Raw genomic sequence first — 57,671 nt, forward strand, 5'->3', positions numbered from 1 at the left:
CTCGACTTGCATGTGTTAGGCCTGCCGCCAGCGTTCAATCTGAGCCATGATCAAACTCTTCAATTTAAGTTTTTTGTGGCTCAATGAATACTGACTTTAAACTACCATAAGTAATTCAAAGCTATTATCGTTCCAACAGAACGATAATGAATTGACTGTGCCGATAGTGCTAAAAGCGCTATCAATTGGTCACTCAGTTCATTGATACCGAAGTGCTTATTGCTAAGCATTTTGATTATCATCAACGAGTGCCCACACAGATTGATTGGTTTAAATTGTTAAAGAGCTTTGCTTGGAAGGCTCACTGAGCTTCGAAGCGGAGGTGCATTCTAGCGAGTTAATTTGAAGAGTCAAACACTTTTTCAAATTTTCTTTTTTAGAAGCTTTCCCTCAACTAACACTGCCTGAAGCCTTGTGGCGTCTGCCGTGTCAGTGAGGGCGCATTATAGGGAGTTCGATTCACTTGGCAAGTGCTTTTTATAAAAATTTAAAAAAAAACGCACAAGCGACTAACTATTGAACAATGCAGTGTGTATTTCAATCAACACATACCAATTCTTATATAAAAGCGTAAGCATCGGCAAACATCCGCTCACTGATTGCTTGTTTATGTTGAGTAAATTGCTCTCTCGCAACCCCCGCCATATCAAATCGACCTGCTATATAGATATCAAATTCTGCTAATGAGTCAAAATCTGCCATCACTGCTTGTAATACATTGCCAATTTTGCCTGACCATTGTGTCGGTGCTTTTTCTACGACAGGAACAAAATGAACATGGCTATATTGATCCGCTATCGTTTGTAACTCTTGCAAAGCATAGAGCTGAGATTCATCTCTGGCTCCCCAATAAAGATAAATCGGTGTGATATTTCCTAGCGCTAGACAGCGATCTAGAATCGAGCGAACATAACTAAATCCTGTGCCGCCGGCAATTAACAGTAATGGTCGCTCCACATCTTCTTGCAGCCATGCCTCACCATGAGGCGCATCGATCGTGATCTCGCCTTTCTGTTCAAATGCTTGCTGCATAACCTGCACTACTTCCTGCGCGTAAGCATTATGTTCGGCAGCGCCAATATGAAGCTCCAGCTCACCATCATCACGGCATGGACTACTGGCTATTGAGAAAGGTCGCTTATCTTTTTCTCCCATTACCACCATCAAATACTGGCCTGCTTTAAAAGCAATTGATGTGGTCGGTTGCAGTAGAATCTGATAAGTATGATTGGCTAAAGGCTTAATCAACTTCACTTTACATTGAATAGTCATGACTTCCTCTTCCTTACTTAACCAAAGTAAGTGCTATATGACGTAAAAAGAATGAGTCAGTAACCTTTACCTCAGCGGCCTTTTCTTAGTAGATATCCTTGCTGAGGTGATGACTGACTTCACCGATAAAAATAATTGATGTTTTATGATCAAGGCCTGACAAATACGCAGATGATTGGTTAATCGATCTTTAACAAAGGCCACATTTGATCGACTTTAGCAACCAATAGAGGCTCCTTCTTAATCGGAGTCCCCCATTCACGTTCGACTTCCCCAGCAAATTTATTAGTGGCATCAAAACCCAACCTACTGGCAAAGGTATTGTGATTCTTATCGCTCACCGTATCGCGTGCAGGATCCATACGGGTGGTAATCGCCCAGATAACATCATTCCAGTCACGAACATTAACATCATCATCACAAAGTACCACAAATTTAACGTCAGCAAACTGAGATAAAAATTGCCATACCGCCTCAAGTATTTGCTGAGATTGCCCAGCTTGGACTTTTTTCATTGCCACAAGTGCAAATTGATTATCAGCACTTTCAGGTAAATACAAATCGATCACTTGTGGATACTGATCTTTGAATACCGCAATGTTCTGCTCTGTTAACGATGCAAATGTATTGGATGGGTTGGGTTTATTATTGACTGACTCTGCAGGCCATTTACGAGTTGCGTCTAAGCCCATTTTCGAACCTAATCCTACTACCGGTGACGCAAAATCTAACGAATCGATAGGGGTATTTTCAATCATCAAACTATCGCGAACCGGATCCATATGCTCACACATCGCTTGAATGACCGATGACCAATTCCGAGCATCAACGCTTTCATCGCAGACAATCACAAACTTCGTATACATGAATTGACGGAGAAACGACCAAACCCCCATCATCACTCGTTTAGCATGACCTGGATATTGTTTTTTAATCGTTACTATCGCCATGCGATACGAGCAACCTTCCGGTGGCAAATAGAAATCAACAATTTCAGGAAACTGTTTTTGTAGTATCGGGACAAACACTTCATTTAATGCAACCCCTAGTACGGCAGGCTCATCAGGTGGACGTCCAGTATACGTACTGTGGTAAATCGCTTGTTGACGCATGGTGACATGAGTCACCGTAAAGACGTGATGACGCTCAACTTCATTGTAATAACCAGTATGATCACCATAAGGGCCTTCATCAGCGAACTCATTCGGATCAATATAGCCTTCAAGGACGATTTCAGCACTCGCGGGGACTTCCAAATCGTTACTGATTGATTTAACTACCTCAGTTTTACTGCCGCGTAATAAGCCAGCAAAGGCATATTCAGACAAGCTATCGGGTACGGGAGTAACAGCACCAAGAATCGTTGCAGGATCAGCACCAAAAGCGACCGAAACTGGGAAAAGCTCTCCTGGATTCGTTTCCATCCAATCTCGCAGATCGAGTGCGCCACCACGATGCGCTAACCAACGCATGATGACTTTATTTTTAGCAATTTTTTGTTGACGATAAATACCTAAGTTCTGACGTTTTTTATTGGGGCCACGAGTAATCGTTAATCCCCAAGTTAATAAAGGTGCGACATCATTAGGCCAGCAACTCATGACTGGGATTTTATCTAAATCAACCTCCTCACCCTGCCAGATGATGTGTTGGCAGGGTGCTTTTCGTAAACGCTTAACTGGCATATTAAGTACTTGCCGGAAAACAGGCAGTTTATCTAAGGCATCTTTAAAACCACGTGGTGGTTCAGGCTCTTTAAGATAAGCAAGCAATTTACCGACTTCACGCAAGTCTTGTACGCTTTCTCGCCCCATCCCCATTGCAACACGTTCAGGAGTACCAAATAAATTGGTCAACACTGGCAAGTCATAGCCTATTGGGTTTTCAAATAACAGCGCAGGACCGCCCGCTCGTAGTGTACGATCACTGATTTCGGTCATTTCATAATGAGGATCAACTGGATGAGCAATGCGTTTTAACTCACCACGCTGTTCGAGATAGTCAATAAAATCACGTAAATCCTTAAAATTCATAAGCTTTCTTGTCGTTGATTACCTTGAACTTAGTATAACAAAAAAGCGCTTTATTTCAGCGCACTTTCCACCACCTCTCATTCTATTTAGTCAAAATCAGCGTACGAAGTTGGATTTTTTCCAAAAAAAACACCACGCTAATAGTGTGGTGTTTTAGAGGATTTTACTTCACTTTACTGACGGCGCATCGCATCAAAGAATTCATCGTTGGTTTTGGTCATCGCCAACTTATCAATTAAGAACTCCATTGCGTCAGTTTCACCCATAGGATGAACAATCTTACGCAGAATCCACATTTTTTGCAGCTCATCGGTCTTCGTGAGCAACTCTTCACGGCGTGTACCTGAACGGTTAAAGTCTATCGCTGGGAAGACGCGTTTTTCAGCAATTTTACGATTAAGGTGCAGTTCCATGTTACCTGTACCTTTAAATTCTTCGTAAATCACTTCATCCATTTTTGAGCCCGTATCAACAAGAGCAGTAGCAATAATGGTTAAGCTGCCTCCCTCTTCGACATTACGCGCGGCACCAAAGAAACGTTTAGGACGGTGCAACGCGTTGGCGTCAACACCACCCGTCAAGACTTTACCTGATGAAGGAACGACTGTGTTGTAAGCACGAGCTAAACGAGTGATTGAATCAAGTAAGATAACGACATCTTTTTTATGTTCAACCAAACGCTTGGCTTTTTCTATAACCATATCAGCCACTTGTACGTGACGCGATGCTGGCTCATCAAAAGTAGAAGCTATCACTTCTCCTTTAACAAGGCGTTGCATTTCGGTTACTTCTTCTGGACGTTCGTCGATAAGTAGTACCATTAATACGCATTCAGGGTGATTACTGGCAATACTCTGGGCAATATTTTGCAGCAACATGGTTTTACCCGCTTTTGGCGGAGCAACAATCAAACCACGCTGTCCTTTACCGATTGGAGCGGCAAGATCAAGAACTCGAGCAGTAATATCTTCCGTAGAACCATTACCACGTTCCATCACCATACGTTCGTTAGCATGTAAAGGAGTTAAGTTTTCGAAAAGAATTTTGTTGCGGGCGTTGTCAGGCTTGTCGTGGTTAACCGTGTTCACTTTGAGCAGTGCGAAATAACGTTCACCTTCTTTGGGAGGACGGATTTTCCCAGCAATCGAGTCACCCGTACGCAAGTTAAAGCGACGAATTTGGCTCGGTGACACATAGATGTCGTCAGGACCCGCTAAGTAGGAGCTGTCTGCACTGCGTAAGAAACCAAAACCGTCTTGAAGAATTTCCAAGACCCCGTCGCCAAAAATATCTTCACCACCTTTCGCATGTGCTTTAAGGATAGCGAAGATGATGTCTTGTTTTCTTAGACGCGCGAGGTTTTCAAGGCCTAGGCTCTCACCAAGTTTCACAAGATCAGACACAGGTCTGCTCTTCAATTCTGTTAGATTCATTGTGGTGGATACTTGTTTAGTCAAAATAGGATCTATTTTCTAGTTAAGATGGATTTGGTCTCAGGATTGACCAAGAAGTGAACACTTGTTTAATTAACGTGCGATAAACTAACACTAAAAATAAGCGTAGTCTAGAAAATGTTTTTTGCAAAATAAAACCGCACGTGAAGTGCGGTTTTACGCTTTGCGCTACAGATTGGCGTCCAAAAACTCTTTCAACTGAGTTTTAGACAACGCGCCAACTTTAGTTGCTGCGACACTACCATCTTTGAATAAAAGAAGGGTAGGAATACCGCGGATACCAAACTTAGGTGGCGTTCCTGCATTGTGGTCGATATTCAGTTTACCGATAGTGAGTCTGCCTTGGTACTCTTCAGCGATTTCATCAAGAATCGGGGCGATCATTTTACATGGTCCGCACCATTCTGCCCAAAAATCGACTAGAACCGGGCCTGCAGCTTTGATCACATCGTTCTCAAAACTTTCATCAGAAAGCTGCAAAATTTTATCACTCATCTTCCACTCCAATGTGTTTTTCTGAACTGATTGCATAACAACCAGTAAATTAGATGCTCTATTGGAATGTATTTACTTCCGTATTGCAAGTGTAAGCTGATATTCTATAGCAATGAAAAAGACACATATCACAGAGCAAAAGTTCGCCGACTTCGGTTTACACCCGCAAGTTATTGAAGGATTGGATAAAAAAGGGTTCGAATATTGTACCCCGATCCAAGCCTTGGCGTTGCCGGTCCTGCTCACCGGCCAAGACATTGCAGGCCAGGCCCAAACGGGCACTGGTAAAACCCTTGCGTTTCTTACTGCTACTTTTAACCACTTACTGACTACCCCTGAAGCGGAAGGGCGGCAACCTAACCAGCCCCGGGCAATCATCATGGCCCCGACACGGGAATTGGCGATTCAAATTTATAACGATGCTGAATCACTGATTGCTAGCACGGGCATAAAAACCGCATTAGCCTATGGCGGTGAAAGTTACGATAAGCAGTTGGCTAAAATTCAAGAAGGTGTCGATGTATTAATCGGTACCACTGGGCGTATTATCGATTTCTATAAACAGAAAGCGTTTAATCTAAACCACATTCAAGCGGTCGTGTTGGATGAAGCCGATCGGATGTTTGATCTCGGTTTTATCAAGGATATCCGCTTCTTATTCCGTCGTATGCCTGAGCCTAAAGACCGCTTAAACATGCTGTTTTCAGCGACATTATCTTATCGCGTGCAAGAGTTGGCCTTTGAACATATGCATAACCCTGAACATGTGGTCGTAGAAGCGACGCAAAAGACGGGACATCGCATCAAAGAAGAGCTTTTCTACCCTTCTAATGAACATAAAATGGCCCTGTTACAGACGCTGATTGAAGAAGAATGGCCAGATAAAGCGATTGTTTTTGCCAACACTAAACACCGCTGTGAACAAGTTTGGGGCAGTTTAGCTGCCGATGGACATCGAGTGGGTCTACTGACTGGCGATGTACCGCAGAAAAAACGTGAACGTATTTTAGAACAATTCACTCAAGGTGAATTGGATATTCTGGTCGCGACCGATGTTGCCGCTCGTGGATTGCATATTCCTTTGGTTACTCATGTTTTTAACTATGATTTACCTGACGATAGCGAAGATTATGTCCACCGTATTGGCCGGACAGGGCGAGCGGGAGAAAGTGGTTCTTCAATCAGTTTTGCTTGTGAAGAGTACGCCGTCAATCTACCTGCGATTGAAGAGTACATTGAGCACTCGATTCCGATGTCGGATTATGATCCAACGGCACTGTTAACGGATTTACCTAAACCGCTAACTCTGCGTTCTTCATCGCAACAACGTCGAACTAATACCACAGGATCACGTCCAGGTAACCGAAAACCACAACGTCGTCCGCGTGCACCACGACCGAAAAAGGATTCGTAATTTATCTATGAGTCACCACACTTCTTCACCGCTCTATGCGGCTATCGACCTAGGTTCTAACAGCTTTCATATGTTGGTAGTTCGCCACGTCGATGGCAGCGTGCAAACCTTAGCGAAAATTAAACGCAAGGTTCGCTTAGCTGCTGGATTGGATGAACAGAATGCATTAAGTCAAGAAGCGATGCAGCGTGGCTGGGATTGTTTAAGTTTGTTTGCCGAGCGCTTACAAGACATTCCTGCGTCACATATCAAGATTGTCGGCACCGCGACGCTACGCACCGCGATTAATGCCGAGCAATTCTTGCAAAAAGCGAATGCTATTTTAGGTCATCCTATCGAAGTCATTACTGGAGAAGAAGAAGCGGCAACTATTTATAAAGGTGTAGCCCATACCTCTGGTGGCATGGGTCGACGGTTAGTGGTCGATATTGGTGGAGCTAGCACAGAGTTGATTATTGGTGAAGGGTTTGAAGCTAATGCGTTAACCAGCTTAAAAATGGGCTGTGTTACGTGGCTAGAGAGACACTTTAAGGATCGCCAACTCAATACCAGCAACTTTAATAATGCCATTCATGCAGCAAAGCAAATGCTAGAACCCATTTTAGATTCTTATTGTCAATTGGGCTGGAATGTTTGCGTCGGAGCTAGTGGCACCGTTCAAGCACTACAAGAAATCATGTTGGCGCAAGGGATGGATGAGATTATCACTCTCCCTAAACTCAAGCGCTTACAAAAACAGGCAATGTTAGCAGATCATCTCGAAGAGTTAGATATTGAAGGTTTAACGTTAGAGCGGGCTTTGGTCTTTCCAAGTGGCTTATCGATCTTGATTGCTATTTTCGAGTCTCTCAATATTGAAGCCATGACACTTGCAGGTGGTGCGTTGCGCGAAGGATTAGTCTATGAGATGGTCGATGGGCTTCGCCAAGAAGACATCCGAGCTCGAACCATTCAAAGCATCCAAAAACGTTATCAAATTGACCGTCAATACGCTCAACAGGTAGCCACTCTCGCCAGTCGACTGCTTGCTCAATGCGGTGGAGAAAGCTGGGCTCCTGAACCACAAGCGGAAATGTTATTACGTAGTGCCGCACAATTGCATGAAATTGGTTTAGCGATTGATTTTCGTAAAGGTGGTGAGCACAGCGCGTACTTGCTTCAACATCTGGATTTACCAGGTTATACCCGTGCACAAAAACAATACTTAGCTGAACTTACCCGGCGGTATCGAGAGCAACTCACTTCCCTACCGGAACAACATGCTCTTTCTGGAACGACAGGAAAACGCTTATTACGCTTATTACGTTTGGCAGTATTACTTAGCCATCGACGTCATCCCGACTTAGAGCCTGAAGTACAACTTGAGGCGCAAGGCGATAGTTTAACGTTAACCATTAATCAGCAATGGCTACAAGACAATCCATTAACTTGCAGTGAATTAGAGCTAGAAGCTAACCGTCAAACGGATATTGGCTGGCCATTAACAATCAATGGTGATCAGTAACTAACGCGACCAATAAAACTCTCGCGTCCCTAATTCTTAGGGGCGTGAGGGCTTATCGACATCGATTCAATAAAGCACGCAACTTCAACGGTTTAATGGGTTTAGCCAGAAAACTGAAACCAGAGGATTCAACGCCTTCTAGGATATCCGGTGTACGATCAGCACTGATGATCACCCCCCAAAAACAATCACCGAGTCTTAAACGACACTGCTGCAATACTTCTAAGCCAGTTCGGCCATGATCGAGTCGATAGTCAGATAAAATAACGTCGGGAACCCACTGCCCCTCTAACGCTTGTAAGCTTGATAGTAAATCAACGGCGGTTTTTACCTCACAGCCCCAGCGCTCCAATAATTGTCGCATCCCGATCAAAATGTCCTGTTCATTATCAACACATAGCACTCGCAAATTACTCAGATCAGATAACGTTTCTGACATATTATGTTGAGGTGTCGGAATAGACATCGCTTGCGAGCGAGGTAACGTCAGCGAAAAAACGCTCCCTTTACCAGGCCAAGAACGCATAGTAATTTCATGACCTAGCGCCTGAGCAATCCCTTTTGATATTGCTAACCCTAACCCTAATCCCTGATCAGAGCGAATTTGTCCGCCGCGATTAAACTCTTCAAAAATTTCCTGCTGTTTATCCTCAGCAATACCAAAGCCGTTATCCCACACCTCAATACGCACCTTACTTTTCGTGCGACGTATTCCAAGCACAACTCGTCCTTGCGGGCTGTATCGAAAAGCATTGGTGAGAAAATTTTGAATAACGCGACGCAGCAATTTAGGATCAGACTGAACATATAAGCTACAAGGCACCGTATCGAAGAGTATCTGTTGTTGCTTAGCTAATGCACTGAACTCGGCGTGTAAGTTCGTTAATATGGTATGGATCGGGAAGGTACGCTGATGAATATCCAACTTGCCTGACTCTAAACGTGAAATATCCAGTAAATCACCAATTAAGTCTTCCGCAGCACTAAGGGCGCTTTCAATATGATGCGCTAACCGTTGAGATTCTTGTTCCTTCGCCACTTCAGATAAAGAGGAAGCAAATAAACGGGCGGCATTTAATGGCTGCATCAAATCGTGGCTCACTGCTGCCAAGAAACGTGACTTAGATTGTGATTCACGCTCAGCTTTTTGCGTGGCGACAACCAACTGTTGGTTCAGTTTTTCTAACTCTCTCGTCCGCTCAACGACTCGCTCTTCTAAGTGTTCATTAGCCTCTTTTAAATTCCGTTCAGCATTGCGAAATACGGTGATGTCGCTAAAGCTCATCACAAACCCACCACCGGGCATAGGATTGCCTTGCACTTCAATCACACGCCCATCGCTGCGCATTCTTGATGAGGTATGCCTTGAACCTTGTTGTAAATACTCGACGCGCTTTCGAACATGATCTTCAGGCTCACCAGGGCCACAGAGTCCCTGTTGGGCATTATGACGAATAATATCAGCAATCGGCCGTCCGACTTGGATTAGTCCCGCAGGAAAATGGAACAACTCTAAATAACGTTGGTTCCAAGCCACTAGCCTCAACTGTTTATCGACCACCGCAATGCCTTGTCCGATATGCTCAATCGCCCCTTGTAGCAAACCCCGGCTAAAATCATACAGCTCAGAAGCTTCATCAACGATGGTTGCGACTTCTTCCAACTGCATTTTTCGTCCCTGCAGAGCCGAAGTCAGCACTAACTTAGCCGAGGAAGCACCAAAAACACCTGCAAGTACACGCTCTGTATGACGAATTAACCCTGCTGGCGCTTGTTGGTTTGGCATTAAGCTAACGTTTTGCTGAGCCCAAAATTGAGCAAAAGCACTGCGCACCCGGGAGCGACCGACAAAACGCGCAGCAAGCATTTCTAACTCAGCCACCGTAACCCGACTTTGGTAGAGGCTCATGTTTTCATTTTCAGGCAGCGGCGTACCAATAAATGACGCCGATTGTAAGCGCTCACTTAAACTTGAGCGAGTGGCTAGCGAGACAACCACATAGCACAGCGTATTGAGTGATACGCTGAGTAGCATTCCCCAGTCAACGCGACTCATTCCCTGCTCATATAACCACTGGGGAGGTGTGATCAACCATAATAAAATGTTATTTTGCGCATCCCCAGCGAGCATCTGTGTTGCACTCATGAGAGTGATAAGCCACAAAGTAAAGCCAACGGCTAAGCCTACGTAAACGCCTTTACGATTACCATCTCGCCAGTACATTCCTCCGAGCAAAGCCGGGGCAAATTGAGTAATTGCCGAAAAAGAAAGAAAGCCAATCGCTGACAAAGACGGAATACTATCGAGAGCAAGATAAAATCCCCACGCGCCCAATAGTAATAATAAAATCAGAGTGCGGCGAATGATCACCAATAAACCAGAGAAATGGCGGTGATTGCGATGCGTTAAACGCATCCGACGTAATAAAAGAGGCATCACCAGATCATTCGAGACCATGATCGCCAACGCTATCGTCGACACAATCACCATCCCTGATGCTGCGGAAGTTCCGCCTAAAAAGGCTAATAAGGCAATCTGCTCAGCCCCGACGTGCATCGGAACGCTCAACACCAAGGTATCAGCAGGAGCATTAGGTAGTAGCGCTTGACCAACCCAAGCAATCGGTAAAACAAATAGCCCCATCAACATTAAATACAGAGGAAAAAGCCAGCGAGCGGTGTGCAAGTCTTGCGGTCGCTCATTTTCTACTACCATGGTATGAAATTGACGTGGTAGACAGATAATCGCTAGCATAGTTAACAGAGTGTGTACTAATAACGTTGGCCAGTTAGGAGCCTGATAGGTTTGCTTGGCAATCGCCAATACGTCGATGGTGTGATCAGCAAAGATCATATAAACAATGAATAATCCCACCGCTAAAAAGGCCACCAACTTCACTATCGATTCAAACGCAATCGCCATCATCATGCCACGATGATGCTCGGTGTTATCAATATGGCGCGTACCAAACAACATGGTAAATAACGCCAAGGCCAAAACCACAAACCAAGAAATATGGTCATCTTGATAACCAAATTGAGCGTATAGATCCGGCGCAACGACATTCAGCCCCATGGTGATACCACGTAGCTGCAAAGCAATATAAGGTAAGATTCCGGTAACAGCGATTAAGGTGACGGCTACGGCCAATCCTTGTGATTTTCCGTAACGTGCGCCGATAAAATCGGCAATTGAGGTAATGTGTTCACGCTTAGCAATCAAAATCAGTCGCGCCAAAACACGCCAACCAAAAATAAACACCAGCATCGGTGCAAGGTAAATAGGTAAAAAAGCCCAAGGATTGGCACTGGCTTGACCGACCGTGCCATAAAAGGTCCATGATGTGCAATAAACGGCAATGGATAGGCTGTAGATCCAGGGTCGCCAGTGCGCTAACCAACGCGTTTGTCTATCGCCATACCAGGCAATCAAAAATAGTACGCCTAAATACATCAGCGAGACTGGGATCACTATCCATCCATGCATTGGCTACCCTTTTTCCTGCGCCTATAAAAACCTCTCCATAAGGAGAGGTTATTTAACAAAGGATAGACTCACAACTCAATCACTAAGCATCAATTCTGTGCTTCAGGCTCGGCTTTAAGCGCTTGTCCATCTTGTAATATTGAACTCGGCAGCTCAACTTTAATCAAGAGTGCTACAGCCCCCATTGCTGCCATTACCCAAAACACTCCCGCTCCAAAGTGATCGTATCCCCAGCCACTGAGCGTGGTCAGCAACGCAATAACCGCACCAAGAGGAATAGCGTTATACAGTGCTTGTAAAGCAACCATTTTATTTTGAGGCGAATGCTGAATATATTGAATCGCGGCAATATGCGCCATTGCAAACGTAACACCGTGCAGCAACTGAATCGCGACTAACGCGATGATCGCCGTTGTCGACGCGGTCAGTCCCCAGCGTAACATTACCCCAAGGGCGGCCACCACGAACAAAGATCGTAGAGTCCATCCGGCAAATAAACGCTTACTTAAGGCAAATACCAACACTTCAGCCACCACCCCCAAGCTCCACAAATAACCAATGATCGCTTCCGAGTGCCCAGCTTGCTTCCAATGAATAGCACTAAAACTGTAGTAGGCAGCGTGACTACCTTGAATCAAAGCCATCAATAACAAAAACTTAATCACGGGCAATTCACGCAGTAACTGCGTTAATTTAGGGCGCACAGCGTGAGCGTGACTTTCAGTAACAGGCATCACCTGCGGGTTACGTAAACTGAGCAGTAAGGTGATTGCCGCACCAAATAAGGCGGTATAGAGGATCATGCTACTGCCGTATAACGCCACTAAATAGCCAACCACTGTCGACCCGGCAATAAAAGCCACCGATCCCCATAAACGAGAACGACCGTAATCAAGCAGTTGATGTTTCGCGTAAAAATTAGCCATCGCATCAGAAAGCGGAACAATCGGCCCACAACAGAGGTTAAATAACACCGTTGCCAAGGCCATTAGCCAAAAACTGCCGCCAGTAAAAAAGTGAAACGCGATAAATAATAACGCTGCCAAACTGAGCCAGCGTAAAGCAGGTAACAAATGTTCGACTTTATGGATTCGTGGCGTAAACACTAAGTTCGCCACACAGCGGGTTGCAAAACCAATCCCGACTAACAAACCAATATCGGTGGCAGAGACACCTTGATCAGCAAACCACAATGACCAAAACGGTAAATACACCCCGTAAGCAAAAAAGAAACCAATAAAGTATTGGGATATCCACCCAAACGGGGAAGGGTTCAACATAACAGATCCTAAATAATTCATCGCCCAAAGCCTCCCCCTACTAACGAGTCACTCGCCGCCAACAGCGGCTAGACATCCGTTGCAGAGAAAACACATCGGGCATCGATAATAATCGGCGATTATGCAATAAGTCTCTAAAACTAAAAAGGGATCTTTCATCGCCTTGTCGATTTCCCGGTTATTGGACAAGCGCGACAAACTCAGAGTCTCGCGAAATAAAAACAGATGGCCACCAAGAGTCAGACAACGCTCACCATTCAATTAGGTTCACATTAGACCAAAGTCGTCTGGAGAGCTGGTGAAAAGCAGCCACACTTAGCGATAAACGTAGCGTATTTCTTCGCACGCCAAGCTCATTGGACACTAAAACTGAGCAGAAAAGACAAAGCGCAGATACTCTGCTTATTAAGGTCAGTACCATGCCAGACAAATTTAATATGCTCGCTCCTCCGTTTGACAGCTTAACCGAGGTGCAACAACAGCGATTACGCACCGCTTTAGATATTGCTTACTACCGTGAGCACGACGTATTGATCCAACAAGGACAAGCGTGTAATCAACTGTGGATTCTGATCAAAGGCACGGTAGAAGAGCGCTCGGTGGATGGCAAAACCCTCTATGCTCACTACACTAATGAAGATATGTTTGACGTGAGAGCTCTGTTTGAAACTGGCGCCAAGCATCAATACATCGCACTAGAAGACACCTTAAGTTATCTGTTGCCAAAAAAAGTTTTTCTGGCTTTATGCCGTGAAAATCGCCAATTTTCGGCGTATTTCGAAACCAATTTAGCCAAGCGTCAAGAGCTAATTGAAGTCGCCCAGCAACAGAAAAATCTTGCTGAGTTCATCCTGACCAAAATAGAACCCGAGATCTATCTACCACCAATGTTGGTCAACCCCGAGCAGACCTTAGCTGCCGTCACTCAAGAGATGAAAAGTCGCCGCGTGGATGCGGCCTTAGTCGAATGGCCAAAGGGCGATTCGCGTGCTGAAGCAGCAGACACGCCTCCTTATGGTATCGTTACCCGCAGTAATCTTTTACATGCGATTATGCTAGAAGGGTACACGCCGGAAACGAAAGTCGGCGAAATAGCAGCCTTCCCCGTGCTGCATATCCAACAAGGCGACTTCCTGTTTAACGCAATGATCAGCATGACTAGGCACAAGATAAAACGTCTGGTGGTCTGCGAAGGGCTTAAAGCCGTGGGAATTTTATCCATGGTTCAGATCTTAAGTGCTTTTTCGACCCACTCTCACGTTTTGACATTGACTATTGCTCGTGCCACGAGCATTGATGAGTTAGCTTTTGCAGCGAACAAGCAGCAGCAATTGGTCGAAAGCTTACTCAACCGAGGAATAAGAACCCGCTTTATCATGGAACTGATTGCTGCAGTTAATGAGCAGATCATCGAAAAAGCCTTCCAATTGATCGTACCCAGTGAAGCACAACAGCAGTGCTGCTTTGTCGTCTTAGGCTCAGAAGGGCGCGGTGAGCAGATCCTCAAAACTGATCAAGACAATGCATTAATCATCGCCGATGAGGCTCAATGGTCCCATTCAACCCCATGGCTAGAAACGCTCACCCACACTTTAGTCCAGCTTGGTTACCCACTCTGTCCGGGGAAAGTCATGGTCAATAATCCTGACTGGGTACAATCACAAAGCGATTGGCAAACGACCATCAGCCACTGGATTCAGACAAGACGGCCCGAGCACATGCTCAACCTCGCTATCTTTGCTGATGCCTATCCTATAGCAGGAAATAAAACCTTACTCGAACCAGTAAAACACCATTTACAGACCAGCGTCTACGGGCAATATGCGGTGTTGGCTGAGTTTACTCGTCCGGCACTGAATTTTTCGCTACCCCTGACCTTATTTGGCCATCTTAAATCGAGTAAATCCGGCTTGGACATCAAGAAAGGCGGTATTTTTCCTATTGTTCATGGCATACGGGCGCTAAGTCTTGAATATCAAATCAGCAGCACGAACACCTTTCAACGCATTGAAGCACTGCAGGCACAACAGGCATTAGAAAAACAGACTGCTGATAACTTAAGAGAAGCGTTAAAACTGTTTTTAAAATTGCGCCTAGCGCAACAAATCACTAACCAACATCACGCCAACCATATTCAGCTTGGTCAGCTCGAACGCACCGAAAGAGACTTACTGCGTCACAGTCTCCATGTCGTGAAAAAGTTTAAGCAATGGTTGAGTTATCATTACCAAATTAGGGAGTAACGCTGATGAACTGGCTAGCGAGATATTATTGGCACCACAAATTAGCGGGGTCACCTTATCAAGATCTGTTTACCGCGCCCCTTAAAAGCGAACTGGTCTCTTTGGACTGTGAAACCACCAGCCTTGATCCACAACGTGCCGAGCTAGTCAGTATCGCCGCGACAAAAATCATCGATAATCGAATACTCACCAGTCAAGCTTTCCACGTTCGCCTCGCCGCTCCACCATCTTTAGATTCAGGATCGGTACGCATTCATCAGTTACGTCATCAAGATCTCGCCTATGGTTTGTCGGAGCAGCAAGCTTTACAACAGTTGCTCGCGTTTATCGGTAATCGTCCCTTGGTCGGTTATCATATTCGTTATGATAAAACGATTCTTGATATCGCCTGTCGCAAACAACTGGGCTTCCCACTGCCAAATCCACTGATCGAAGTCAGCCAGCTTTATCATCAACAGTTGGAAAAACAACTACCTAATGCCTACTTTGATCTAAGTCTCGCGGCGATTTGCCATCATCTCGACTTGCCAATGCAAGACAAGCACGATGCTCTGCAAGATGCGATTACCGCCGCATTAGTTTTTGTGCGCCTCAGTAAAGGCGGATTACCGAAGCTAAAAAGCCCTTATCAACACAGCCCAGCTCTTAGCTAATCGAGGCCTCATCCTAAAGTCTAATTGTGTAAATCTTGCTGGTGACTAACAGTTAAAGGCATAAAAGCTTCCCATTAATGATGTTCAGCCAACCCATTAAAGCGTTTTAAATAAAACGATATTCCCCATCAAGTTGGTTTAAGAGCACAAGGGAATTGACCGCTTACACAAGGAGAGTTAGTCATGAGCGATGCCCACATTTATCCAGTTAAAGAGAACATCAAAGCGTGTACCCATGCCGACAACGATACCTATCTCGCTATGTATCAACAATCTGTCACCGATCCTGAAGGATTTTGGCGTGAACATGGCAAAATTGTTGATTGGATAAAACCCTTTAGCCTAGTGAAAAACACCTCATTTGATACCGGACACGTCGATATTCGTTGGTTTGAAGATGGCACCTTGAATGTCTCGGCAAACTGCCTTGACCGCCATCTAGCAGAGCGGGGCGATCAGATTGCCATTATTTGGGAAGGCGATGATCCCGCGAATGATACCACCCTGACTTATCGCCAGCTCCATCAACAAGTTTGCCGATTTGCTAACGTATTAAAAGCTCAAGGTGTACGTAAAGGCGATGTGGTGTGCTTATACATGCCCATGGTGCCGGAAGCGGCTGTGGCGATGTTAGCCTGTACTCGAATTGGTGCCGTACATACTGTGGTCTTTGGCGGTTTTTCGCCGGAAGCTCTCTCGGGACGGATCATCGATTCCGATGCCACCTTAGTGATCACCGCTGACGAAGGTGTGCGAGCTGGCCGAGCTGTCCCCTTGAAGAAAAACGTCGATGAAGCGCTGACTCATCCTGAAATTAAAACCATTAATAAGGTGATTGTTTTCCAACGCACAGGCGGTCAAGTCGACTGGCACGAGCATCGAGATGTCTGGTGGCATGAAGCCATGGCTCACGTCTCTGATCACTGCCCAGCAGAAGAGATGAAGGCCGAGGATCCACTGTTTATTCTCTATACGTCAGGCTCAACGGGTAAACCGAAAGGTGTATTGCATACCACTGGTGGCTATTTGGTGTATGCGGCGATGACCTTTAAATACATCTTTGATTATCAACCCCAAGAAACTTTCTGGTGCACCGCAGATGTCGGCTGGATAACTGGCCACACTTATCTCCTCTATGGTCCGTTAGCCAATGGAGCAAAAACCCTTTTATTTGAAGGTGTGCCGAATTATCCCGACACGAATCGTATGAGCCAAGTGGTCGATAAACACCAAGTTAATATCCTTTATACTGCACCAACCGCGATTCGTGCTTTGATGGCAAAAGGTGATGAAGCCATTAAAGGGACGCACCGTAGCAGCTTACGCATCATGGGCTCGGTAGGTGAACCGATTAACCCCGAAGCTTGGCAGTGGTATTACAAAACCATTGGTAACGAGCAATCTCCGATTGTCGATACTTGGTGGCAAACGGAAACGGGCGGCATTTTAATCAGTCCTCTGCCTGGCGCAACCGCTTTAAAACCAGGTTCAGCTACACGTCCCTTCTTTGGTGTTCAACCCGCATTAGTAGACAACATGGGTAACCTTATCGAGGGGGCAAGTGAAGGTAACTTAGTGATCCTCGATTCATGGCCAGGGCAGATGCGCACCGTCTACGGCGATCATGAACGCTTTGAACAAACCTACTTCTCTACTTTCCAAGGTATGTACTTTACTAGCGATGGCGCACGCCGTGACGAGGATGGCTATTACTGGATAACCGGACGAGTCGATGATGTCTTGAACGTATCTGGCCACCGGATGGGTACCGCAGAAATCGAATCGGCCCTAGTTGCGTTTGATAAAATTGCCGAAGCGGCGATTGTGGGTATCCCGCACGATATTAAAGGACAAGCCATTTACGCTTACATTACCCTTAATCATGGCGTCTACCCTAGCGCTGAGCTACACAAAGAAGTCAAAGATTGGGTGCGTAAAGAGATTGGCCCTATCGCCACGCCCGATGTACTGCATTGGACCGACTCGCTGCCGAAAACTCGTTCAGGTAAAATCATGCGCCGTATTTTACGTAAAATTGCCACTGGCGATACCAGTAACTTAGGCGATACCTCAACGCTTGCCGATCCAAGCGTAGTTGATAAGTTGATTGCTGAACAAGCGCAGTTGTAAAAGAACCGTCAATGAGATTCTAGGGCCTAGCCCTAGGATCTTAGTTTTATTTCCCTATTACCTGCCTTTCCTCGAACCTAGAATCTCAGTTCTAAAGCCTCAAGCTTCACCTCTTAAAGCTAGCCTTGACTAACAATAGTCGTTCAAAAAAACAGTCACCATAGTCATTAGACCAGTAAATTGCTGCCATTTGCGACGAATTAGCTATAATCGTGGTCAATTTCATAAAAACAGCGAACTTTTGACAAAAAAAGTAGGTCGAAAGTGCCATAATATGAAATTATCAGGTTACATCTCACGATAGAGGACGATAGCTACATAATGACCGCAAAATTACGCATTCTTGTTCTTAATGGTCCAAACTTAAACCTGCTGGGTTTACGTGAGCCGGAACATTACGGCGCACAGACCCTTGAGCTGATCATTGATAAGTTACGCCAACAAGCCGCGCTGGCCGATGTAGCATTAGATCATCTGCAATCGAATCGTGAGTATGAATTGATTGAAGCCATTCACCAGGCGCACAATCAGGTGGATTTCATCATTATCAATCCAGCCGCTTTTACTCATACCAGTGTAGCGCTCCGTGATGCCTTACTGGGTGTCGCGATACCGTTTATCGAAGTGCATCTCTCTAATGTACATGCACGCGAACCGTTTCGTCATCACTCCTATCTGTCTGATAAGGCTCAAGGGGTGATCTGTGGCCTAGGTGCACAAGGCTATGAATTTGCTTTGTCGGCAGCGATTCACGCACTGCAAACAAAGTAACACACAACATTCTACAGTCCTTAATAGGGCTGTCTTACTCACAAGATAAAAGAGAAAGAACCAATGGATATTCGTAAAATAAAGAAATTGATTGAATTAGTGGAAGAGTCTGGCATTTCTGAGTTAGAAATCTCTGAAGGTGAAGAATCGGTACGCATCAGTCGTCACAGCCCAGCACCAACCACTCAGGTTCATTACGCTGCAGCACCGGCGGCTCCTGTCGCAGCACCAGTAGCGGCCCCCGTTGCAACGGCTGAAGCGGCTCCTGTCGCCAAAGTACCAACGGGTCATCAAGTGTTGTCACCAATGGTTGGTACCTTCTACCGCTCACCAAGCCCAGAATCAAAAAGCTTTATTGAAGTCGGTCAAAGTGTTTCTGTAGGTGATACTTTATGTATCGTTGAAGCGATGAAAATGATGAACCAAATCGAAGCAGATAAATCTGGCGTCGTTACCGCAATTCTTGTCGAAGATGGTCAACCGGTTGAATTTGATCAACCTCTTGTCGTCATCGAATAATCGAGGCCAATGGTTATGCTAGATAAATTAGTTATCGCGAACCGAGGCGAGATTGCGCTTCGTATTCTTCGCGCCTGTAAAGAATTAGGGATTAAAACGGTCGCGGTTCACTCTACCGCAGACCGCGACCTAAAACACGTTCTCCTCGCAGATGAAACGGTTTGTATCGGTCCTGCGAAAGGCATCGATAGTTATCTTAATATTCCACGCATTATTTCTGCTGCCGAAGTGACAGGTGCGGTTGCCATTCATCCTGGTTACGGATTTCTGTCTGAAAACGCCGATTTTGCTGAGCAAGTCGAACGCAGTGGTTTTATCTTTGTCGGTCCTAGAGCCGAGACTATCCGCTTAATGGGTGACAAAGTGTCAGCCATTAATGCCATGAAAAAAGCCGGCGTACCTTGCGTACCAGGCTCAGACGGTCCTCTTGATGGTGATGAAGCTAAAAATAAAGCTCACGCGAAACGCATCGGCTATCCCGTGATCATCAAAGCCTCTGGCGGCGGCGGCGGTCGAGGCATGCGCGTGGTACGCTCAGAAGCCGAGTTGATCACCGCGATCAACATGACCCGTGCAGAAGCAAAAGGCGCCTTCAATAACGACATGGTTTATATGGAGAAATTCCTCGAAAACCCACGTCATATTGAAGTTCAAGTACTGGCTGATGGTCAAGGTAATGCGATTCATCTTGGTGAACGCGATTGCTCAATGCAACGTCGTCACCAAAAAGTGGTCGAAGAAGCACCAGCACCGGGCATCACCGAAGAAGTACGCAAATACATCGGTGAGCGCTGTACACGTGCTTGTATTGAAATTGGCTATCGCGGCGCTGGTACTTTTGAGTTTCTGTATGAAAACGGCGAGTTCTACTTCATTGAAATGAACACCCGTATTCAGGTTGAACACCCAGTGACAGAAATGATCACTGGAGTGGATTTGATCAAAGAGCAATTACGTATTGCTGCAGGCCAACCACTCTCCTTTACGCAAGACGACATTAAGATCCGCGGCCATGCCGTCGAATGTCGTATTAACGCTGAAGATCCGGAGCGATTCTTACCTTCTCCGGGCACGATCACCCGTTTCCATTCTCCAGGCGGCATGGGCGTTCGTTGGGAATCACACATTTACGCAGGTTATACCGTACCGCCTTACTACGATTCGATGGTCGGCAAACTGATCACCTACGGTGAAAACCGTAATGTCGCGCTAGCCCGCATGCGTAACGCGCTCGATGAAATGATTATTGAAGGAATTAAAACCAATATTCCTTTACAAGAGATCATCATGAATGACGAAAACTTCCAAAATGGTGGCACCAACATCCACTATCTTGAAAAGAAACTCGGCATGAAATAGTCGCATCGCGCCTCAATGAACATAATGCCCACTTCGGTGGGCATTTTTTTTCTGGCTATTGATTATCTCTCCTTTCCCGTCCATGAGGATCGACGACGCCTTTTTGTTCAAGATAACTTCAGGTAGGAAGCGAGCCGACAAACCTGTTAAACTCTGCGCCAATAACCGCGAATAAAAGAGAGCTCATGCCATGCCTTGGATTCAAATTAAACTGAATGCTACTAATGAAAATGCTGAAGCGATCAGCGATATGTTAATGGAAGAGACCGGTGCTCTATCAGTCACCTTACTCGATGCAAAAGATACCCCTGTCTTTGAACCACTACCGGGTGAGACTCGTTTGTGGGGCGATACTGACCTATTAGCCTTGTATGACGCCGAAGTCGATACCCCAAGTATCCTTGCTCAAATCCGTGACAGCCAACTACTTGCCGACGACTTCTCGTACAAAATCGAGCAAATAGAAGACAAAGATTGGGAGCGGGAATGGATGGATAATTTCCATCCGATGAAGTTTGGTGAACGGTTATGGATCTGCCCAAGCTGGCGCGAGATCCCCGATCCTAACGCCGTCAATGTCCTACTTGACCCAGGCTTGGCGTTTGGTACCGGTACACACCCAACTACCGCACTGTGTTTACAATGGCTTGATTCACTCGATCTGAGTGGCAAAACCGTGATCGACTTTGGCTGTGGCTCCGGCATTCTTGCGATTGCCGCGATTAAACTCGGTGCCGCGAAAGTGATCGGTATTGATATCGATCCGCAAGCACTGCAAGCATCCAGAGACAATGCTGAGCGCAATGGTGTCGCTGATAAAATTGAAGTTTACCTACCGCAAAATCAACCAGAGAATTTGGTCGCTGATGTCCTAGTTGCCAATATTTTAGCGGGCCCATTGCGTGAGCTTTCTGCAGTAATTAAAAGCTTAATTAAACCAGGTGGTCTGTTGGCAATGTCTGGTGTGCTGAATACACAAGCCGAAGACGTCGCGACCTATTACCGTGATCAATTAGACATAGACCCAATTATTGAGCAAGAAGAGTGGTGTCGGATTACTGGTCGCAAGCAAGATTAATGAAGAGTTTATCAGTTAATTGATTGAAATATAGACAATTTACAAAAACAATTGTCCAATGCTCAAATATTAGTCTTTTCACACCGTGAAAAAATGCGTAAAATGCGCGCCCTTACTGGTATGAAGCTGTGAAGACGTTTTGAAAATCGGAAATCATCAACTTAACAATAACCTCATCGTCGCTCCGATGGCTGGAGTCACCGATAGGCCGTTTCGTGAGTTGTGTCTCCGTTATGGTGCAGGAATGGCCGTCAGTGAAATGATGTCCTCCAATCCCGCACTATGGAAAACCGATAAATCGAAAAACCGCATGGTGCATCAAGGCGAATCGGGCATTCGCTCAGTACAAATTGCAGGTAGCGATCCACAGCAGATGGCAGAAGCCGCTCAGTTCAGTGTTGAAAACGGTGCGCAAATCATCGATATCAATATGGGCTGTCCGGCAAAAAAAGTGAATAAAAAGCTCGCGGGTTCTGCACTACTCCGTTATCCGGATGTGATTGAAAACATTCTTAAAGCGGTCGTCGATGCAGTCAAGGTTCCTGTCACCCTCAAAACCCGAACGGGCTGGGACACAGACAATAAAAACTGTGTTTATATCGCTCAATTAGCCGAAAACTGCGGCATACAGGCGTTTGCGCTTCATGGGCGAACTCGTACTTGTATGTACAAAGGAGAGGCAGAATACGACAGCATTAAAGCCGTTAAACAGGCGATCAGCATTCCTGTCATCGCAAATGGGGACATTGATTCTCCACAAAAAGCGAAACAGGTGCTGGATTATACCGGTGCTGACGCTTTAATGATTGGTCGGCCTGCCCAAGGTCGTCCATGGATTTTTCAGGAAATCCAACACTATTTGGAAAGCGGTACCACCATGCCTGAACTTCCAGCTCAGGAAGTAAAAGACATTTTGCTTGGTCATGTGCACGCTCTCCATCAGTTTTATGGTGAGTATTTAGGGCCTAGAATTGTGCGTAAGCACGTAGGCTGGTACCTAAAAGAACATGAACAAGCCAGTGAGTTTCGCCGTATCTTCAATGCGCTTGAAGCAGCTCCGCTGCAGATAGAAGCACTTGAAGGTTATTTTGATAACGTTGCATCATAATTAAGAGAAGAGCTAGACCGAATATGTTCGAACAAAATCTGACTTCAGAAGCTTTAACCGTAACTACCGTAACTTCACAAGATCAAATCACGCAAAAACCATTGCGCGATTCCGTTAAAGCGTCTCTTAAAAACTACCTTGCCCAGTTAAATGGTCAGGAAGTGACTGAACTCTACGAATTAGTTCTAGCCGAAGTTGAACAGCCACTATTAGACATCATCATGCAATACACTCGCGGTAACCAAACTCGCGCAGCAACCATGATGGGTATCAACCGCGGCACTCTTCGTAAGAAACTGAAAAAATACGGCATGAACTAATTTCAGCATCAGGCTACAAAATTCATCAAGGCTTACTACGGTAAGCCTTTTTTATTGATTCTTCACTTGCTCTGATAAGATAAATATTGTTATAACAATCCCTTATCGATATAACTGAAAAGCATGCCAAGAACTGGCGATGCCCGATAATACCACCGAGCCAACCTCAGGAGATCACCCATGAAATTACAGCAACTGCGCTACATCCGAGAGATACAGCGCAATGGCTATAATATCTCGTTAACCTCAGAAAAACTGTTTACCTCACAGCCGGGGATCAGTAAACAGGTGGCATTACTTGAGGGAGAGCTCGGCGTACAAATCTTTGAGCGACAAGGTAAGCATCTGTCTGGTGCCACCGAAATTGGTCAACAAATCATTCAAGAAGCGAGCAAAATGCTCGAAATTGAAGAAAAAATTAAAGCCATCTCTGCTAGCGTTACCGCCCCCGATCGCGGAAGAATGAACATTCATACCACCAACGCTATCGCGAAATTTTTATTGCCCGAAACCGTGCGCTACTTTATGAACAAGTATCCTAAAGTCTCGCTGCACATGGGCACCATCGAACCCGATAGCCGCGGTAATACGTTGCCAACAGGTCCGTATGACTTTTCTGTCGTTGCCCAAGAAATTGACGAGCAAGCCGATTTAACCGTGCTACCCGCCTATAAATGGTCACTGAGCTTAATTTTACCGCTCAATCACCCTCTAGCGAACGTTGAAAACATTACTCTTGAGCAACTGGCTCAAGAAAAATTAATCAGCTACGAATTAAAATCAACTGGTCGTATGGCCATCGATGACGCATTTGCCAAGCGCGGACTGACTCCAACGTACATCGTTACCGCTATGGATGCTGAGGTAATCAAAGAGTACGTTAGGCTGGGCGTGGGAGTGGGACTTATCGCCTCTGTTGCGACTCACACGATGAGTGATAGTATTGTCGTTCGCTCTCTCGAAGGCTTAGTACCAGACTGCTATGCTTGGTTGTGCTATAGCAAAAACCTGTTTTTACAGCAATACATGTATGATTTTATTGCTAAATTCGCCCCTCATTTGACTCGCACAATGATCGAGCAAACCGCTCACCTTTCCAAAGCTGAGCTGACTAAATGGTTTGAAGATATGAATCTGATGACCTACCGCTAATGTTTATCTGAATTGCACCGTTCGGTGGTATCGGCGCAAGATGCCACCGGATGTCAATATCATTGCCGCTTGCTCATCACTCCCTCCTTGTCATTCATACATCGCTCGTATCAATTAAGCCTCAAAGATAAATTAACACTTGAAATGTAAATAATAACAATTATTATTCACAACCTTGTTATTAACCCGTTGATCATTACTCTTACGCTACGTCGATAACTCATAACGTTAATACTTAGGCGAGTCAATATTCCTCACTCGTCGTCGATGATGTGGGTAAGAGATAAACAACTTTTAGTCAGTACTTATATGCCTTTTTTCTCTCATTCTCTTCGCCCGAGCTTGCTGTGCCTTGCTATCGTCTCAACGTTCACGCAAGCCGACAGTCAACCTGAAACCATAACGATTACCAGTCAAAGTAGTCAACATCCAATAGTGTCAACGGCGACGCGTACCGAAACCCCCGCTAAGTTGATACCACAGACCATCAACAGTGTATCTGCCGAGCAACTCACCGCCTTTGCACCCGCCTCGTTAAGTACCGCACTGGTTGGTACTCCTGGTATTGATGCGGTCAACGATACTCGTTTTGATAGCGTAATGATTCGCGGCTTTGGCGCCAGTAACGATTTTTATCTCGATGGTTTTCGTGATGATATGCAATACACCCGAGATTTAGGCAATATTGAAAGTGTGGAAATTCTTAAAGGGCCAGCCGCGGTACTCTATGGTCGAGGCAGTAGTGGCGGCATCATTAATCGGGTCAGTAAAACACCACACAAAGACCAAAAGTCCAGTATCCATGCTCGGATCGGTAGCCATGATTATCAACGTTTAGCCGTCGATTTAAACGGTGAGTGGCATGATGACGTACAAGTGCGTTTAAACATGGCGCAAGAAGATAACAACAGCTTTCGTGATGGCGTCAACAGCAAACGCACGCTATTTGCTCCTTCGTTGGCTTGGACCATCAACGACGATCTTAACTGGTTAATCCAATATGAGCGCAACGCTCATGACCGAACGCCAGATCGCGGCATTCCTAGTGTTAATGGTCGCCCAGCAGAGGTCGCTAACAGTGCCGTATACAGTGATACCTCACGTGACTTTATTAACGACGTTAGTGAAGCGATTCGTTCACGTTTAACCTGGCAGATCAACGATAGTTGGCAACTGCGCCAGCAACTCAGTTACATTAAGCTCGATAGTGAATTTGATAACACCTATGTCGTGCAAGTCAAAGGCGATCAAGTGGTAAGAAATCGCTGGCAACAATTTCTCAAGGCGAACACCTTAACCAACCAACTCGAGATGGAAGGCCAATTTACGACAGGGCCAATCAGTCACCGTCTATTAACGGGTATTGAGCACAGTTGGCAAGAACGCACACCGACACTCTATCGTAATAAGCAATCCATTCCCGCTGGCGATCTCTACCAACCGGATCAATTGCCCACTTACCAAGGAGAGATGGCCTTATCAAGTGATGCTAAGCACAAGGTTCGTACCAGTGGCGTGTATATGCAAGATCAGCTCAGTATCAATGACTGGCACCTATTAATGGGCCTGCGCTACGATGAGTTTTACGTCAATACTCAGCGTATTGACACCAACAAACAAGAGACCCAAACCTCTTATACACTCAGCCCTCGCTTAGGTTTGGTGTGGAATCCGGTCGCCGATCACGCCCTGTACGTCTCTTACAGTAAAACCTTCTCACCGGTTGGCGGCGGATTGATTGGTATTACTCCGGGTAATCCAGCCAATGAACTCGATCCAGAGAACAGTCGCTTGTATGAAACGGGAGTAAAAAGTGATTGGCTCAATGGCCGAATCGCCACCACGTTATCGGTATATCGTTTAGAAATGTACAATCGGCGCATGAAAGATCCACTCGATCCTGAAGTGACCATCCTCACCGGTTTACAACGCACTGATGGCGTCGAGTTAGACATCAAAGCTTATCTTAACGACCAATGGTCACTGCGCGGCGGGATCGGTTGGCAAGATGCCAAAATCATCAAATCAGAGGCCAATACCCAAGGTAATCGCCCAAGTGCGGTATCCAAACTTAATGGTCAGCTTTTCCTTGCTTACCAACATGGACAAGGTTGGTTTGGTGAAACGGGCATAACGGCAGTAGGCGATCGTTTTGCTGATAGCAATAACACCACCACGCTGCCCGGTTACGCCCGCCTTGACGCGCGCATCGGTTATCAATGGCAAGATTGGAAAACTCAGTTGAGTGTCGAAAACCTATTGGATAAGGACTACTACGTCAGTGCCACCGGAGCAACGCAAATTATGCCCGGCGCACCACGTGAGTTTTACTTAAGTGCTCAATACTCTTTTTAACCACCTGAAATAAATCGCTAGTCATACTCATACCGAGCACTACCAGTTAAGCTCTTTAGGTCGAGTAGCTAAAGCGTATAATTAAAGCAAAAAAATAACCAAGAGCCTGAAAAGACTCTTGGTTATATAAAAAGCCCCCCTTAGTGGCTAGCGACCGTATTCACCGTTAATAGCCAGCAAGGCATAAAGCTAGCTCACTAGGCTTTTAATACTTTCACCGTGTAAGTACCGTCTTTTTGACGATACAGACCATGAATATCGGTATCAAACCCGGGATAATGAGCACCAATTTCACAGAGCATTTCCAAAAACTCTAAAACTGGACGAGAGTCTTCTGTCACCATCTCACCAGGCAGCACCAAAGGCACACCAGGAGGATAAGGCAGGATCATATTGGCGCTAATCCGACCGACCATCTCATTCAGCAAAATCTCTTCCGTTTGACCACGTAACTCTTGTTGCCATGCCGCGTGAGGCGTCAATTTCATTTCTGGTAAAACATCAAACGCCTTGTACATCAATTCTGGTAGTGAGTATTTATGGATCAAATGATGAATGCCTTGAGCCAATTCTTGGATACGCATTCCTTCATAAAAACTCGGGTCCTCTTGATACAATGCAGGCAAAATCGAGCGAATGGTTAAATTCAAATCATAACCACGTTTAAACTCAGTTAACGCACGTAACAGTTGCATCGCCTTCGATTTATCGATACCAATAGAAAATAAGAAGAGCAGGTTATACGGGCCCGTTTTCTCAACTACAATGCCGCGTTCATCAAGAAACTTAGCCACTAAGGCCGCTGGAATCCCTGAGGCTTCAAGCTCACCTTGCTGGTTCATTCCCGGGGTTAACAACGTAATTTTAATGGGATCAAGGTACATATGATCATCATCAATACCTTTAAAACCATGCCAGTTATCGTTAGGGTCTAGCTTCCAACATTCTGTCGTATCAATGTTTTCTGGCTGCCATACATCGAAGAACCAGCTGTCACTTTCACCTTTTAACCGTTTGATCTCTTTCCGAAAACGTACTGCTCGATCAATAGAATCTTGCATCAACTTACGGCCTGTATTGCCACGCATCATCGCCGCTGCAGTTTCGGTTGACGCCACAATTCCGTATTGAGGTGAGGTGGAGGTGTGCATCATAAAGGCTTCATTAAATGACTCTTTATCAAACTCACCTTTGATGTGAATCATCGAAGCCTGTGAGAATGCGGCCAGCAGCTTATGGGTTGATTGTGTTTCATAGAACACTTTACCCGGCATCGCCTGCCCACTCATACCACACTTGCCTTCATAAATAGGGTTAAAGTTAGTGTAAGGCACCCAAGCACTGTCGAAGTGAATGTGTTTACAATCTAACGATTCTTTGATGAATTGCGTGTTGTAGAGTAAGCCATCATAAGTAGAGTTGGTGATAACAGCGTAGCTCGGCGCGCTTGCACCCGGAGTCTTCGCCACTTTTTCTGCGATCACTTCGCGGCTAAATTCGCGTTGTGGAATACCGCCTAAAATACCGTAAGCATTACGGGTCGGACGGAAATAAATCGGCGTGACATCGGTCATCATCATCAAATGAGTCAGAGACTTATGACAGTTACGATCCACCAATACCGTACTTCCTGCAGGTGCAGAATACATACCCACGATTTTGTTCGATGTTGACGTTCCGTTCGTCACTATGTATGAGTTATCGGCATTAAAGGTACGAGCGATATACTCTTCGGCTTCTTTATGTGGGCCAGAGTGATCCAATAGCGAGCCAAGTTCAGGCATCGAAATAGAGACATCCGCCTTAAAGGTATTCGGGCCATAAAAATCGTAGAAAATACTCCCCGCAGGGCTTTTTTGAAATGCCGTTCCGCCCATATGTCCCGGAGTACAGAAGGTATATTTCCCTTCTTCGACATATTTAAATAGCGCTTTGGTAAACGGAGGCATAATGGCGTCTTTGTATTCTTGCGTCGCCTGATTAATTTTGATCGCGATATCATCAGCCATGCCTAGTGCGTACTCAAAAAAGCTGACATTCAAACGCAAATCCGTCAGTGAAATATCCAAGGTGGATTGTTCGTTAGCAAAAGCGTGCACAGGCAGTTTTTCATTAACGTCGCTGATCCGCTCACAAAGCTCTAGAGAGTATTTATCCCAGTCAAATAGCACCCCACAAATTCGAGGATTCATCTCAATCAATTTGATCAGATCTTTATCATCAACCGGATAAACCACGTCATAACCAGCCTTTTCTAAAGCCGCATGCAGCTGACGAACTGGCTCTTCTTTAAAGAACACACCCATGTGGTTCAAAATAGCAAAAATATTCATTTGGACATCTCCAAGACGAAGAAAGGCGCTCCCTATCCATTGCGATAGTGAGGAGAAGAAGCACCAAGGGGTAAATGAACGCTAGCGGTGCATGTTAACCATGCCCTAGCGAGGGAAATTAAGCCGCTGACACGGGCTGATCGTTTTTATGTAATTCCATGTACTGAGCCAGCCCCGCTTTTTTGCTGTAGAACATCAAAATCACTAATGACATGATAAAGGTGGCAGTTAACGTTGTTCCTTCCGCTCCCGCTAACGCCACCATACAAAATGCGCTAGCCACACCGGAGAACAACATCACAAACCCATTGCGAGTCGTCATACCTTCAAAACGAATCAAGTTAATACTGGAATAGAAATACGGCAGCATGGTGAGCAACACCGCATCGGTTGTGAGTTGACTAAAAATATCGGCGGCGTGAGCCGTTTGAGAACTAAAGACCATCAAGATACTCATCAACGCTGTCATTTTGATTGATGCGAGAATTAAGCCTTTCTTTGGTACACCATTGCTATCCGTATCACCGTAAATTTTCGGGAAGTTGCCATCACTCGCGGCGCGTTTTCCCGCTTCGCCAACCAACATCATCCAAGAGCCTAATGACGTAAAGCACGCTAATGCAGTAAACGCAGAAACAAATGGCGCAGACCAACTGCCGAAGAGCGCTGTGGTGGCAAGCGCAAAGGGAGCACCGGATGCCGCCACTTCTGCCGCAGGAAACATACCGCTGATCATCTGAGTAGAGAGGATATAAATAACCCCAGCTAATGCCGTGCCTAACATGGTTGCTAATGGCACAGTGCGCTTGGGATTGTGCACCATACCGGAGGATACCGCCGCCGATTCGACACCGACAAAAGACCACAAACAAATCAGCACCGCACTAATGATCGCATGGTTATCGCTGCCAGCAGAGACGTTCCAGTTCTGTTGATAGGTCGCCATATCAAAGTGAGTCCAGCCCAGTAAAGCGGTGCCTAATACCGGAATAAGAATTAATGCCAAACCAAAGGTACATAAACGGCTAACCCAGCTCCCACCTAATAGATTCACTAAGGTAAACAACCATACTGCAGCAATGGTCGCTAGACCGGCAGGAACAGGGTTGTTCAAAATGGGGAAGAAAACGGAAAGATAAGACACCCCAGTGATGGCAATCGCTAAGTTACCAATCCAGTTAGCATGGTAATAAAGCACCCCAGCTTGAAAACCAAACACCGGTGAAATTTCACCAGCATAGGCAATCGGACCACCTTGTTGTGGATTTTTAGTGGCTAAGCGAGCAAACACAAACGCCAAACTCAGCGCACCAATAATACAAATGATCCAACTGAATAAAGAAATAGAGCCAACCGTAGCAAGGCTTGAGGGTAACAAGGCAATACCACTGCCCATCATGTTACCCGCGACGACCCCGGTACAGGCGATGACGCCAATTTTTTTGGTATTCGATGACATAACGTCTCCCGATATTTTCTACGAGCGATAAGCTCAAACCATAATGAGCAAGAGTCGTGATTGGCGAATAAGCCACCGCAACGCCTTACTGAATTTGGCTGCAGCTTACGCCGAAAAGGCGCAGAAAAAATAAGGATATGGTTATCAATAAAACAATGACTGAATCCGTATATTTTTAGATAAGGGCAAGGAAAATAAAAATAAACCTCTATATTTTTCATATAGATAAAAACAATAACAACCAAACCTAACAAAAGGTAAAAAGATAAAGATCAGGATAAAGGTCTTGCACTACTGAGATAAGTTGACGTGATCAAGCGATTGAAAGGACAAAGAGGAAAATCATGCTCACCAAAATAAAACCGAACCGCGTTTTTCTGATGAGCATGATTTAGCGAAGGGGATTAAGAGATAAGAACAAAGTAGAGAAAGGACAGCCGATGCCATCCTTAGGGTCTGTAGACCTTTCGTGATTAAATCGACGATTTATCTGCGTTCGCCAATAATGGCCTCGCCGTAAAATCAACCACAGAAAGATCAGCAAATGCCTCTTGAGCCGGAATAATTTGCAGCTCCCATTCTCCACGCTGCGCAGTGGCTTGTAAAACACGATAAACCGCATGATTACACAGCTCGAATGATTTTACAGGATCATGATTATTCAGATAATGCCCGGTAAACAGCGATGTGATTAAATCACCCACACCAACGGGTTGACGAGCAAAGTCCAGTAACGGCCGAGTAACAATAAACAATCCATCCGCACAGCCCATCAGCATCGTAAATTCATCTTCTGATGCACTATGTAGATGCTTGACTAAGACAATTTTCGGTCCCATGGTTAAAGCGCGTTGACACGCCTTGATCGCCGATGGTAAATCGTTAATTTCAATTCCAGTAAAATGGGTTAACTCAAACTGATTAGGCACAATAATATCCGCTTGTTTCATGATCCGCTCACAGAGCGCTTCCGTCACCTCAGGACTGACAACACAGCCCTTTAACGGATCGCCCATGACGGGATCGCAGATATATAAGGCGTGAGGATTGGCTGCTTTCACACGCTCAACCGTCTCTAAAATTTCATCAGCCTGCGCACCACTGCCCATATAACCAGAGATGATCGCTTTCACGTCGCGGGTCACATCAATAGTGGTTAAGCCATCCATCAGTTCTGTAATACTGCCTGATGGCATCACTTTACCACGCCAACCCTGTTGATATTGGGTATGGTTTGAAAACTGCACCGTATGAATCGGCCAGACGATATGCCCTAAGCGCTGTAAAGGGAAAACGGCTGAGCTATTTCCTGCGCAGCCGTAGACCACATGAGATTGGATAGAAAGAATACCTTGCATCATCGCCTCAACCAGAGCAAATTGCTCCTAATATAAATACATCAACATCACAACCTACGTGCTATACCATCATGGTTTATCGTGTCATCTAAACTTAGACGTTGCGTTTATAGCACCGTCGTCACTGAAGGGTGTACCGCACGGTAAAGCGCATAATCAATCGATTTAAGGTTGCTATAAAAAGCCAAATTTTCACACAACATATAGGTTTCGAGCGAAATATCACCATAAAACGCCTCACTGTAGGCTTCACTTGCGCTTTCTGAATCGCCTTGTAACTCCGCCAGTTTGCCTTGTAATACATGACCAAACACCGACTCACGGCGACTTAACGCCTCTTGCAAATATCGGTTTGCTTGCTGCGGATTATCACGAATAATCTCATGTAACGCTAAGGCTTCAAAAATACGTGGTTGCTGCAGCGGATAGCCTTGCTCTTGCGCCAATAGTAATTGCTGCGTTAATTGATTACTACGCTCAACGCTCAGTGTTTGGCTAGGATCGAGGGCTGTTTGTACGTGATAAGCCACCAACAGTTCCGCTTGTAAATAGTGATTAACGGGCTCAATTTGCAACGCCTCTTCCAAAAGCCTGATCCCCTCTTTAAAAGAGGCTGCTTGAGACAGATTCAAATAATGATGCGCACGGACAAGCTTCAATAATGCTTGCTGATTCTCAGGCATACCCACCATCAACCATCGCGCTTTCTTTTCTGCGTCCGGTACGGCTAAAGCTTGCATCAGATCCAACGAGGCTTTCTCCATCACCTGCCTGATTTGCGGGAATAGTAATGGATATTGACGATTAAACAGTACCGTCCCTGAAGCATTGTTCCGATACTCTACGTCTAAATAGGTATGCCCTGCTTGTTCTTGAATCTTCACCGTGACCGTTTTGCCCGGTAAAATGCCTGACACAAAGTGAGCTTTACTAAGCCGCACTCGATAATGACTCGTTTGCGCAATATCGGCCGCCAGTTTTTGTACTAAGCCATCGGATAACTCAAGGTGGTTAGCATCCTGAATCATCGTCTCTTGGAAAGTAAACTCAATCAGATGGGTATCGATCGCTTGGGTAATATTGGTGGCGGATTGATAGTAGGTAAACAAACCCAAAGCGATGATCAAGATACCAATCCAAAGCACATCGAAAGCCACCGATGTCCAACGACGGATCGTCATCTTACCTCGCACTGGGGGGCTATTACGGCTATTTAATGCACGAGTTAACGGCCCAGCAGGAAAAACCATATCCGCTGATGGTGCTTGCATATTGTGATGAAGATCAACGCCGTTTTCCGAACAATTATCGACAGTGATAGGCTTCGGCTCAAAGGTTGGGTCAGGAGCCATCTCAGTAACATTCGCAACCAGTTTATAGCCACGCTTGGGCACCGTAGTCAAATAATGGATGTTTTCTTCACGCCCATCGCGTAATAGCTTTCTTAACTCAAAAATCGATTGTGTCACCACCTGGTCGGTCACAATCGCACCGCCCCAGACATGCTCAATCAACTGCTCACGACAAAAGACTTCTCCTGGATTTTTTGCAAGAAAATACAGAAGGTTAATTAATCTTGGCTCGACCGAAACTTCCCTATCTTGGCGATACAATTTATTTTCATCAACGTTTAATCTCCAATCGTTGATTTGAAAATGTATTCCAACCATGTGTGTACCATGAAGTATCAGTATCTCCTTCCAACTTGACATCGCTGAGCTGTTGATCACGGCAGCACAACGACGACATCAAGTCATGGAGGGATAGGCAATGATTAAGTGACATTTGTATCACTTAATCAAGAAGGGCGGGATTATATAAAGATTTAGATCAACCGACTAATTATCCGGCAAACTAAAAATGCAAACTAAGGTTGATTATTCCAACGCCGCTAAAATGGAACAGTGACTGGCATCATCATCGGAGTCACCACAGCAGGCATCATTGATCTTTTTTAATGCCATACGAATTCGCGTTAATTCAGCAATTTTCTCATCAATTAACTGCAGTTTCGCGCTAGTGATCGATTTCACTTCAGCACAACTGTGTTCGGTCGCTTCGAGTTTAATTTCCAGTAATTCTTTAATTTCATCCAAGCTCAAACCCAGTGCTTTGGCTTTTAAAATAAAACTCACTTGGCGCTGATTAGACTCATCGTATAAACGATATCCTGATTCGCTGCGTCCAGCAGGCTTAAGTAAGCCATTTTTCTCATAAAAACGTAGAGTATCGCTCGATACACCACAACGCTTAGTGAGTTCGCCGATCTGAAACATTGATTCTTCTCCGTAAAGCCAATGGATTTTTTACTTGAAAAAATGACTTTTAACGATTATTTTCCCGATGCCAAACGATTGCGCAAGACCTTTAGCCAGATTTTGGCTAGAATGTGCGCCATCGTTAAATAAGCAAAATACTCATCACTGGCGTACTAGGTAACCTCGCTTGGGATGAACGTACCCTTTGTGGTAAAACATTCTGATTATACCCGAGTCATCGCCGATTGCTTGGGCAAATACACTCCATCAATGAAAGGAAAGTGGAAGCATGAACAACGCTCGCCCTATTCGCCGCGCTCTGATCAGCGTCTCAGATAAAACGGGTATTCTTGAATTCGCGCAAGCACTTGCAGAACGTGACGTAGAACTTCTCTCAACGGGCGGTACCGCTCGCCTTTTAGCAGAGCATGGCCTCACGGTAACTGAAGTATCGGATTATACTGGCTTTCCAGAAATGATGGATGGACGAGTAAAAACCCTGCATCCTAAAATTCATGGCGGGGTACTTGGTCGCCGCGGTCAAGATGATGCCATCATGACAGAACATGGCATTCAGCCAATCGATATGGTGGTGGTAAACCTTTATCCCTTTGCTGAAACGGTGGCTAAAGCGGGCTGTACATTAGCGGACGCCGTTGAAAATATCGATATCGGTGGGCCAACTATGGTGCGTTCTGCGGCGAAAAACCATAAAGACGTGACGATCGTGGTGAATGCGCACGACTACTCACGCGTCATTACCGAAATGGACGCCAATGACAACGCTCTGACCTTAGATACCCGTTTTGACCTTGCCATTGCCGCTTTTGAACACACCGCCGCTTACGATGGCATGATAGCCAACTACTTCGGCACGCTGGTTCCCTCCTATGGCGACAACAAAGAAGGGGACGAGGAATCCAAGTTCCCAAGAACGTTTAATGCGCAGTTCATCAAAAAACAAGACATGCGTTATGGTGAAAACAGCCATCAAGCGGCAGCGTTTTATGTTGAAGCTAATCCTCAAGAAGCTTCGGTGGCGACCGCGCGTCAAATTCAAGGCAAAGCATTGTCGTACAACAACATTGCCGATACCGACGCTGCACTGGAATGTGTAAAAGAATTTACTGAACCAGCCTGTGTGATCGTCAAACACGCAAATCCATGCGGCGTCGCCTTAGGCAGCGATATTCTTGAAGCCTACCAGCGCGCTTACCAAACTGACCCAACCTCAGCCTTTGGTGGCATTATTGCTTTTAACCGTGAGCTCGATGCGGCGACTGCAACAGCGATTATTGAACGCCAATTTGTCGAAGTGATTATTGCCCCAACGGTTTCTGAACAAGCGGCGAAGATTGTCGCCAGCAAGCAAAATGTTCGTTTGTTAGCGTGTGGTGAATGGTCGAGTAAAACCACGGGCTTTGATCTCAAACGAGTTAACGGTGGTCTCTTGGTGCAAGATCGCGACCAAGGCATGGTTAGCCTTAACGATCTAAAAGTAGTCACCAGCCGTCAACCGACTGAAGAAGAGCTCAAAGACGCGTTATTCTGTTGGAAAGTCGCGAAATACGTTAAATCGAACGCAATTGTTTACGCCAAAGGAGATATGACCATCGGTGTCGGCGCAGGACAAATGAGCCGGGTGTATTCGGCTAAAATCGCCGGAATTAAAGCCGCTGACGAAGGTCTGCAAGTGGAAGGCTGCGTAATGGCTTCTGATGCCTTCTTTCCTTTCCGTGACGGAATCGATGCGGCGGCACAAGCGGGGATCAAGTGTGTCATTCAACCCGGTGGTTCCATGCGCGATGATGAAGTGATTGCCGCCGCCAATGAGCACGGAATGGCAATGATCTTTACCGGAATGCGTCATTTCCGTCATTGATTTAGGTTCTAGGCTCTAGGTCATAGAGCCTTTAAAATTTAAGGAAGTCTTATGCAAGTTCTCGTTATTGGTTCTGGTGGCCGTGAGCACGCTCTAGGTTGGAAAGTCGCGCAGAATCCTCAAGTTGAAACCGTCTTTGTCGCTCCGGGTAATGCGGGCACCGCACTTGAACCTAAGCTAGAAAACGTCAATATTGCCGTAGAAGATATTGCTGGCTTAGTCGCCTTTGCTCAGCAAAAACAGATTGCCCTCACCATTGTTGGCCCTGAAATCCCTTTAGTCCTTGGCGTGGTCGATGCATTTCGTGATGCGGGATTGCCGATTTTTGGCCCGACTCAAGCGGCGGCGCAATTAGAAGGTTCAAAAGCCTTCACCAAAGATTTCCTAGCTCGCCATAACATTCCGACTGCCGCTTACGCTAACTTTACCGAAATTGAGCCAGCGCTGGCTTATGTGCGTGAACAAGGTGCTCCGATCGTCATCAAAGCCGATGGTTTGGCGGCGGGTAAAGGAGTCATTGTTGCGATGACGCTACAAGAAGCCGAAGACGCCATTCAAGATATGTTGGCGGATAATAGCTTTGGCGAAGCGGGCAGCCGCGTCGTCATTGAAGAGTTTCTCGATGGCGAAGAAGCCAGTTTTATCGTTATGGTCGATGGTGAAAATGTACTGCCGATGGCGACTAGCCAAGATCATAAACGCGTGGGTGATGCCGATACTGGCCCTAATACGGGCGGAATGGGCGCTTACTCTCCTGCTCCGGTCGTTACTCAAGACGTACACGATCGTGTGATGCGTGAGGTGATCTATCCGACTGTGCGTGGTATGGCGGTGGAAGGCAACCCTTATACCGGCTTTCTCTACGCCGGATTAATGATTGATACCCAAGGCACACCGAAAGTGATTGAATACAATTGCCGCTTTGGTGATCCTGAAACCCAACCGATTATGATGCGTCTGCAATCAGATTTGGTGGAGCTGTGCTTAGCCGCTCTCGATGGTAAGCTCGACCAAGTAGAGTCGAAGTGGGATCCACGCGCATCGATTGGTATTGTGCTTGCCGCGGGTGGTTACCCAGCCGATTATCGTAAAGGCGATGTGATTTCTGGTCTGCCGACGGAAGAAGTGGCAGGAGAGAAAGTCTTTCACGCTGGAACCTGTGATCAATCTGGCGCTGTGCTAACGAATGGTGGTCGAGTATTATGCGCTACAGCATTAGGCGACAATGTCTCTCAGGCCCAGCAGCGCGCTTATCAGCTCGCTAAACAAATCCATTGGCAAGGTATGTTCTATCGCCATGACATTGGCTATCGAGCAATTGCTCGTGAGCAAGCAAAGTAGACGTTGCTCCCCTCACTAACAACCGAGTCATCATCAAAAAAGCCGCATAAGCGGCTTTTTTGATTTTCTCGCGGCTATCTCAATCGAGCTTCTCTACCGCTTGTCTTATTTATCTTGTCTTGTTATCGAGCAATTTAATCGGCATCAATCAATGCTGGTTGAGTCATGCAAGCTCTGTCAGGTTCTGCCACTGATAACACACTGTCGACTTGCAACTGAGCACTGCTCACTCGACCCAACAAGGCAACATAATGAGGCGTTTTCAAACGTTCCATTACATGCTCTGGCGTAGTCAACGGCCAAAGCACTTGCGAAAAACGGCGACCAGAACAGCTGGTTAAGCGTTCTCCATCCCACACACCTTGATATAAAGACCATCCTTGACGCGCTTGCTGCTTGCTCATTTCAACCAGTTGCTGCGCTTGCTGCAAATACTCACTACGCTGCTCTAAGTTCAACGGCAATACTTTACCATCAACACGAAATTGCTGATAAACCGCTTCACCTTGTTGGTTAAAGCGCACATGAACACGGTAAGGGACCAATTGTGCATTCCTTAGCTGCATACCTTCACGCACCGCTTCGCGTACAGAACCTGATTCCCAACGATAATTGGTTTGATACCAGCCATAGTCGCCCATCAGTACCTGATCAGCACCATGACTCGGACGATTTTGATATTCGGTATACCAATAGAAATGAGTCGCATCGCCCATCGTTTGACCACCAACATACTCATTAAGTTGATCAAGGTTGGCGTGAGGAACCGAAGAAGCACAGCCTGTAAGAAGGAGAAAGGCGATAAAAAACGAGAGGGATTTTTTCATGATAGAGACGCCGAGATAGAATATCTCGGCGTAGTATAAATTACTTCAATGAATCTTTCAGTGCTTTCCCAGCAACAAACGCTGGAACATTAGCGGCTGAAATTTGGATCTCTTCACCAGTTTTTGGATTACGGCCAGTACGCGCCGCACGGTGATTAACTTTAAATGTACCAAAACCAATTAGTTGAACTTGGTCGCCCTCTTTAAGTGCACCTTCAACCGCACCAAGAGTCGCTTCAAGAGCAGCCTTAGCCTGTACTTTAGAAAGATCTGCTTTTTCTGCAATAAAGTCGATTAATTGGGTCTTGTTCATTAGGTTTCCCTTCTTATAGGTTATCAAATCGAACCCACTCTAAAACATAAATGCCCTATCTGGCAAAGGTTTGTCGTATCGGTTGTGCTTCTCTGACGTACTTTTAACCATAATATGAGCATTCACTCACAATTTGCTGTATTTTCGGGCTTTGCTTGACCTTGTTTTAACCGACCCATGCCTTTATTTATAGGTAAAGACGATGAGGTTCTCCACTGAGAGGAGAGTCCTATCACTTCGAATGATCGCAGTGTCATCAAGCTTTCTCCACCCAAGGCCCGCGTTTTTATCTCTAACGAGATGTGTGCTGCCATATTGGGTGTCCATTAACGTCAAGTAGCCCAAACTAATCAACAACGAAGGGTATTATGCTGTTACTCAGTTTTTATATAGTGATGACGATCAGTCTCTCTTTTCTCTGCTCGATTCTAGAAGTGGTATTACTAAGCATTACTCCCAGTTACCTAGCGCAACTTCGTGTACAAGGCCACGCCAGCGCTGAGAAACTCTCGGTCATGAAAGCCGATATTGATCGTCCATTAGCGTCCATTCTCACGTTAAATACCATCGCCCATACGGTAGGAGCCGCAAGCACTGGCGCTCAGGCAACCTTAGTTTTTGGTAGTCAGTGGTTTGGATTATTTTCCGCACTACTCACTTTAGCGATCTTAGTCTTATCTGAAATCATTCCTAAAAGCCTAGGGGCGACCTATTGGCGTCAGCTGGCTCCGGTCTCAGCGACTATCTTGCATTGGATGATTTGGGCGCTAACACCTTTTATTTGGTTATCGCGACAAATCACCACACGTATTACTCATCCACAGCAACCCGTCAAATTACGTGATGAGCTCTCCGCAATGGCATTAATGGCGAATGAAAGCGGCGAGTTGGCTGAAGGAGAGTCGAAAATACTCAATAATCTGCTCTCCATTAGCGATGTTCCCGTCACTCAAGTCATGACACCGCGAACGGTACTTTTTAGAGTCAGTGCCGATATGAGTATTGATGAATTTTTGCATGAACACAGTGATACGCCATTTTCACGACCACTGATTTATAGTGGTGAAACCGATAATGTGATTGGTTTTGTGCATAGACTAGAGCTATTCAAATGGCAACAAAACCATCAAGGCGCTCAGAAGCTCGGTAATGTGATGCGCCCGTTGCATGTTGTGCTTAACACACAAACCTTACCCAAAGCGTTTGATCAGATGATGAAAAAGCGTCAGCAGCTCGCATTAGTGGTCGATGAGTATGGCAGCGTACAAGGGCTGCTGACCCTAGAAGATGTGTTTGAACACCTTGTTGGTGAAGAGATCTTGGACGAAGCAGACAAAGTCACCGACATGCAGCAATTAGCCACTGAACGCTGGGAACAATGGAAACAGGCTCATGGCGTTATTGAAAGCCGAGACGAGGATGAGCCAAATAATCGCTAACCTCATCCTCTGACCGTTAAAAGCGTCGACTTACGACGCTTTTTGCCATTGACGGAAATCATTGCCCGTCGGAGCTTGAGAGACACGTAGACCAAATTCGGGTAAGACTGCATAAAGGTGATCAAAGATATCCGATTGAATGCGTTCATACTCAACCCAAACGGTGGTCGCCGTGAAACAGTACAGCTCTAAGGCGATGCCTTCATGGGTCGGTGCAAGCTGGCGAACCATCAAGGTCATTTGCTGATGAATCTCTGGATGAGCCCGTAAGTAACGCTCTAAGTAAGCACGAAAACTGCCTAAGTTCGTTAATCTTCGGCCATTAATTATGCTTCTGTCATCAACATGATGGTCACGATTATATTGGGTGATTTCTTGTACTTTTTGCTTAATGTATGGTTCAAGGAGTTGGGCATGAGTTAAACGCTCAATATCTTGTTCCGTTAAAAAGTGAACACTCGTTGCATCAATTAAAACACTGCGTTTAATGCGCCGCCCACCAGCCTCACGCATCCCCTTCCAGTTTTTAAAAGAGTCGGAAATCAGCGCATAAGTAGGAATAGTGGTGATGGTGCGATCCCAGTTTTGCACTTTGACCGTGGTTAAGCTGATATCAATCACATCACCATCTGCGCCATATTTAGGCATCTCTAACCAATCACCCACACTGAGCATTTTATTAGCCGATAACTGCACCCCAGCCACTAAACCCAAGATCGGATCTTTAAACACCAGCATAATCACCGCGGTCATTGCACCGACACCACTGAGAAGTAGCACTGGCGACTTACCAATTAATATCGAGATCACCAATAGCGTGGCAATAATAAATAAAATGATCTTAAGGCTTTGATTAAGACCTCTTAATGGCATCGTACGGCCAACGGCGGTTCTCGCAAGTAAGATCTCCAACACATTGAGCAGCGAATAAAAGGCTAACAACCCATACACTACCACCCATAACGCCACCAAGGTCAGTATCACCTCACGTAACGTGCTGTCTTGTGATAACCACAGTTGGGTTTGGATACCAATCACCACACCTTGGATCAATAAAGCAATGCGGCTGAATAAGTTGCCAGCAAACAACACATGCCGCCAAGAAGCTTGAGAATCATCAGCATGCTGTTTCAACCATCTCACCACTCCCCGATGAAGGACAACATGAATCGCAGCAGCAATCAGGACAATCAATCCTAATGCTTCAGCAACAGGGATGATGTGGGATAGTTCAATATCATACTGACTCAGCCATTGAGCCATTGATTCCAGCATGGGGCACTCCTTAAGATTGAGGTTGGATGATGAATATCGCTCGCAATACTCAAACGACGTAGCGCCGTAAATAAACAGAGTATCGGGGGTAACTAGCCTAACGTTAAGCCAATATTGCTGATACAGTCATCACGTAGCTCATGGCGCAGGTCTTTAATCAATTCAATGTCTCGCTCGGTAACTTCACGCAAGGGTCTGAAAATCGCCCATTGCACATCCCATTCGGCGCAGACCGCTTCATTGCTTTTTTGGTTATCATTGGTGATCACTTCACCGGTTTGCGCCTCTTCTAACTGAGCCACCGTACGCACTGAAATTTGACTGATTTTTTGCATCGATTCATAGAGGTCATCTCGGTCAAGTAAGCCGTGCAGTAACGTCGCCAGCGCTTCACAAGCGTCAATCGCCGGATAGACTAAATACAGCTCAAACGCTTCCGTCGTTGGGATCAATTCTTCAAGCTTCTCTAACTGACGATCGAAATCAATCTTGGCATTCTTCACCGTCATTAATTCCCAAACGCTATCCAAAATATCACGATAACGACGCGCATCCGCAAATTCTGTTTGCTGACAAAATAGAGCGTAATTAGGGTACATGCGCTCACAAAGGCAAGCCATAAAGGTAATCTGTTGCCAAGGTTCAAACTTCTCAAGACGAAGCTGCAAAGGGTTCTGTAACATAGTCACTCTAATGATTGAGGAAAAAAGACCTTGAAAGTGTACTGGATAACGAGAGGGGAAAGCAACAAAGCACCTAGGATGGCAGAAAAAACCGAGCTACCTTTAACAACGAGCAATTCCTGAAAATCGGGTAGATATAAGATTAGCGTCACTATTTATTTTATAAGGGGATTAACTGTTCTCATGAAAAGTCGCAATTGACTGCATCATTACAATCAAAATTATGCGCCAGTCATAAAACAGGCGCACAACGATTAAAATTCTAAAAATAAGGGTTAAATGCTAAGGCATTGATACACAAGATGCATAGAACGGAACACCTATGTTGTAGTCAATAATATCTCCATTATCAAGGCGAACAAGGAGAGTCTCACCACGAACTATTGTGGCCGACCAGGAGTAGTAGGTCGTTGGCCAACCACGTGCACCAAACATGTTACCAAATTTATTGTATAATTCTTCTTTTAGCTCATCTCGAGTTGCTAAACGCCAATTGGTTCTCCCCCCGATACTTTCTCTATTATAGGTATTACATAACTCCATTGCATTGTGCCAGTTAAATATATAAAAAGTACCAAGAGGACCATAAGTTCCATACTTCTCATTATGGGTACCTGTTACTGGACTACCCCCTATACTGTCTAGGTAAGCCTTAGATGGTGAACTAGTGAACAGTTTTTCACTCTTCCCGACATTAACGATATCAATACATGGGCCAGATAGACTGCTGCAGACAGTAACGGTAACTGTTTTACTGACAATACCATCTTTTTTTACTATAAGTTCAGTAGTTCCAGCCTCCAATCCAGTTAACAGACCAGAAGGTGATACTTGCGCGATCGTCTGATCCCCAACTATTTCCCATTTCACTAAATTATCTACATCGTTTTTTGTTCCATCACCGTACTGTGTCGTAGCGATCAACTGTAATGTGCTACCTTTTAACACTGAAACACGCAAAGGTGTCACTGTAATCTCTGTTATTAACGCATTAATGGCTGAACGATCATGATTAACACCAGAAACCCATTGAGAACCACTCTCTTCCTCAACGGAAAACTGAGAAAACTCGTTGGCTGCACACACTGGAATTGCTAAAAAACTAGCGAATATAAGATATTTTTTCATATACACTCCTATTTATATAAAATATGAACCAGGGAGCATAATTTATATAAGGAAAACTGTCGAGGACATATGGTTAATCTATCGTATTCTAGTTGCCTTCTATCCCTATCTATAACTAAAACAGGTGGAATCTGAGCAAGCGGAAATTAGTGATAGGTTTGAGACTAAAAGTGGTGTAGTTTCAGGTGATAGTGACATATAAATATCAAAACCACCTGAATTCACGAAAAACACCTAGGTCGTCCCAAACCTAGGCTTAGTCGACTCACAACTTAAAGCGGTTAATCTCGCTTTGTAGTTCTTTAGATAACTTCGATAGCAGCGACGCTTGATGCGATGCTTCTTTGGCTTCATTGGCGAGGCCATCAGACACATCACGAATGGCTTGTGTATTACGAGTAATTTCTTCGGTGACAGAGGCTTGCTCTTCTGCCGCAGTGGCTATCTGAGTCGCCATATCGCTGATCGTACCAACAGAAGCACTGATTTGCGCCAAACTTTGCGCAGCAACATTGGCATCTTCAACACTACTTTCTGATAGCTTACTACTGTCATTCATGATGCCCACGGCTTGGGCTGTTGTTTTCTGTAATGTCTCAATAGTTTTCTGGATTTCTTGGGTTGAGTCATGGGTTCTTTGGCTCAGAACTCGAACTTCATCAGCCACCACCGCAAAGCCACGGCCTTGCTCACCCGCCCTTGCCGCTTCAATTGCCGCATTCAGTGCCAACAAATTGGTTTGCTCCGCAATCCCTTGAATCGCCGATAATATGGCATTAATGTTTTGTGCATGTTGATTGAGGTTTTCAATGACATCTTTCGCCACCAAGACTTCTTTAGAAAGATTGCCAATCGATGCTTGCGTATGCTCAACTTGCTCTGCACCATGCTGAGATATTTTCACCGTATCCAATGCAGTAGCGGCAGTATTATCCGCATTACTGGCGATTTCTTGAGTGGCTGCCGCCATTTCATTAATCGCTGTCGCAACCATGTTAATCTCGTCTTGTTGTACGGTGATCCGTAAGCTTCGCTCATGAGCTTGTTCTGCCGTACTCTCCGCTTGTAAATTTAAGCCACGCGATACCTCTTGTAATCGGGTGATCATGCTATGCATGTTATTAACAAATTTATTAAAGTTATTGGCTAATGCACCAACTTCATCTTGATAACGAGGCTCAATACGCTGAGTTAAATCCGCATCCCCTTCAGCGATTTCGGCCAACGCACTTGATACCCGGTTAAGATCTCGAAACAGAAAACCGACTAACCATGCAACGAGGATGGCCACCAAACCGGTAATAATAACGGCCGTGATGATCAATTGGCGCATTAAGCTACTCATCGTGGCCAGTTCAACGGACTTATCAAGTTCAATGCCCAATAACCACTCGGTACCCGGTACTTTGGCGAAAAAGAAAAACTTATCAACGCCGCCGACTTTCACTTCTTGAACCTGATTATCCTTAATGGATTGGTTAATCACAGCCATGGTTAGGTTCGAGCTGTAAGTATTGAGCGGTTTTAAAATCAAATCAGCATTACGATGAGCAATAATATTGCCTGTATTACCATTGACCAATAACGCCGACGATTTTGCACCCGCATCGATAGCAATCACATCTTTAACCAGTTGATCAATCAATACATCGGCACCAATTACCCCAAATAGGCGTCCATGACGAGAAATAGGTTCAGCAATTGTCACCATTAATTGACGAGTGATCGCATCAGCATAAACGTGAGTCAGTATCTGTCGATTCTGCGCTTTCGCATCGCGATACCAGCCTCGAGTACGAGGATCATAACTGGTATCAGAAGCCCCACGCTCAGGAATCGAGCGATGCATACTGCCTTGCTCAGTACCAAAATAGAGTAAATCAAATCCGCCCGCCTGCTGGCCTTGCTGTAAGAAAGGTAAGGTATTTTCCTGCGCGGTATGCGGAATCACCGAGGTGACAATACTGCCACGAATGCTTAACCATTGGTTAATTGCGCTGGTAGCGGATTTGGTGATGCCATTGACTCGAGCCTGCAAGCTAACAGCCGTTTCATGCTTTAGTTGATTGACAGCAAGCATAGTTAGTACGACGGCCATAAAAGCAACCGCGAGAACGCTAGTGCCAATCAGTTTACTTTTTAACGACAGACTCACAATTCACCTCCTTGGTGAACAAACGAATTTCGAAATGTGGGATAACAACGATGACGGTATTTATATGGTTCTTATAAACGTAGGCTATTTTTTTAAAACTATCTGTTTTTCTCTATTTTATACAAAAATTTCAGTGTTATTATAAAATCCACTTTAAGTAATATTGCTTTGTAATCCTCTTATTGAATACTTTTAGTATCAAAAACAAACGATCTTCAAAGATATTCTGAACCGATAGATCTTGTTTTAAAAGATGTTCCTCCCTCAAACACTAAAGGGAAGCAAAAACTGTAGCGATCATTAGACTACTCAGGGAACGACCACCACAACATCCGTAAATAAAAGACTTCACCGTCGAAGAGCAAGCAGCACTAGACCTCTTTAATGTCATTGAATGCTGCTTGATTTTTAAACCTTGGATTGGATTTTTGTTAAGGAGAAAAGTTCGCTTCACGCTCAATTAAGGCTAAAAAGGAGTTTACTTTCACCTTATTGCGCGTGCTACTTCGCCACATCGATCAAATGTCCTCGTCGAAGCCTTCGCATCAGGCTGCCCAGCGTGCCCAAGGGTTACGATAAAAGGTCATAAATACTCCAATTCCAGTTAACCCCGTTATCATTTACGCCCCTAGTCCCCTCAACGACCTAAAACCGCAGTCGTTGAGGGAACCACACGATATTGATTATTTTTCAACCCAATTCATTCGGTGGGTAAAACCATCGATATAAACCATTGGGGTGATGGTTTTATATTTATCTATAGCTTTAAGCTTTAATTCATTCTTTTCTTTTATACTAATACCAGAGTTTTCGTTATTAATAATATTAGAATAACGATCATTTCCAGTTATCATGTTGTGTAATAAAGCATAGTAATATTTTTCTTCTTCTGTGAGGACATTCTGATATCTATCATTAGCAAAAAACAACATTTTCCATGTGATCGATACATGCGAGCCTAAATTGATACCATGATCAAATAAAACATCATCTTTATCAATACTTCTAATTTTATATTCTATGATTTTTGTTACTGCTGGTATATAATTGTTATTTGCAGCAACTGTTAATAATTTTATGGCAAAATCTTCTAATTCCTTATTCTTAGATTTTAATTGAGAAGATGGAGTTTCTTTAGTTAAAATCGTATCGATATAATCCATTAATGGCTGATAATAGTGCGCTTTGGCAAAGCGAATCAATTCATTCAAATACTGTTCACGGGTTTTGGTTGACTGATCCCACTGCTTTTGTTGCAGTAAAAAATACTGGGCACGTAAATCACCTTGTTCGGCTAATTGTTCAAAGCCTTTAATCGCCAAATTAAAGTATTCATCAGAACAGTTCCGCCCCCCATTAACCGATTCAATACCTAATGATTCAGCAACATCACTACTTAATGTACTAGACTTCAGATAATACAAACACTCAAATGCTTTACTGGATAATCTAAAATAAGCATGTGGATTTCCTTTAGCTAGTGATTGATTAAGCATTAATAAAATATCACGTCTTTTATTAATATTATTGATATGTATTCTTGCATACCATACCATGGCTTCGGGATCTTCACTCTCTACCAGTGGTATCAATAGCTCTTCAACTAACGGCCAGTTACCACGCTGAATATTGACCAATATTTCATACATTTTATCACCCGGCCTGACCGTGCTGGAAATGTAAGGGTCATCGGCGATACGATGGTTATTTTCTTGAATAAATGCCTGAAAATAGGGAATATCATTCTGTGGATTTGGCTTACAGGCGGTGATCAGCATCAATAAGCAACCTAAGGCTGCCCAGCGCGCCCAAGGGTTACGGTAAAAGGTCATCAATACTCCCATTCCAGTTAACCCCGTTATCATTTACGCCCCTAGTCCCTATCCCTCAACGACCTAAAACCGCAGTCGTTGAGGGAGCCACACGATATTGATTATTTTTCAACCCAATTCATTCGGTGGGTAAATCCATCGATATAAACCATTGGAGTGATGGTTTTTAAAAATTCATCAACCTCAATTTTCACTTCATCTTGAATCGCTTTACTTGGCAATTCCCAGCTAACTTTATATTCTCCAGTCAGTTTTTTGTAAAGGAGATTATAAAAATAACTTTCTTTAGATAAACCATCATAACTATAATATAGGTGTGACATCATACTAATATAGCCCAACTTCAGTGCTCTATTACGTAATTTATTTCTATCATCACCATCAGAAATGTTTTCCAACCAATTTATTGCAGGTATATAATTATTATTTGAAGCAATAGTTAACAATTGAACAGCTAAATCATATTGCTCTGGTGTTTTAGATTGATATTTATTACTACCTTGAGGTCGAATTAAAATGGTATCAATATAATCCATTAATGGCTGATAATAGTGCGCTTTAGCAAAGCGAATCACTTCATTCAAATACTGTTCACGGGTTTTGGTTGACTGATCCCACTGCTTTTGTTGCAGTAAAAAATACTGGGCACGTAAATCACCTTGTTCGGCTAATTGTTCAAAGCCTTTAATCGCTATCTGACGATTTTCTTTTGCACAAACATTTAATTGAGAGTCGGCTGAAGATTCAAGATTTAATGACTCGGCGACTTGACGGTGCAATGTTAGTTTTCCTAAATAAAAGCATGACTCACCGATATCTGACAATTCTAATGCGGCATAAGGGTTACCTTCAAAAAAAGCCCTCTGCAACAGTTCACGACTATAATTACGTTCATCGATATACATCATCATTAAACGGGCATACCATATCATGGCATCCGTATTTCCTTCATTAATTAAAGGTTTTAAATCGTGATGATTAGTACTTCCTCTTTGTAATGATAAGAAAAAATCATACATTTTATCGCCCGGCCTGACCGTGCTGGAAATGTAAGGATCATCAGCGATACGATGGCTATTTTCTTGAATAAATGCTTGAAAATAGGGAATATCATTCTGCGGATTTGGCTTACAGGCGGTGATCAGCATCAATAAGCAACCTAAGGCTGCCCAGCGTGCCCAAGGGTTACGATAAAAGGTCATCAATACTCCCATTCCAGTTAACCCCGTTATCATTTACGCCCCTAGTCCCCTCAACGACCTAAAACCGCAGTCGTTGAGGCAACCACACGGGATTGATTATGGCTGTTCAACCCAATTCATTCGGTGGGTAAAACCATCGATATAAACCATTGGAGTGATGGTTTTGATAAAAGTATCGACATCATCCTCGATTGCTTGTTTCTCTTTATCTGCCAGTTTCAAACCATCAAACTCAAAGAATCCTATCAATCTATTATTGTCTGTTAGTTTTTTAAAAAGTAGTGCATCAAAATATTGTTCTTGAGAGGGATATAAATCAACAAAATCTGTAAATAATGTATATTTTCTAGATATCGTTTTCGTCGAACCTAACTGTACTCCTTGTTGAATAAGATCGTTATTTTTTTTATGTAAGATCTTTTAATTTTGATCAACTTATTGATGGCTGGTGTATAATTATGATTCGCCGCTATGGTTAATAGTTCTAAGGCTAGCTGATTTTGCTCTGGTGTTTTAGATTGATATTTATTACTACCTTGAGGTAGAATTAAAATTGTATCAATATAATCCATTAATGGCTGATAATAGTGCGCTTTGGCAAAGCGAATCAATTCATTCAAATACTGTTCACGGGTTTTGGTTGACTGATCCCACTGCTTTTGTTGCAGTAAAAAATACTGGGCACGTAAATCACCTTGTTCGGCTAATTGTTCAAAGCCTTTAATCGCTATCTGACGATTTTCTTTTGCACAAACATTTAATTGAGAATCGGCTGAAGATTCAAGATTTAATGACTCGGCGACTTGACGGTGTAATGTTAGTTTTCCTAAATAAAAGCATGACTCACCGATATCTGACAATTCTAATGCGGCATAAGGGTTACCTTCAAAAAAAGCCCTCTGTAACAGTTCACGGTTATAATTACGTTCATTAATATGGATAATCATTAAACGGGCATACCATACCATGGCATCCGTATTTCCTTCCTTAATTAAAGATTTTAAGTAATGGCGACTGGGTTTGCCTCTTTGTAATGATAAGAAAAAATCATACATTTTATCGCCCGGCCTGACCGTGCTGGAAATATAAGGATCATCGGCGATACGATGGCTATTTTCTTGAATAAATGCCTGAAAATAGGGAATATCATCCTGTGGATTAGGCTTACAGGCGGTGATCATCATCAATAAGCAACCTAAGGCTGCCCAGCGCGCCCAAGGGTTACGGTAAAAGGTCATAAATACTCCAATTCACGATGGTTTCATTCGGGTGTTCGCTGCCTGAGTGTAAACGCAGGGGCTGCCCAGCTTGAGGGGCTGGGTTGGCGACTTCACTGATAGGGTGCGCGCGATACCGCGCCACTTTACGATCGGTGGCGCCCCAAAACATATTGATGCGTTCCACAATCTCAAAACGACTCACAATCATATTACGAGATAAGGTTTGAGAATTATTATTAAAAGCCCTAATTAAATCATCTTCAGAAATAAACGCTTTAACCAACTCAGCCAGTTGTTGCCAGTTGTGCAGATACGCCGCCCATTCTTCGGGGTAGTTTTTCTCTGCCTCCGCTGCGGGGTTAAGGCTCATTCTTATTAAGGTCTCTTTCCACTGCCGTTGGCTGTTCTCTTCACCTTGGCGGGTATCTGCCGCTAACCATTGCATAATTTGGACAATGGCTTGAGCTTGTCTTTGGTTGCTCTCTGTTGCGGTAAACTCTCCTTGTGATCGAGTCTGCTTTTTAATTAAGGTTGAAAATATATTAGATAGCGTTTCTGGTGGTAATTTCTCTATCCATAAACGAGTCGCAGCAGCTCTCTCTTCTACTGTCGTTGTAATGAAGCGAGCCAACACCGGCGCATACTCACGGCTCATCACCTGCTGACGATAATCCGACCAACTGGTCACGGGCATCAGCAGGGCTTGTGAGACAGTTAACCCCATGCCGACTGCGAAGGTTAATATATCATTCAACATCATAAAACTGTCATTAATGCCGTTATCGCCCGCCTCACCAAAGACCGCTAACTGCCTAAAGCCACTTTGTTTTAGTGCCCCCAATAAACAGCCGATAAATTCATCCGCTGCAAAGGCATCAACCCCAATCGCCACTCCACCTTTACAGCCCGGTCCCAATGCCCAAGCCGCAGAGGCCTCAACCACTAACAGGCCTCCTTGAACAATCAAACGAAACCCCGCATGAGCCCCCACGCCGAATGAGCCTGCCAGTTCGCCTTTTACTGACCCCAGTTTTTTTACGGTGGCTGGGCGACGAGATGGCGATGGCGGCAACCAGTGGACACTGATACTCAGCACACCACCCGCTTGAACGCCAGCAAACACATCCACCTCGGCTTTCGCTTGCCCCGCTAACCGCGCACGCTCAACCGATTGTAATGTCGTACCTGGCAGTAGGTAAGCCTCATGGATATTGGCATCAAACAGTCCCACTGCGCTGCCCTTAATACCGATGCCTTCACGCTGATCACTCGGCCCAAAGCGAATATCGGTGCTTAATTGACACGTCGCCGCGGCTAAACCATACACACTCCCTTCCAGATACGCGAATAGCTCACCGGCTGAATAGCTCTGCGCTTGCCACTGGTTATCAAAATAACGAATATTAAGCGGTTGCCCTTTTACGTCCTTTTTATTTTCCTTAGTTAAGCCTTGATTGGGTTGCAAAGGCAGCCATGCACTCACACTCAATTGGCCTTGTAATACGGTTAAAGAGGCCGAGAGTTTGCCCTCTCCACCCAGCATCAAAGGTTGCGCCACGGTGTGCTGACTGTTTAACTGACCTTCGGCTTTGCTACTAAAGCGTAAAAATTGGATGCCGGCATCAGCGGTGTAGAGCGGCTGATCGCCATTCGGCCCCAATCCACTTTGATAATGATAAGCATCTTGCCAAAAGACACTGTCAAAGCTCTTGGCGATATCTGACAATTCAATAGTGACTTTAGGTTCCGTTAACGCCTTCATTGCTTGCGCCACGGTTTCGGCTTTTACGGTATCTTCCCCACTGTGTGAAGGGTCGTTAAATGCCAATTGACGTGTGATATCTTTTACATGTGAAGCGGCGCACCAATCATAACGGTCATTAGACTGCTCAGGAAAATACCACCAAGGCCCACGCAAATAAAAGACATCACCTTCAGAAAGCAAACAGCACTCGACGACCTGAATATCATTGAATTCTGCCAGATTTTTAAACCCAGGATTGGATTTTTGCGAAGGGGTGAAGTTCGCTTCATCTTCAATTAAAGTCAATGATGCTGGCCATTTTGCCTTCTCATCCTCATTGAATAGAGTAAAACGGAGTTTATTGTCACCTTGCTGCGCATTCTCCTTCGCCAAATCGATTAAATGGGCCACTCTGGCGAGTGCTAATTTTTTCACCCAGAGCAGTTTTTTAAACATCTCACCAAGCGGAGTATTATCTACATGAGTCCCGATGAGCTGAGATAATCTCCCTTTATGGGTCTCGATGCTGTTATCCATTATCGCGATCAAGGCCTTAGCGGGGTAGTATGACCAACCAGCGATGCTGGTGTTGGTAATCAGCCCAGTGATATGCTCAGGTGTCACGTCAGGGCGGTCGTAAACCTGACCTTGCACTTCTTGGTATAAGTCATCAATCAGTTTCGTATCATTAATCGGCAAAACGTATTGAGCATTTCGCCATGGTTGCTTAGCCAGTGTGTTGGGGCCTTGAGACACACCGCGCGAACCTTCTAACTGCTCTAGGCTTAAGCACTGTTCGAGGATCGCCAAACCCGCGGCATTTAATAAGCGTAGATGAGTTGCACAGACGAATTCATTTTGTTTAGCAACTAAAGCTTCTTTCTCTGCAAAAGAGAGCTCATGAGATCGAATGAAATCTTGATAGGTCTGTTTAAGCTGCTCTGGCCACTGCTCAAGATAACGGCGACCATCCTGGGCAAACTTAGCGCCTGCTCGTTGCGACGATTCTTATAGAGCATTGCCACACTGCAACTTATTACCATTTAATAAATCAATAGTGCAAACCTCATCAAAATAAGGTGTTCTATAGGTAAATTCGACCATTGATATATCTAGTTTTAATCCAACAACCCAAATACCAGACTCTGACCCTTTATCTAAAGTAGCATTAACCCCATTTATGTTCTTTTGAAGGTCACAAAACTCATAATTATTACCAGAGCTTATAACATTGATACATGGTTTATTAACGGGAACATATACAACAACACTACCACTTTCAAAGTCTGAATATGACCTAGCAAAAAATATCAACCCCTCCTTATCTGGAATTGCTTTAGCGTTACAACCAAAAGAAAAAAACACACATAACAAAATTATTAATTTTTTCATTGCAGATACTTCCATCTTCTTAAAAATCTATTTTTCGCTGTCACAACGACATCACTCCATATATTTGTATCTTTCATTACCAAAGTAAAGTCATTATAGTCTCCAGACTCTTTAGCTTTAGCAAGAACAGGAACATAGTGCATTCTTGTTTTTGAATAACTATCGCCACGATAAGTAATATCTACAACTACATCTTTTACTTTACTAGGCATGCCGTCCCAATCAACAACTCCATATGCCTCTTGTACATCACGTTTTGTGACTAAAATTTTCGTCTTATTTTCTAAATATTCATAGACAAGATTGAACATAATATATTGCTGTTTTCTAGTTATAACTAGTTCATCATCTGTCAAGCCGCTAGAATTCAACGCATCCAATGCATCGCTTTTTGTTTTACCCTCAACACTTAGAAGCCACATTGATAATTTAGGATTAAGACCAGCTGAATGAAATAAATTCCTCAGTTCTAACTTTGATGGATTTTGTCCATTAGCTCCAGTTGGTGGACTACCTAAGTCAAGGCCCCTACCGATTGTAATACCAGAGTTCCCTATCACTTTTCCATTGTTATTCGGAACATGGACCCTACGAGAAAAAAATGGGCTACCTTCAATATCATTCCCTTCAGCATCAAAAGTGAGCTGACCTTTAGGTACAGTCAACCATTTCAGATCCATCTCATCATTTTCATACACCCACCCATCCATCAAGGCTTCGTCTAGTGCCAGTAGTGTACCTTTGCCGACAATACCGTCAACGGGGCCAATGCTGTAAGACGGGTGGGTTTGGTGGCTTGGTTGATAGCTTTTCTGGAACTGCTCAATCGCGGTCTTAGTTTTGCTCCCAAAGTCACCATCAGCTCCTGCTTTCCCCAAATCAAACCCAAGCTCCATTAGCGCTTGCTGTAGTAGTTTAACCTCTTCACTATAATTACCTCGTCGATAAGAGCTGACTTGCCCCATAGCGAGTCTTTCAAGCTCATCAGATGATTTGAGAAGATCGGATTTTAACATTCGCTCCGGTGTTTTCTCTTCAGCCACAGGCTCATCATTTGCCGTGTTATTGGCTGAACTCGGCATCATTGTGGGGAGTGATGCCACATCAATAACACGCGCCGCGCCTGATTGCATTGAGGCAGCAATATCCGGCTGAACCAATTCTGCTACTGGTTTAGCTTGCGCTAACATTCTTGGTGCTGCGGCTAATTGCCCGCCATAAGCGCTACCGCTGCCGGCACTGCCGCCCGCGTTTAGGTTGATGGCAGGACCGACTAAGTGCACGCCACCTGCATCGACTTTTACAAAACTGCCCCCTGCTTTTAGGGTTAACTCCGCTCCAGCTTCAACCACAATTTTTGCACCCGCTTTTAAACTTATTTCTCGCCCTGATTCTATCGCTACCAGCGTTGCTACTTTTTGCTGTAGTGCGCCGCCAACCTCGACACTGTGGTCTTGACCGACTTTCAAGCGACACTCGCCATCCACCGTTAAATGCTGATGATGATGGATATGGCTAAATTGGTCGTTCTCTACCGTCAGATGCTTATCGTGTTTAATGTGCATCGTCGCATCATTAAGCACTAACCCCTCAACATCCTTTTGTGCATGCAGGTAGATTTTCTCTTGCCCAGCTTGGTCTTCAAAACTCAGTTCGTTAAAGCCTTCCCCTTGGTGACTTTCACTGCGCAGCACCGTTTTGGTTTTGTGCTCTAGCAAAGGGTAAGGCGGTTGGTTGGTCGCGTGATAGGTGCGACCGGTGACGATAGGCTGGTCTGGGTCGCCGTTTAAAAACGAAACTATCACCTCATGACCCACTCGCGGAATAGCCATCATGCCGTATTGACTGCCCGCCCAACCTTGTGACACTCGCACCCAACAAGAGCTGTGCTCATCACCGTTCGAATATCTGTCCCACGGAAAATGCAGCTTAACGCGGCCATGTTCATCACAGAAGATTTCTTCGTTTTCCGGACCGACCACCATCGCGATACACGGACCATCCATTTGCGGTTTCACTTGAGGCGTCGCACGCCAGTTCACCTCGGCTGGAATAAGGGTAAATTGGTTGCTGTAAGTGGTCGCGCCGCTGCCCCCTTCTTCTTCCAAGGCTTGGGGCTGATGACCCTCATGCTGCACGCGGACCACGACCCAATCACGGTTCACGCTCTCATCGAGATGGTCTTGTAAATCAAACTTAGCGCCCGCTTGTAGGGATGGATGGTTACTTTTTCCCGTTGCGGTGCGCGCGTCTCGACGTAGGTACTCTAAACGTATCTGGTTAAAGGCTTTGCCGCTGACATCGTCTTTAAAGCGCCCCGGCGCATCAAAGTGTTCGTAGGTGTCGCGCTGATAATCTATCCCTTGCCCGTGCGCTTGCTGAGCAAAGGAATAACTCGGCTTTTTAAAGCTGTAATCTTGTAAGGCGGTGTGACTAACGTGACTTTGGGTGTGTTGCTCAAAAGCAGAAATATACGGGCTGTCTATCACGCCCCCCGCGAGTGCATTAAAAGGGATCGGCGTATCCAGTTTGGGGAGCCCTTGGCTGTCGTCGGTGAACAGTAAGGTGTGTTTCTCTTCTTCATGAATAAAGTGATACACCAGCCCCTCTTCCGCCGCTAAGCGATGCAGAAAAGCCAAGTCGGTTTCTCGATACTGAACACAAAACTCACGTTGGGCACAGTCACGCTGCAATGAAAAGGCGTAATCGGTAATGCCCATCTCTTCTAATAACGTGGCGATGATCTCGGGAGCCGTCTGGCGCTGAAAGATGCGGCTGTTATGGCGCAGCGATAAACGGTCTAAAGCGGGCACCAGCGTTAATCCATAAAAGGTATGGCGATAACCAATGTTGCCTTGGCTAAATTGACGGACAATACCATGCACCCGCTGCACGAGTAGGCCATCACGCCACATTTCTAACTGCGCTGTTTTATCAACAACGTCTAGCGCGGTTAAGTCTGAGCGACGGCTGGCAAGCTGGATGTGGTAACGAAAACCATAACAATGCTGACCATCCTGCTGGCTGTCCGACAGCGATTCGACACCTTGATATTTATGCACCATCAAGACATCGTCTGCCAACCCATCCACTTTTAGCCGAAAACGTAACCTTGCCATTTCGTGTTCCTTTCTTTTTTATTGTAATGTTAGATAAATTACTATTTGATAAAAGGTGTTACTCAATCATCTGAAGCTTCTGTTCAAGCTCAGCAATTTTCCAGGTCAAATTATTTAATCGATATTTTAAAATCATAAATTCTTCACTTGCCTGAGTTATCTGACCTTTTTTTATCAGATCCTCTACATAAGCCACTCGACCATAGATGGGTGATAAGCTGACTGCAAAATCTTCTAACGATTTGGTTTTTCTTTGCAATTCAGACAATCTCCCTTGCTGAGCAAGTAATGAGATATTGGCCATTTTAGTTCGTGTTTCACTAAACTGTTCAATAAATCGCTCAGTTTGTCGCAGAGCCTCTTGTTTTGTTGCTAAAAATTGTTGTTCAATTTCTATCACAGTATCTACATTTGGATAAACTCGTAATAAAGTATCTAATAAAGCTCTCGCTTCAACACGAGCCGACCCAAAAGGTAAATCCATATTTTCTTCGATAACCTGTCGGTATAAAGGTACGATATCAATAGATAGTTGGTTAATTTTTGCGGGTGAGTTTTCCTGCTCGAATAACATCACTTTTTCACTACTATTTAATATTGGCATTAACCTAGATTGCGCATAAGACTGAGCTTGAAGACCCGGTAAATAGGCGACTAAACCATACAGCAGTGCAGAGATTAAAACCCCTATAGAAAAATAGATGGCATACATAACGTACGAACGTTTTCTATACTTCTCCTGAACAACCAAATCAGTTTGTTCGTGACGTTTAAGTAAGGACTGATATTGCGTTTCTAAACGATCAATATGCTCAAAAATAGCAAATCCAACGCCATCAAAATCAACTAAATTATCTGGCTGTTGAGATTCTAAAATAGCATAAATACGCTCAAGAAATCGCTCACAACGATAGAGATCTCGTAAAGATTCATAGTTTGGATATAAATCCTTTAACTCTCTAACAACACGAGCATTGACCCAATCTAACACTTCTTTACGCATTTTAGCTGATTTTATATCTGGTTCTGATAAGTTACTTAAACAACTATTAAGTAACTCTAATCCATTTGCATAACCGACTAATCCTTGTATTTTTAAACAAGCAACGGTGTAATAACCACATAATAAAAGATCAATACCTGGACCTTTCGCTAAGGTTTCACAGGCATCTTTTACCAATGACCAATCAGTTCCACCAGAGAGAGGGTTGTTACGACGGTTGATCTCATCTCTGATCTTTTGATAAAGATCGATATTCCGGATACCAGAAGCATCATCTATTAAATGAAAACGAACTTGGTCAGTAAATACAAAAATGGACATAGCTACAGCGTCCTGAGTTATTTGAGGAGTAATTCATCATCACTCCTCATGAAGGTTTAATATAGTGTTTTAGAGAGTTTAAATGATTTAAACAATCGTTCTGTAAATGGATTCACATCGGCTTCAGAATTCAGTCGGTAGATCATTTCTCCACCATCCACGATGAATTTGAAATCAACCGAAGTAGGGCTAGCTCCGACAACATCCCCTTGATCAAGTAAACGAAAGAACGCCCATGGTCCTTGAATATTAATACTCCGAGGAGACATGTTATTTTGAGTTGGTATCAGTGTGACTCTAGATACGGCTGATTCACGTAATGTATTTGGCCAAATTAGTTCTACACTCTCTCTAGGACCATGACTATAAGCCAAATATTGACCATCTACATTGAGTACACTGCGACGTTTATTATTACTGAGGCGTAATGGCTCAATTGAGAAGCTAACATCAACAATTCCTTTACGATTAAAGAATGCCTGCTGTATCTTTTTCGCTTGTTTGAGCTGTTCAAGGACATCTTTACGAATGATAGACTGGGCACTGTCATCATCGTGAACAGCGATATTTTCCTCAACAAACATTCTTAACTGATTATTGTAGAAGCTATCCAATGTACCGTTAGGCGCGAAGAAAGCCTCAAAATCAGATAATGAGCTATCTTTACTCGAATCGGAATTAAACGGATATCGCCCAGCCAATTTTTCTTCAAAGACTTTGTAAACATCATCATGCCAGCGAACTTCTAAATGCTTTATGG

The 57,671-nt window shown here is 44.6% G+C and carries 42 protein-coding genes and 1 rRNA gene (1 of these 43 running past the window's edge); 16 read left to right on the forward strand and 27 right to left on the reverse strand.

Features of this window, described 5'->3' with window-relative positions:
- From AACS00_RS01555 to trxA, 5 genes are all read right to left on the reverse strand, one after another.
- Positions 1-66 (reverse strand): 16S ribosomal RNA (locus AACS00_RS01555); the annotation flags it as partial.
- 492 nt (positions 67-558) lie between these two features.
- Entirely contained in the window at positions 559-1,272 is a 714-nt protein-coding gene (gene fre, locus AACS00_RS01560) for an NAD(P)H-flavin reductase (protein ID WP_110168273.1), read from the reverse strand.
- Positions 1,273-1,451: 179 nt separating this feature from the next.
- Complete coding sequence (ubiD, locus tag AACS00_RS01565) at positions 1,452-3,305, reverse strand: 4-hydroxy-3-polyprenylbenzoate decarboxylase (RefSeq protein ID WP_110168274.1); 1,854 nt, start codon at positions 3,303-3,305, stop codon at positions 1,452-1,454.
- Positions 3,306-3,478: 173 nt separating this feature from the next.
- Positions 3,479-4,738, reverse strand: coding sequence for a transcription termination factor Rho (gene rho, locus AACS00_RS01570; RefSeq protein WP_072671284.1), 1,260 nt, complete (start codon positions 4,736-4,738; stop codon positions 3,479-3,481).
- Between the two features lie 189 nt (positions 4,739-4,927).
- On the reverse strand, positions 4,928-5,254 hold the full coding sequence (gene trxA, locus AACS00_RS01575; protein WP_072671285.1) for a thioredoxin TrxA: 327 nt from the start codon (positions 5,252-5,254) through the stop codon (positions 4,928-4,930).
- Between the two features lie 112 nt (positions 5,255-5,366).
- Between trxA and rhlB the strand changes: the two genes are divergently transcribed.
- Together rhlB and gppA are read left to right on the forward strand one after the other, a co-directional pair.
- Positions 5,367-6,668, forward strand: coding sequence for an ATP-dependent RNA helicase RhlB (gene rhlB / locus AACS00_RS01580; RefSeq protein ID WP_110168275.1), 1,302 nt, complete (start codon positions 5,367-5,369; stop codon positions 6,666-6,668).
- A 7-nt stretch (positions 6,669-6,675) separates the two neighbouring features.
- Positions 6,676-8,172: a guanosine-5'-triphosphate,3'-diphosphate diphosphatase gene (gppA, locus tag AACS00_RS01585; RefSeq protein WP_110168276.1), complete on the forward strand. Its 1,497-nt coding sequence runs from the start codon at positions 6,676-6,678 to the stop codon at positions 8,170-8,172.
- 52 nt (positions 8,173-8,224) lie between these two features.
- Here gppA and AACS00_RS01590 read toward each other — a convergent pair whose 3' ends face one another.
- Both AACS00_RS01590 and AACS00_RS01595 read right to left on the reverse strand, forming a co-directional pair.
- Entirely contained in the window at positions 8,225-11,659 is a 3,435-nt protein-coding gene (locus AACS00_RS01590) for a hybrid sensor histidine kinase/response regulator (RefSeq protein WP_110168277.1), read from the reverse strand.
- An 89-nt stretch (positions 11,660-11,748) separates the two neighbouring features.
- The gene (locus tag AACS00_RS01595; RefSeq protein ID WP_110168278.1) at positions 11,749-12,939 is read right to left on the reverse strand and encodes a 3-phenylpropionate MFS transporter; all 1,191 of its coding nucleotides are present in this window, start codon (positions 12,937-12,939) and stop codon (positions 11,749-11,751) included.
- 419 nt (positions 12,940-13,358) lie between these two features.
- Between AACS00_RS01595 and AACS00_RS01600 the strand changes: the two genes are divergently transcribed.
- The 11 genes from AACS00_RS01600 to AACS00_RS01650 all read left to right on the forward strand — a co-directional run bounded on the left by AACS00_RS01600 (position 13,359) and on the right by AACS00_RS01650 (position 26,627).
- A complete protein-coding gene (locus AACS00_RS01600; protein WP_110168279.1) occupies positions 13,359-15,182 on the forward strand; it encodes a DUF294 nucleotidyltransferase-like domain-containing protein in 1,824 nt (607 codons plus the stop codon).
- Positions 15,183-15,187: 5 nt separating this feature from the next.
- Positions 15,188-15,835, forward strand: coding sequence for a 3'-5' exonuclease (locus tag AACS00_RS01605; RefSeq protein ID WP_110168280.1), 648 nt, complete (start codon positions 15,188-15,190; stop codon positions 15,833-15,835).
- Positions 15,836-16,018: 183 nt separating this feature from the next.
- Positions 16,019-17,965, forward strand: coding sequence for an acetate--CoA ligase (acs, locus tag AACS00_RS01610; RefSeq protein ID WP_110168281.1), 1,947 nt, complete (start codon positions 16,019-16,021; stop codon positions 17,963-17,965).
- A 321-nt stretch (positions 17,966-18,286) separates the two neighbouring features.
- Positions 18,287-18,736, forward strand: a complete 450-nt coding sequence (aroQ, locus tag AACS00_RS01615) for a type II 3-dehydroquinate dehydratase (protein WP_110168282.1) — start codon at positions 18,287-18,289, stop codon at positions 18,734-18,736.
- Positions 18,737-18,799: 63 nt separating this feature from the next.
- Positions 18,800-19,255 (forward strand): acetyl-CoA carboxylase biotin carboxyl carrier protein, encoded by a 456-nt coding sequence (accB, locus tag AACS00_RS01620; RefSeq protein WP_072671294.1) that lies wholly within the window; start codon positions 18,800-18,802, stop codon positions 19,253-19,255.
- Positions 19,256-19,270: 15 nt separating this feature from the next.
- Positions 19,271-20,614, forward strand: coding sequence for an acetyl-CoA carboxylase biotin carboxylase subunit (gene accC / locus AACS00_RS01625; protein WP_072671313.1), 1,344 nt, complete (start codon positions 19,271-19,273; stop codon positions 20,612-20,614).
- Positions 20,615-20,804: 190 nt separating this feature from the next.
- Positions 20,805-21,692 carry a 50S ribosomal protein L11 methyltransferase gene (prmA, locus tag AACS00_RS01630; RefSeq protein ID WP_072671296.1) on the forward strand — a complete coding sequence of 296 codons (888 nt, stop codon included), beginning with the start codon at positions 20,805-20,807 and terminating at the stop codon, positions 21,690-21,692.
- Positions 21,693-21,831: 139 nt separating this feature from the next.
- Entirely contained in the window at positions 21,832-22,800 is a 969-nt protein-coding gene (gene dusB / locus AACS00_RS01635) for a tRNA dihydrouridine synthase DusB (protein WP_110168283.1), read from the forward strand.
- 23 nt (positions 22,801-22,823) lie between these two features.
- Positions 22,824-23,120 carry a DNA-binding transcriptional regulator Fis gene (gene fis / locus AACS00_RS01640; RefSeq protein ID WP_004397332.1) on the forward strand — a complete coding sequence of 99 codons (297 nt, stop codon included), beginning with the start codon at positions 22,824-22,826 and terminating at the stop codon, positions 23,118-23,120.
- A 180-nt stretch (positions 23,121-23,300) separates the two neighbouring features.
- On the forward strand, positions 23,301-24,272 hold the full coding sequence (locus AACS00_RS01645) for a LysR substrate-binding domain-containing protein (protein ID WP_004397333.1): 972 nt from the start codon (positions 23,301-23,303) through the stop codon (positions 24,270-24,272).
- 309 nt (positions 24,273-24,581) lie between these two features.
- Complete coding sequence (locus tag AACS00_RS01650; RefSeq protein ID WP_110168315.1) at positions 24,582-26,627, forward strand: TonB-dependent receptor; 2,046 nt, start codon at positions 24,582-24,584, stop codon at positions 26,625-26,627.
- Between the two features lie 197 nt (positions 26,628-26,824).
- Here AACS00_RS01650 and AACS00_RS01655 read toward each other — a convergent pair whose 3' ends face one another.
- From AACS00_RS01655 to zntR, 5 genes are all read right to left on the reverse strand, one after another.
- Positions 26,825-28,960 carry a lysine decarboxylase CadA gene (locus AACS00_RS01655; RefSeq protein WP_110168284.1) on the reverse strand — a complete coding sequence of 712 codons (2,136 nt, stop codon included), beginning with the start codon at positions 28,958-28,960 and terminating at the stop codon, positions 26,825-26,827.
- Between the two features lie 118 nt (positions 28,961-29,078).
- Complete coding sequence (gene cadB, locus AACS00_RS01660) at positions 29,079-30,419, reverse strand: cadaverine/lysine antiporter (RefSeq protein WP_072671299.1); 1,341 nt, start codon at positions 30,417-30,419, stop codon at positions 29,079-29,081.
- 473 nt (positions 30,420-30,892) lie between these two features.
- Positions 30,893-31,777 carry a pyridoxal kinase PdxY gene (gene pdxY, locus AACS00_RS01665; protein ID WP_110168316.1) on the reverse strand — a complete coding sequence of 295 codons (885 nt, stop codon included), beginning with the start codon at positions 31,775-31,777 and terminating at the stop codon, positions 30,893-30,895.
- A gap of 107 nt (positions 31,778-31,884) precedes the next feature.
- Positions 31,885-33,447, reverse strand: a complete 1,563-nt coding sequence (cadC, locus tag AACS00_RS01670; RefSeq protein WP_110168285.1) for a lysine decarboxylation/transport transcriptional activator CadC — start codon at positions 33,445-33,447, stop codon at positions 31,885-31,887.
- A 207-nt stretch (positions 33,448-33,654) separates the two neighbouring features.
- Entirely contained in the window at positions 33,655-34,053 is a 399-nt protein-coding gene (gene zntR / locus AACS00_RS01675) for a Zn(2+)-responsive transcriptional regulator (RefSeq protein ID WP_110168286.1), read from the reverse strand.
- A gap of 271 nt (positions 34,054-34,324) precedes the next feature.
- Between zntR and purH the strand changes: the two genes are divergently transcribed.
- On the forward strand, positions 34,325-35,917 hold the full coding sequence (purH, locus tag AACS00_RS01680; RefSeq protein ID WP_072671302.1) for a bifunctional phosphoribosylaminoimidazolecarboxamide formyltransferase/IMP cyclohydrolase: 1,593 nt from the start codon (positions 34,325-34,327) through the stop codon (positions 35,915-35,917).
- A gap of 51 nt (positions 35,918-35,968) precedes the next feature.
- Positions 35,969-37,258 (forward strand): phosphoribosylamine--glycine ligase, encoded by a 1,290-nt coding sequence (purD, locus tag AACS00_RS01685; protein ID WP_110168287.1) that lies wholly within the window; start codon positions 35,969-35,971, stop codon positions 37,256-37,258.
- Between the two features lie 134 nt (positions 37,259-37,392).
- Here the strand turns inward: purD and AACS00_RS01690 are convergent, their stop codons facing one another.
- Together AACS00_RS01690 and hupA are read right to left on the reverse strand one after the other, a co-directional pair.
- The gene (locus AACS00_RS01690; protein ID WP_110168288.1) at positions 37,393-38,085 is read right to left on the reverse strand and encodes a DUF1481 domain-containing protein; all 693 of its coding nucleotides are present in this window, start codon (positions 38,083-38,085) and stop codon (positions 37,393-37,395) included.
- Positions 38,086-38,125: 40 nt separating this feature from the next.
- Positions 38,126-38,398 carry a nucleoid-associated protein HU-alpha gene (hupA, locus tag AACS00_RS01695; protein ID WP_004397369.1) on the reverse strand — a complete coding sequence of 91 codons (273 nt, stop codon included), beginning with the start codon at positions 38,396-38,398 and terminating at the stop codon, positions 38,126-38,128.
- Positions 38,399-38,766: 368 nt separating this feature from the next.
- Between hupA and AACS00_RS01700 the strand changes: the two genes are divergently transcribed.
- Entirely contained in the window at positions 38,767-39,837 is a 1,071-nt protein-coding gene (locus AACS00_RS01700) for a CNNM domain-containing protein (RefSeq protein ID WP_072671305.1), read from the forward strand.
- Between the two features lie 30 nt (positions 39,838-39,867).
- On the opposite strand, the gene AACS00_RS01705 is transcribed toward AACS00_RS01700, so the two are convergent.
- From AACS00_RS01705 to tssM, 13 genes are all read right to left on the reverse strand, one after another.
- Entirely contained in the window at positions 39,868-41,112 is a 1,245-nt protein-coding gene (locus tag AACS00_RS01705) for a mechanosensitive ion channel family protein (RefSeq protein WP_110168289.1), read from the reverse strand.
- A 92-nt stretch (positions 41,113-41,204) separates the two neighbouring features.
- Complete coding sequence (locus tag AACS00_RS01710) at positions 41,205-41,795, reverse strand: YjaG family protein (protein ID WP_110168290.1); 591 nt, start codon at positions 41,793-41,795, stop codon at positions 41,205-41,207.
- A gap of 282 nt (positions 41,796-42,077) precedes the next feature.
- Complete coding sequence (locus tag AACS00_RS01715; protein ID WP_072671308.1) at positions 42,078-42,923, reverse strand: Ig-like domain-containing protein; 846 nt, start codon at positions 42,921-42,923, stop codon at positions 42,078-42,080.
- Positions 42,924-43,188: 265 nt separating this feature from the next.
- Positions 43,189-45,078, reverse strand: a complete 1,890-nt coding sequence (locus AACS00_RS01720; protein WP_110168291.1) for a methyl-accepting chemotaxis protein — start codon at positions 45,076-45,078, stop codon at positions 43,189-43,191.
- Positions 45,079-45,761: 683 nt separating this feature from the next.
- Positions 45,762-46,910 (reverse strand): hypothetical protein, encoded by a 1,149-nt coding sequence (locus tag AACS00_RS01725; RefSeq protein ID WP_110168292.1) that lies wholly within the window; start codon positions 46,908-46,910, stop codon positions 45,762-45,764.
- Between the two features lie 101 nt (positions 46,911-47,011).
- On the reverse strand, positions 47,012-48,058 hold the full coding sequence (locus tag AACS00_RS01730; protein ID WP_258306893.1) for a sel1 repeat family protein: 1,047 nt from the start codon (positions 48,056-48,058) through the stop codon (positions 47,012-47,014).
- 150 nt (positions 48,059-48,208) lie between these two features.
- On the reverse strand, positions 48,209-48,334 hold the full coding sequence (locus AACS00_RS01735; RefSeq protein WP_258306894.1) for a hypothetical protein: 126 nt from the start codon (positions 48,332-48,334) through the stop codon (positions 48,209-48,211).
- Positions 48,335-48,480: 146 nt separating this feature from the next.
- The gene (locus AACS00_RS01740; RefSeq protein WP_110168294.1) at positions 48,481-49,350 is read right to left on the reverse strand and encodes a sel1 repeat family protein; all 870 of its coding nucleotides are present in this window, start codon (positions 49,348-49,350) and stop codon (positions 48,481-48,483) included.
- Positions 49,334-51,832, reverse strand: a complete 2,499-nt coding sequence (locus AACS00_RS01745; RefSeq protein ID WP_146205782.1) for a hypothetical protein — start codon at positions 51,830-51,832, stop codon at positions 49,334-49,336. The genes AACS00_RS01740 and AACS00_RS01745 overlap by 17 nt, the downstream gene beginning before the upstream one ends.
- Positions 51,833-52,084: 252 nt before the next feature.
- Complete coding sequence (locus tag AACS00_RS01750) at positions 52,085-52,468, reverse strand: hypothetical protein (protein WP_110168296.1); 384 nt, start codon at positions 52,466-52,468, stop codon at positions 52,085-52,087.
- Positions 52,465-55,587, reverse strand: a complete 3,123-nt coding sequence (gene tssI, locus AACS00_RS01755; RefSeq protein ID WP_110168297.1) for a type VI secretion system tip protein TssI/VgrG — start codon at positions 55,585-55,587, stop codon at positions 52,465-52,467. The genes AACS00_RS01750 and tssI overlap by 4 nt, the downstream gene beginning before the upstream one ends.
- Before the next feature lie 58 nt (positions 55,588-55,645).
- A complete protein-coding gene (locus AACS00_RS01760) occupies positions 55,646-56,911 on the reverse strand; it encodes a type VI secretion system ImpA family N-terminal domain-containing protein (RefSeq protein ID WP_110168298.1) in 1,266 nt (421 codons plus the stop codon).
- Between the two features lie 56 nt (positions 56,912-56,967).
- Positions 56,968-57,671: the final stretch of a type VI secretion system membrane subunit TssM gene (gene tssM / locus AACS00_RS01765; RefSeq protein WP_110168299.1), read on the reverse strand. 2,842 nt of this gene lie beyond the right edge of the window; only the last 704 of its 3,546 coding nucleotides appear in the window; the start codon falls outside the window, past its right edge; the stop codon is at positions 56,968-56,970.

This window comes from Vibrio sp. 11986-1-5 (assembly GCF_963878025.1).
In the GTDB taxonomy this organism is placed as follows: Bacteria; Pseudomonadota; Gammaproteobacteria; order Enterobacterales; family Vibrionaceae; genus Vibrio; species Vibrio injensis.

Excerpts from the sequence above, each read along its gene's own strand:
- AACS00_RS01705 (WP_110168289.1), bottom strand. The coding sequence starts at position 41,112 with ATGCTGGAATCAATGGCTCAATGGCTGAGTCAGTATGATATTGAACTA.
- AACS00_RS01595 (WP_110168278.1), bottom strand. The coding sequence starts at position 12,939 with ATGTTGAACCCTTCCCCGTTTGGGTGGATATCCCAATACTTTATTGGT.
- AACS00_RS01690 (WP_110168288.1), bottom strand. The coding sequence starts at position 38,085 with ATGAAAAAATCCCTCTCGTTTTTTATCGCCTTTCTCCTTCTTACAGGC.
- cadC (WP_110168285.1), bottom strand. The coding sequence starts at position 33,447 with ATGGTTGGAATACATTTTCAAATCAACGATTGGAGATTAAACGTTGAT.
- AACS00_RS01600 (WP_110168279.1), top strand. The coding sequence starts at position 13,359 with ATGCCAGACAAATTTAATATGCTCGCTCCTCCGTTTGACAGCTTAACC.
- AACS00_RS01710 (WP_110168290.1), bottom strand. The coding sequence starts at position 41,795 with ATGTTACAGAACCCTTTGCAGCTTCGTCTTGAGAAGTTTGAACCTTGG.
- rhlB (WP_110168275.1), top strand. The coding sequence starts at position 5,367 with ATGAAAAAGACACATATCACAGAGCAAAAGTTCGCCGACTTCGGTTTA.
- fis (WP_004397332.1), top strand. The coding sequence starts at position 22,824 with ATGTTCGAACAAAATCTGACTTCAGAAGCTTTAACCGTAACTACCGTA.
- tssI (WP_110168297.1), bottom strand. The coding sequence starts at position 55,587 with ATGGCAAGGTTACGTTTTCGGCTAAAAGTGGATGGGTTGGCAGACGAT.
- AACS00_RS01655 (WP_110168284.1), bottom strand. The coding sequence starts at position 28,960 with ATGAATATTTTTGCTATTTTGAACCACATGGGTGTGTTCTTTAAAGAA.
- AACS00_RS01715 (WP_072671308.1), bottom strand. The coding sequence starts at position 42,923 with ATGAAAAAATATCTTATATTCGCTAGTTTTTTAGCAATTCCAGTGTGT.
- trxA (WP_072671285.1), bottom strand. The coding sequence starts at position 5,254 with ATGAGTGATAAAATTTTGCAGCTTTCTGATGAAAGTTTTGAGAACGAT.
- AACS00_RS01725 (WP_110168292.1), bottom strand. The coding sequence starts at position 46,910 with ATGACCTTTTACCGTAACCCTTGGGCGCGCTGGGCAGCCTTAGGTTGC.
- AACS00_RS01750 (WP_110168296.1), bottom strand. The coding sequence starts at position 52,468 with ATGAAAAAATTAATAATTTTGTTATGTGTGTTTTTTTCTTTTGGTTGT.
- acs (WP_110168281.1), top strand. The coding sequence starts at position 16,019 with ATGAGCGATGCCCACATTTATCCAGTTAAAGAGAACATCAAAGCGTGT.
- cadB (WP_072671299.1), bottom strand. The coding sequence starts at position 30,419 with ATGTCATCGAATACCAAAAAAATTGGCGTCATCGCCTGTACCGGGGTC.
- AACS00_RS01605 (WP_110168280.1), top strand. The coding sequence starts at position 15,188 with ATGAACTGGCTAGCGAGATATTATTGGCACCACAAATTAGCGGGGTCA.
- AACS00_RS01645 (WP_004397333.1), top strand. The coding sequence starts at position 23,301 with ATGAAATTACAGCAACTGCGCTACATCCGAGAGATACAGCGCAATGGC.
- AACS00_RS01650 (WP_110168315.1), top strand. The coding sequence starts at position 24,582 with ATGCCTTTTTTCTCTCATTCTCTTCGCCCGAGCTTGCTGTGCCTTGCT.
- AACS00_RS01590 (WP_110168277.1), bottom strand. The coding sequence starts at position 11,659 with ATGCATGGATGGATAGTGATCCCAGTCTCGCTGATGTATTTAGGCGTA.
- prmA (WP_072671296.1), top strand. The coding sequence starts at position 20,805 with ATGCCTTGGATTCAAATTAAACTGAATGCTACTAATGAAAATGCTGAA.
- AACS00_RS01730 (WP_258306893.1), bottom strand. The coding sequence starts at position 48,058 with ATGCTGATCACCGCCTGTAAGCCAAATCCGCAGAATGATATTCCCTAT.
- zntR (WP_110168286.1), bottom strand. The coding sequence starts at position 34,053 with ATGTTTCAGATCGGCGAACTCACTAAGCGTTGTGGTGTATCGAGCGAT.
- ubiD (WP_110168274.1), bottom strand. The coding sequence starts at position 3,305 with ATGAATTTTAAGGATTTACGTGATTTTATTGACTATCTCGAACAGCGT.
- AACS00_RS01740 (WP_110168294.1), bottom strand. The coding sequence starts at position 49,350 with ATGACCTTTTACCGTAACCCTTGGGCGCGCTGGGCAGCCTTAGGTTGC.
- hupA (WP_004397369.1), bottom strand. The coding sequence starts at position 38,398 with ATGAACAAGACCCAATTAATCGACTTTATTGCAGAAAAAGCAGATCTT.
- pdxY (WP_110168316.1), bottom strand. The coding sequence starts at position 31,777 with ATGCAAGGTATTCTTTCTATCCAATCTCATGTGGTCTACGGCTGCGCA.
- rho (WP_072671284.1), bottom strand. The coding sequence starts at position 4,738 with ATGAATCTAACAGAATTGAAGAGCAGACCTGTGTCTGATCTTGTGAAA.
- accC (WP_072671313.1), top strand. The coding sequence starts at position 19,271 with ATGCTAGATAAATTAGTTATCGCGAACCGAGGCGAGATTGCGCTTCGT.
- purH (WP_072671302.1), top strand. The coding sequence starts at position 34,325 with ATGAACAACGCTCGCCCTATTCGCCGCGCTCTGATCAGCGTCTCAGAT.
- AACS00_RS01760 (WP_110168298.1), bottom strand. The coding sequence starts at position 56,911 with ATGTCCATTTTTGTATTTACTGACCAAGTTCGTTTTCATTTAATAGAT.
- fre (WP_110168273.1), bottom strand. The coding sequence starts at position 1,272 with ATGACTATTCAATGTAAAGTGAAGTTGATTAAGCCTTTAGCCAATCAT.
- AACS00_RS01700 (WP_072671305.1), top strand. The coding sequence starts at position 38,767 with ATGCTGTTACTCAGTTTTTATATAGTGATGACGATCAGTCTCTCTTTT.
- gppA (WP_110168276.1), top strand. The coding sequence starts at position 6,676 with ATGAGTCACCACACTTCTTCACCGCTCTATGCGGCTATCGACCTAGGT.
- accB (WP_072671294.1), top strand. The coding sequence starts at position 18,800 with ATGGATATTCGTAAAATAAAGAAATTGATTGAATTAGTGGAAGAGTCT.
- aroQ (WP_110168282.1), top strand. The coding sequence starts at position 18,287 with ATGACCGCAAAATTACGCATTCTTGTTCTTAATGGTCCAAACTTAAAC.
- purD (WP_110168287.1), top strand. The coding sequence starts at position 35,969 with ATGCAAGTTCTCGTTATTGGTTCTGGTGGCCGTGAGCACGCTCTAGGT.